44 protein-coding genes and 1 tRNA gene (2 of these 45 running past the window's edge) are annotated in these 57,671 nt (G+C 37.7%); 38 read left to right on the forward strand and 7 right to left on the reverse strand.

The features are described 5' to 3' along the window. A protein-coding gene (gene yjeM, locus IGI49_RS22910) for a glutamate/gamma-aminobutyrate family transporter YjeM (protein WP_207704927.1) crosses the window boundary here: on the forward strand, nt 1-978 show its 3' portion. It extends 504 nt beyond the left edge of the window; 978 of the gene's 1,482 nt are visible here — the last part of the coding sequence; its start codon lies off the left edge, out of view; its stop codon occupies nt 976-978. Between the two features lie 80 nt (nt 979-1,058). Here yjeM and IGI49_RS22915 read toward each other — a convergent pair whose 3' ends face one another. Continuing rightward, nucleotides 1,059-1,970 (reverse strand): DUF2268 domain-containing protein, encoded by a 912-nt coding sequence (locus tag IGI49_RS22915; RefSeq protein ID WP_429965319.1) that lies wholly within the window; start codon nt 1,968-1,970, stop codon nt 1,059-1,061. Between the two features lie 141 nt (nt 1,971-2,111). Here IGI49_RS22915 and IGI49_RS22920 point away from each other — a divergent pair, with 141 nt between their 5' ends. From IGI49_RS22920 to IGI49_RS22955, 8 genes are all read left to right on the forward strand, one after another. Further along, nucleotides 2,112-2,561, forward strand: coding sequence for a hypothetical protein (locus IGI49_RS22920; protein ID WP_429965318.1), 450 nt, complete (start codon nt 2,112-2,114; stop codon nt 2,559-2,561). Nucleotides 2,562-2,658: 97 nt separating this feature from the next. Then, on the forward strand, nt 2,659-3,246 hold the full coding sequence (locus IGI49_RS22925) for a TetR/AcrR family transcriptional regulator (protein ID WP_429965317.1): 588 nt from the start codon (nt 2,659-2,661) through the stop codon (nt 3,244-3,246). Nucleotides 3,247-3,324: 78 nt separating this feature from the next. Continuing rightward, entirely contained in the window at nt 3,325-4,170 is an 846-nt protein-coding gene (locus IGI49_RS22930) for an ABC transporter ATP-binding protein (protein WP_429965316.1), read from the forward strand. Beyond that, the gene (locus tag IGI49_RS22935; protein ID WP_429965315.1) at nt 4,167-4,391 is read left to right on the forward strand and encodes a hypothetical protein; all 225 of its coding nucleotides are present in this window, start codon (nt 4,167-4,169) and stop codon (nt 4,389-4,391) included. Before IGI49_RS22930 ends, IGI49_RS22935 begins: the two co-directional genes overlap by 4 nt. Further along, nucleotides 4,364-4,846: a hypothetical protein gene (locus tag IGI49_RS22940; RefSeq protein WP_429965314.1), complete on the forward strand. Its 483-nt coding sequence runs from the start codon at nt 4,364-4,366 to the stop codon at nt 4,844-4,846. The genes IGI49_RS22935 and IGI49_RS22940 overlap by 28 nt, the downstream gene beginning before the upstream one ends. After that, a complete protein-coding gene (locus IGI49_RS22945; protein ID WP_429965313.1) occupies nt 4,843-5,556 on the forward strand; it encodes a hypothetical protein in 714 nt (237 codons plus the stop codon). The genes IGI49_RS22940 and IGI49_RS22945 overlap by 4 nt, the downstream gene beginning before the upstream one ends. Nucleotides 5,557-5,936: 380 nt before the next feature. Beyond that, the gene (locus tag IGI49_RS22950; protein WP_429965312.1) at nt 5,937-6,398 is read left to right on the forward strand and encodes a PTS sugar transporter subunit IIA; all 462 of its coding nucleotides are present in this window, start codon (nt 5,937-5,939) and stop codon (nt 6,396-6,398) included. A gap of 539 nt (nt 6,399-6,937) precedes the next feature. Further along, nucleotides 6,938-7,138 carry a cold-shock protein gene (locus IGI49_RS22955; RefSeq protein WP_207704912.1) on the forward strand — a complete coding sequence of 67 codons (201 nt, stop codon included), beginning with the start codon at nt 6,938-6,940 and terminating at the stop codon, nt 7,136-7,138. Nucleotides 7,139-7,238: 100 nt separating this feature from the next. On the opposite strand, the gene IGI49_RS22960 is transcribed toward IGI49_RS22955, so the two are convergent. Then, complete coding sequence (locus tag IGI49_RS22960) at nt 7,239-8,234, reverse strand: IS30 family transposase (RefSeq protein ID WP_429962504.1); 996 nt, start codon at nt 8,232-8,234, stop codon at nt 7,239-7,241. 122 nt (nt 8,235-8,356) lie between these two features. On the opposite strand from IGI49_RS22960, the gene IGI49_RS22965 reads away from it, so the two are divergent. Continuing rightward, complete coding sequence (locus IGI49_RS22965; protein ID WP_429965311.1) at nt 8,357-8,575, forward strand: hypothetical protein; 219 nt, start codon at nt 8,357-8,359, stop codon at nt 8,573-8,575. 64 nt (nt 8,576-8,639) lie between these two features. Beyond that, nucleotides 8,640-9,455, forward strand: a complete 816-nt coding sequence (locus tag IGI49_RS22970) for a formate/nitrite transporter family protein (protein ID WP_429965310.1) — start codon at nt 8,640-8,642, stop codon at nt 9,453-9,455. Here the strand turns inward: IGI49_RS22970 and IGI49_RS22975 are convergent. Continuing rightward, nucleotides 9,422-10,162, reverse strand: a complete 741-nt coding sequence (locus IGI49_RS22975; protein ID WP_429965309.1) for a class I SAM-dependent methyltransferase — start codon at nt 10,160-10,162, stop codon at nt 9,422-9,424. The two genes, IGI49_RS22970 and IGI49_RS22975, sit on opposite strands and share 34 nt — an antisense overlap. A 165-nt stretch (nt 10,163-10,327) precedes the next feature. Here IGI49_RS22975 and IGI49_RS22980 point away from each other — a divergent pair, with 165 nt between their 5' ends. From IGI49_RS22980 to IGI49_RS23000, 5 genes are read left to right on the forward strand one after another with little or no spacing between them, the layout of a single operon-like run. Next, the gene (locus IGI49_RS22980; protein WP_429965308.1) at nt 10,328-11,455 is read left to right on the forward strand and encodes a helix-turn-helix domain-containing protein; all 1,128 of its coding nucleotides are present in this window, start codon (nt 10,328-10,330) and stop codon (nt 11,453-11,455) included. Further along, complete coding sequence (locus IGI49_RS22985; RefSeq protein ID WP_207704908.1) at nt 11,448-11,663, forward strand: PLDc N-terminal domain-containing protein; 216 nt, start codon at nt 11,448-11,450, stop codon at nt 11,661-11,663. Before IGI49_RS22980 ends, IGI49_RS22985 begins: the two co-directional genes overlap by 8 nt. Next, nucleotides 11,660-12,580: an ATP-binding cassette domain-containing protein gene (locus IGI49_RS22990; protein WP_429965307.1), complete on the forward strand. Its 921-nt coding sequence runs from the start codon at nt 11,660-11,662 to the stop codon at nt 12,578-12,580. The genes IGI49_RS22985 and IGI49_RS22990 overlap by 4 nt, the downstream gene beginning before the upstream one ends. Further along, nucleotides 12,577-13,341 carry an ABC transporter permease gene (locus IGI49_RS22995; protein ID WP_429965306.1) on the forward strand — a complete coding sequence of 255 codons (765 nt, stop codon included), beginning with the start codon at nt 12,577-12,579 and terminating at the stop codon, nt 13,339-13,341. Before IGI49_RS22990 ends, IGI49_RS22995 begins: the two co-directional genes overlap by 4 nt. 35 nt (nt 13,342-13,376) lie before the next feature. Beyond that, nucleotides 13,377-14,210, forward strand: a complete 834-nt coding sequence (locus IGI49_RS23000) for an alpha/beta fold hydrolase (RefSeq protein ID WP_429965305.1) — start codon at nt 13,377-13,379, stop codon at nt 14,208-14,210. Nucleotides 14,211-14,630: 420 nt separating this feature from the next. Here the strand turns inward: IGI49_RS23000 and IGI49_RS23005 are convergent, their stop codons facing one another. Together IGI49_RS23005 and IGI49_RS23010 are read right to left on the reverse strand one after the other, a co-directional pair. Next, nucleotides 14,631-15,428 (reverse strand): alpha/beta hydrolase, encoded by a 798-nt coding sequence (locus IGI49_RS23005; protein WP_429965304.1) that lies wholly within the window; start codon nt 15,426-15,428, stop codon nt 14,631-14,633. A gap of 804 nt (nt 15,429-16,232) precedes the next feature. Continuing rightward, on the reverse strand, nt 16,233-16,907 hold the full coding sequence (locus IGI49_RS23010) for an HAD family hydrolase (RefSeq protein WP_429965303.1): 675 nt from the start codon (nt 16,905-16,907) through the stop codon (nt 16,233-16,235). A gap of 1,147 nt (nt 16,908-18,054) precedes the next feature. On the opposite strand from IGI49_RS23010, the gene IGI49_RS23015 reads away from it, so the two are divergent. The 18 genes from IGI49_RS23015 to IGI49_RS23100 all read left to right on the forward strand — a co-directional run bounded on the left by IGI49_RS23015 (nt 18,055) and on the right by IGI49_RS23100 (nt 37,159). Beyond that, nucleotides 18,055-19,167 (forward strand): tyrosine-type recombinase/integrase, encoded by a 1,113-nt coding sequence (locus tag IGI49_RS23015; protein ID WP_429965302.1) that lies wholly within the window; start codon nt 18,055-18,057, stop codon nt 19,165-19,167. A 487-nt stretch (nt 19,168-19,654) separates the two neighbouring features. Next, nucleotides 19,655-20,305 (forward strand): winged helix-turn-helix domain-containing protein, encoded by a 651-nt coding sequence (locus IGI49_RS23020; protein WP_429965301.1) that lies wholly within the window; start codon nt 19,655-19,657, stop codon nt 20,303-20,305. A gap of 89 nt (nt 20,306-20,394) precedes the next feature. Then, a complete protein-coding gene (gene secA2 / locus IGI49_RS23025; RefSeq protein WP_429965300.1) occupies nt 20,395-22,770 on the forward strand; it encodes an accessory Sec system translocase SecA2 in 2,376 nt (791 codons plus the stop codon). Nucleotides 22,771-22,809: 39 nt separating this feature from the next. Beyond that, nucleotides 22,810-24,027 (forward strand): accessory Sec system protein translocase subunit SecY2, encoded by a 1,218-nt coding sequence (locus tag IGI49_RS23030; protein WP_429965299.1) that lies wholly within the window; start codon nt 22,810-22,812, stop codon nt 24,025-24,027. Between the two features lie 24 nt (nt 24,028-24,051). Beyond that, a complete protein-coding gene (asp1, locus tag IGI49_RS23035; protein ID WP_429965298.1) occupies nt 24,052-25,647 on the forward strand; it encodes an accessory Sec system protein Asp1 in 1,596 nt (531 codons plus the stop codon). Then, nucleotides 25,640-27,226 carry an accessory Sec system protein Asp2 gene (gene asp2 / locus IGI49_RS23040; protein ID WP_429965297.1) on the forward strand — a complete coding sequence of 529 codons (1,587 nt, stop codon included), beginning with the start codon at nt 25,640-25,642 and terminating at the stop codon, nt 27,224-27,226. The genes asp1 and asp2 overlap by 8 nt, the downstream gene beginning before the upstream one ends. Nucleotides 27,227-27,241: 15 nt before the next feature. Further along, a complete protein-coding gene (gene asp3, locus IGI49_RS23045; protein WP_429965296.1) occupies nt 27,242-28,189 on the forward strand; it encodes an accessory Sec system protein Asp3 in 948 nt (315 codons plus the stop codon). Beyond that, nucleotides 28,186-29,631: a glycosyltransferase gene (locus tag IGI49_RS23050; RefSeq protein ID WP_429965295.1), complete on the forward strand. Its 1,446-nt coding sequence runs from the start codon at nt 28,186-28,188 to the stop codon at nt 29,629-29,631. Before asp3 ends, IGI49_RS23050 begins: the two co-directional genes overlap by 4 nt. After that, nucleotides 29,621-30,511 carry a hypothetical protein gene (locus tag IGI49_RS23055; protein WP_429965294.1) on the forward strand — a complete coding sequence of 297 codons (891 nt, stop codon included), beginning with the start codon at nt 29,621-29,623 and terminating at the stop codon, nt 30,509-30,511. The genes IGI49_RS23050 and IGI49_RS23055 overlap by 11 nt, the downstream gene beginning before the upstream one ends. Beyond that, nucleotides 30,486-30,875, forward strand: a complete 390-nt coding sequence (locus IGI49_RS23060; protein ID WP_429965293.1) for a DUF3110 domain-containing protein — start codon at nt 30,486-30,488, stop codon at nt 30,873-30,875. Before IGI49_RS23055 ends, IGI49_RS23060 begins: the two co-directional genes overlap by 26 nt. A gap of 60 nt (nt 30,876-30,935) precedes the next feature. Then, on the forward strand, nt 30,936-31,376 hold the full coding sequence (locus IGI49_RS23065) for a hypothetical protein (RefSeq protein WP_429965292.1): 441 nt from the start codon (nt 30,936-30,938) through the stop codon (nt 31,374-31,376). Nucleotides 31,377-31,438: 62 nt separating this feature from the next. Next, the gene (locus IGI49_RS23070; RefSeq protein ID WP_429965291.1) at nt 31,439-31,624 is read left to right on the forward strand and encodes a hypothetical protein; all 186 of its coding nucleotides are present in this window, start codon (nt 31,439-31,441) and stop codon (nt 31,622-31,624) included. Nucleotides 31,625-31,742: 118 nt separating this feature from the next. Continuing rightward, a complete protein-coding gene (locus tag IGI49_RS23075) occupies nt 31,743-32,735 on the forward strand; it encodes a helix-turn-helix domain-containing protein (RefSeq protein WP_429965290.1) in 993 nt (330 codons plus the stop codon). Continuing rightward, nucleotides 32,722-33,756, forward strand: coding sequence for a sugar transferase (locus IGI49_RS23080; RefSeq protein WP_429969605.1), 1,035 nt, complete (start codon nt 32,722-32,724; stop codon nt 33,754-33,756). The genes IGI49_RS23075 and IGI49_RS23080 overlap by 14 nt, the downstream gene beginning before the upstream one ends. Continuing rightward, entirely contained in the window at nt 33,741-34,178 is a 438-nt protein-coding gene (locus IGI49_RS23085) for a hypothetical protein (protein ID WP_429965288.1), read from the forward strand. The genes IGI49_RS23080 and IGI49_RS23085 overlap by 16 nt, the downstream gene beginning before the upstream one ends. 42 nt (nt 34,179-34,220) lie before the next feature. After that, nucleotides 34,221-35,669, forward strand: a complete 1,449-nt coding sequence (locus tag IGI49_RS23090; protein ID WP_429965287.1) for a hypothetical protein — start codon at nt 34,221-34,223, stop codon at nt 35,667-35,669. A 20-nt stretch (nt 35,670-35,689) separates the two neighbouring features. After that, on the forward strand, nt 35,690-36,508 hold the full coding sequence (locus IGI49_RS23095) for a glycosyltransferase (RefSeq protein ID WP_429965286.1): 819 nt from the start codon (nt 35,690-35,692) through the stop codon (nt 36,506-36,508). Nucleotides 36,509-36,529: 21 nt separating this feature from the next. Continuing rightward, nucleotides 36,530-37,159, forward strand: a complete 630-nt coding sequence (locus IGI49_RS23100; RefSeq protein WP_429965285.1) for a hypothetical protein — start codon at nt 36,530-36,532, stop codon at nt 37,157-37,159. A gap of 75 nt (nt 37,160-37,234) precedes the next feature. On the opposite strand, the gene IGI49_RS23105 is transcribed toward IGI49_RS23100, so the two are convergent. Then, nucleotides 37,235-37,322, reverse strand: a tRNA-Ser gene (locus IGI49_RS23105). Nucleotides 37,323-37,508: 186 nt separating this feature from the next. On the opposite strand from IGI49_RS23105, the gene IGI49_RS23110 reads away from it, so the two are divergent. The 3 genes from IGI49_RS23110 (at nt 37,509) to IGI49_RS23120 (ending at nt 54,089) form a co-directional block, all read left to right on the forward strand. Then, the gene (locus IGI49_RS23110; RefSeq protein WP_429965284.1) at nt 37,509-40,244 is read left to right on the forward strand and encodes a KxYKxGKxW signal peptide domain-containing protein; all 2,736 of its coding nucleotides are present in this window, start codon (nt 37,509-37,511) and stop codon (nt 40,242-40,244) included. 267 nt (nt 40,245-40,511) lie between these two features. Beyond that, complete coding sequence (locus IGI49_RS23115) at nt 40,512-53,345, forward strand: KxYKxGKxW signal peptide domain-containing protein (RefSeq protein WP_429965283.1); 12,834 nt, start codon at nt 40,512-40,514, stop codon at nt 53,343-53,345. A gap of 135 nt (nt 53,346-53,480) precedes the next feature. After that, complete coding sequence (locus IGI49_RS23120) at nt 53,481-54,089, forward strand: hypothetical protein (RefSeq protein WP_429965282.1); 609 nt, start codon at nt 53,481-53,483, stop codon at nt 54,087-54,089. Nucleotides 54,090-54,316: 227 nt separating this feature from the next. Here the strand turns inward: IGI49_RS23120 and IGI49_RS23125 are convergent, their stop codons facing one another. Next, nucleotides 54,317-55,327: a hypothetical protein gene (locus tag IGI49_RS23125; protein ID WP_429965281.1), complete on the reverse strand. Its 1,011-nt coding sequence runs from the start codon at nt 55,325-55,327 to the stop codon at nt 54,317-54,319. 1,238 nt (nt 55,328-56,565) lie between these two features. On the opposite strand from IGI49_RS23125, the gene IGI49_RS23130 reads away from it, so the two are divergent. Then, a protein-coding gene (locus tag IGI49_RS23130) for a tyrosine-type recombinase/integrase (protein ID WP_429965280.1) crosses the window boundary here: on the forward strand, nt 56,566-57,671 show its 5' portion. Its footprint extends 1 nt past the window's final position; the window shows 1,106 of its 1,107 coding nt (coding positions 1-1,106); it begins with the start codon at nt 56,566-56,568; its stop codon straddles the right edge of the window (only 2 of its three bases are visible, at nt 57,670-57,671).

A 57,671-nucleotide genomic window follows, 5' to 3' on the forward strand; every position in this document is an offset into this window, starting at 1 on the left:
AGCTTGAACGTTGTATTAATTATTATTTCTGGCATTATTTTGGTGATCAAAGGAGGCCAATTGGCACAACCTTTTGACCACATTTTACACTCTCCAAATCCTAGCTACCAAAGTCCGATCGGATTGCTCGGTTTTGCGGTATTTGCGATCTTCGCATATGGTGGGATCGAAGCGGTTGGGGGCATGGTTGATAAAACCCAAAATCCAGAAAAAACTTTCCCTAAAGGGGTTGTATTTTCAGCTTTAGTTATTTCAGTTGGTTATGCGCTAGGTATCTTCTTGTGGGGAGTAAGTACAAACTGGGATGCTGTTCTTTCAGGGGACTCAACGAACCTAGGTAACATCAGTTATGTTATGATGAATAACTTGGGTGTTGAATTTGGTAATGCTTTGGGCATGAGCCAATCTGCGGCAATCAGTTTAGGTAATTGGTTCGCTCGTTATACTGGTTTGGGTATGTTCTTGGCATACAGTGGTGCCTTCTTTACTTTGACTTACTCACCATTAAAAACCTTGATCATGGGTACGCCAAAGAAACTATGGCCTAAAAAATTTACTGAATTGAACAACAACGGAATGCCGTCTTATGCGATGTGGGCACAATGTGCGATAGTTGTTGCGATTATCTTGATTGCGTCATTTGCCACACCAGATCCATCAGCGTTCTATAATATTCTAACCTTGATGGCAAACGTATCAATGACCTTGCCATACTTGTTCTTGATTTATGCGTTTCCCAAGTTCAAGCAGAAAAATATGCCTCAAACCTTTGAAGTATATAAAACAAAAAGCATGACAATGGTTGTCAGTGTAGTTGTTTTCTTACTAGTATTAGGTGCAAATATTTTTACGATTTTTCAACCAATTATTGAAGGCGCCGGCGTGCGTGACACCTTGTGGATGATCGCCGGGCCAATCGGCTTTACTATTGTTGGGATGCTTCTCTATTCCAACTACACTCGACGTGAAAAAGAATAGATTACGAATCAGCAGTTAAATCTGCCATTTCTTAATATAAAGGGCACAGGAGCAATCCTGTGCCTTCTTTTCGTCCAATTCTATTCTTCCCAAAAATCTGCAATCTCTTCTAAAATTTCTTCTGACGGTAAAATAGTTGCTTCAACAATTGTTTTACCGGTCTTCTTCAAGTAGTGTTCAATCATGTAATATCCACAAGCATAGCCTGCGCAAAAAGGTAAGCCAACTGGGAAATAATTGTTCATCTTAGCGATCTCATCACCATAAAGATAAGCGGTTAAATTATCCATACCAGAAACATCCATTGCATCTTTAATTAAAGGTTTAATGTAATCGTTTAGGGTTTCCATATCAACTTTACTAACCCAAGGTCCGAGTTTTTCTTTGCCATAAATGGAGGTGGCATAGTTTTCGGCTAAGCCTTCACTAACCATCATTTCAGCCAAAGTAATATCATCCCGCCACTCAACAAACTGGAAGCGAACGTTGTGATTGCACTCATGGGCTAAGGCAGCAGGCATCCGGTCCAAGGTGAAGCTGTTGGGATTAATTGCTCCCCAAATATATCCAGGAATCCCACCATCACCAGAATAGCCATCACTTAGAATGGTGTAGGGACTTTGCGGATCAGCCAGCATAATCGTATAAAGATATTCCTGCACTGGTAAAGTAATTTTGGCTTCTTCAAAACGTCCCAATCCATCTTCAATCGCTTCCTGACAGGTTTGCCAAAAGGAATCTTGTGAGAGTAAGGAAACATTTTCCTTTTGACTCTCATCAATTTTTTCAGCAGCTATATATCCAAGCATAGTGCTGGCCATGATGACATCATAACCGTTCTCTTGCTTTGCTTTGAGGGGAATACGATAAATTTCCAGTTTCTTTTCAAAAGGTTTCATCAGTTCGTAACGATAAATGTCGTTGCGCTTTTCTACGGAGGCTGCGATCATCTTTTGATAGACGTGATCGGCCCGAACACATTGAATCTTCATTTGTTTCATCTCCATTTCTATAGTTTTACTATATCTGTTGACGTTGCGTGAAGGTCAAGGGATTTTTTTAGCAAATTATTGCAAAATAATCTTTGTCATTTAACTTTTTCCTGCTATGATAAGCACCAAGGAAGTGAAGATTTGAACCTACATAATTTATTAACGACGGAGAGCTTATTCTCCAATCTGATTGTTTTTATTGTGGCTGTTTTGTTGACTAATTGGTGGCATAAACGAAAATCAAAGCCGGAAAAAGCCGTTTCTAAACCAACAGCTAAAGTATCTTTTGAACCGCCGAGTACTATTTTAAAGACTTATCGAGATGATACAAAGCGTTTTGGTTTTGCGTATTTGGAGAAACATACACCGGCAATCATTGAGAAACTAACGAAAAATCGAGCTGACCCTTCTTCGGGTATTGACCAAGCTGCCATTGATGAAGTGATTAATAGTTTAAAAAATTTTCAAAAGCAATTTAAACAGGTGGGCAAAGATGCAAATGAACAGGAAAAACGCAAAATTATGGTGTTAAATTATGTGAATAAGACGCTGATTCGCTGGAAACAACTGTCGGAGCAAGATTATGAGTAAGAAATGGCAATTTGCCGTTTCTTTTTTTCGTTGACAAGCTTTTCTTTTGTATTTATGCTGACTGTGAAGAACGATTTAGTCAAAAAGGAGTTTTATTGTGCCGAAAGTATTTTCAGAAGATGAGCGAAAATTTATTGATAAGCGCTTGCGGGAAGAAGCAGCGTATTGTCTCACAAATTTTGGAGTTAAAAGAACCACAGTAGATGAACTGGTAAAACGGGTTCAGATTCCCAAAGGCACTTTCTATCTTTTTTATGATTCGAAGGAAGAGCTGCTGTTTCGGGCATTGTTGGATTTGCATGAACAAATCGAAAAGGAATTAGTCAAACTAATCGACGACTTAACCGATATCCGCAATGTTGAACTAGTTACCGATGCGCTTTTGGATTTATTCAAGCTTGCTGATCAATTTGGCTTACTGCGAATGATGACCACTGGAGAGTTGGATTTAATTTATCGTAAATTGCCTAATGAAGTATTTCAAGCACATTTGGCCGATGATTTTGATGCAGTGGAAGCAATTTTTATTCTATTGGAAGTACCCTTAGAAAAAATTGATGGGTATGCAGCAGCATTTCGCGGATTGTTTGTGACGATGCTTTATAAACGGGAAGTCGGTGAAGTGCATGCTTTTGAAGCGTTGCGTTTATGTATTCGAGGATTAGTGATTCAAATGTTCGAATAGTATCTGTTTGCGCAGGTACTAATTTTTAAAATTTATTTGACCAAAAGAGCTAAAATGGTCAAAAAGGAGGTTTTTAAAATGATCAGTGTAAAAAATTTATCCCTTAGCTATACTCCTCTTTCCTTTATACAAAATATGAGTTTTGAAGTAGCCGAGGGAGAAATTTTTGGCTTTCTAGGTCCGTCATGTGCTGGGAAATCTACACTACAAAAAATTTTGACGGACTTAATCACCAATTATTCGGGAAGTGTTCGGCTGGCAGATATGGAATGTAAGAATCATCCCAACCACTTTTATGAAACGATTGGTGTGGATTTTGAATATTCCACAATGTATGAGAAGTTAACAGCACGACAAAATTTGGCGTTTTTCGGTTCACTATATTCCAAGCAAGCGCGTCCGTTGGAAGAGCTATTAGAAAAAATTGGGTTAGCAAATGATGCAGACAAGCGAATTGTCGAGTATTCTAAGGGGATGCGTTCTAGAATAAATTTTGTCAAAGCGCTCATTCATGACCCAGCCATTTTGTTTTTGGATGAACCCACTAGTGGGCTTGATCCTACCAATAGTAGAATGATGAAGGACATGATATTGGCTGAGAAGGCACAAGGAAAAACTATTTTGTTAACAACACACAATATGACAGATGCTGCGGAATTGTGTGACCGGGTTGCGTTTATTGTTAATGGTGAGATTGCGGCATTGGATACTCCTCAGCATATGATTATGCAAAAAGGAGCAGCAAAAGTTCACTATACTTATTTTGACGAAGGAGAAAAAAAGAATTCGTGTTTGCTGGAGGATTTATCTGAAGATCAATTGTTTGCTCAGCTGATGCGGGAAAAGCAATTAACTTCTGTCCATAGCAGTGAGCCTGACTTAAGCGATATATTTATTGAAGTAACTGGGAGGCAGCTGGTATGAGAATATGGCGGTTGTTTTTGGGAGACATTAAGTTTCAAGTGATTCATGGGTTTTATTTATTGTATGGAATAGTTACTTTTTCATATGTAGTTCTTTTGCTTTTGTTACCGCAAGCGTGGCGAGCCAAAGCAGCAGTGGCGATGATTTATTCTGATCCCGCTGCTTTGGGACTGGTTTTTATGGAGCAATTATCTTGCTGGAGAAAAGTCAACGAGTTTTAAATGCTCTGGCTGTTTCTCCTGTGAATGTGCGGGATTACTTAATAGCAAAGATTTGTTCTTTATGTGTGATCTCAGTGGTTTCTTCCTTAGTGTTAGCGATAATTGGTGGGCTGGGAAATTTATTGATGATCGCTGCAGCTACAATGGTTACTTCGTTAATTTTTTCTTTGCTAGGCTTGATTGTGGGAGCAAAAATCAGTAGTCTAAACCACTACATGTTTGCGATTGTTCCGCTAGAAATAATTTGCTTTGTTCCACCTCTAGTTTATTTGTTTGAACCATTTTCCTGGTTAACACTGCATCCGCTATGTGGGGCAATCGCATTGATTAACGAAAGCAGCTCAAGTTTGAGCTATGATTTTAGTCGACTGTTGCTTTTATCTTTCATACTATTTGCCGCTGCACAAAAAAGTACTTCAAGAATGTGGCAAACGATAGGGGGGGCGAAAATATGACTGCAATCCACACTGGCTTCCTGCATATAATGAGGCAGCTAAGAAACGATTCTTTATTATTGATCATGCTTTTTGTTCCTTTTTTAGCTGGGACAATCTTTCATTTTGGTTTGCCAGTTGCTGAAAGCTATCTAACAAATTTTTTCTCTGTGCCGGTCATTTTGGCACCTTATTATCAATTAGTGGATGTATTGCTCAGCTTGCTAACACCGACCATTTTGAGCTTTGTCGTGGCCTTGATTATATTGGAAGAAGCTGACGATGGGATTGTTCGGTATCTGGCAATCACACCTTTAGGGAAAAAAGGATATCTAATTTCGAGACTGGGAATAATGACATTGATTGCTATTCCGTTGAATCTTTTCGTTACATCTTATTTTAGTATTACGGAGTTGAAACCTTCTATTATTTTGGCATTCAGTGTGTTTGGGGCAGTTCACGGATTAGTAGTTGCTTTAATGATCGTTGCGCTTTCTTCAAATAAAGTAGAGGGAATGGCTATCGGTAAGGTGACATCCTTAATCACAGTTGGATTGTTTGCTCCTTATTTTCTTTCTGACCAGCTGTCCTATTTATTTGCGGCAATGCCCTCGTTTTGGGTAGCAAAATTTGTTATCGAAGGTCAGATTCTATTTCTAATCCTCTCTCTGACTATCAATGTATTTTTCATATGTTTACTCTTCCGCCGTTTTGCAGCGAAGCTTCGATAAGATCGAAAGTTATTATCGTGAATGGTGAAAGTTGAAGGGTTCTAAACTGATCAGCTATGTTGTATTCAAAGCAAGATTCGCTTTTATTCCTTTATCCAACTGGATAGATACAGTCTCTAAACGTTGTTTAATGGTTTTGAGTACTACCATGGCTGAGTTTCCTCCGAAAAAAAGTGTTTTATTGTGAATGTTAAGTACTGTCGAAAGTTCTTCTTTTTTCTATGAAATTATGTCGCAAAAGATAAAAATGCGTTATTATTAAGAATAAGAGAATTATGACTTTGTGTTGAGCCTGGCTAAGGTTCTTCAACCCATGATTTTCTGCAGCTATTTAAATAGTCCAATAGGTTTCACAATAGGACAACCAGGAGGAGATTTTTTTGTTTAACAAGTTATTCAAGAAAAAAATACCAATTTATCAACCAGTTTCTGGAAAAGTTGTTTCATTGCAGGAAGTAGCGGATGAAGTATTTTCCAGTGAGATGATGGGCATAGGCTTTGCTGTTCAACCGGATTCAAGTGAAATCGTCTCACCAATCAACGGAACAATTGACAGCGTTTTTCCGACAAAGCATGCATTAACAATTAAAGGGGACAAAGGCTTAGAAATTCTGATCCATATTGGAACTGACACGGTGGAATTGAATGGAGAAGGCTTTGACATTGTTGTTAAGGCTGGAGATAAAGTAATTGCGCAGCAAAAACTCGCAACTGTTGATTTCGACTCAATTAAAGCCGCAGGAAAAGGTACCGATGTGATGGTGATTTTCCCAAGCTTAGACAAAGCTGAAAAAGAGAAGTTCGACTTATCTAATCAAGGCGATGTAGTGGCAGAGTTATAATAGAAGAAAGACGGTCAGAATGACTGTCTTTTTTACATTTACTTTCTAATTTTAAGTGAATTGATTACGATAAGATAATAGGTATCTAAAGAAATGCTAGGTTTATTCTTTGATCAACTAAGAAAGTGATAAAAGGCTTTAGCTTGTTGAATATGGAACGCTTCTATTGGAATTTAGAATTATTCAATTAAGCGTTGATCAAAGAGGGCATTTCCAATAAAAATCAGAACTGAAAAGCGAGTTCCTTAAACTCGCCAACTACTCTTTATCGTGAATAGCTTGCAACCTATTGCTATTTGCCTAAAAATGAAGATTTTATCATCAAACATTAAGAAACGTGTAAGTTAGACTCTTTATTCGTTTTAAAAGGGGAGTTAGATATACATTGCTGCTTAAAGCGTGTATAGTGATAAATGTAGTAGATTTGTCGTTTAAATCAAAGAGTCATTTCATTCGTATGGGTGTTGTCATTCTTCTTTTTTAGCAGCAAGGTATTGCAAAAAAATTAATTGTGCAAAAAGCACTAGGAGGATACACACATGAATACAGGTACAGTGAAATGGTTTAATGCAGATAAAGGATTTGGCTTTATTACTCAAGATAACGGACAAGATGTGTTCGCACACTTCTCAGCTATCGAAGGAGACGGCTTTAAAACTTTAGACGAAGGTCAAGCAGTGACTTTCGACGTCGAAGAAGGCCAACGCGGCTTACAAGCAACGAACATCATCAAAAACTAATTTAAATCCAGTCAGAAGCGATCCAAACGGTTGGGTCGCTTCTTTTTTCCAATATTGTCAACAGTTTGTTTTTGAACCATAATTTTTTTATGGCGAATTGTCAAATCAAGTGCAACACTTTATTGAAGAAGACTTCATAAGGTGTCTTCCAACCTAAACATTTTTTTGGTCTGCTATTTAGTTTTTCAACCATTCGATAGATCGTTGTATCTTCCACGGTATCCATTTCTTTTGTTTTCGGTAGATATTCCCTAATCAATCCATTCGTATTTTCATTCGTTCCGCGTTGCCATGGCGCATGAGGATCAGGAAAATAAAACGGAACGCCTTCCAAAGACTGGGTGACATCGAAGTGTTTAGAAAATTCTTTTCCTCTATCTGGAGTGATGGTTTTGACAAGCTCTCTATCAACAGTATTAAATAGTTCTGTCATCTTTTCGCAAACGTAAAGAGAATTTTTCTTGAGTGCTTTCCCTGCTATAAGAAAACGAGATTTCCGGTCAGTTAGCGTCACTAAACAAGCACCTCCTGTTTTCCCAGCCACTGTATCAGCTTCCCAATGCCCAATTTCACTCCGTTTTTCAGCAGTTTCAGGACGGTCGTGAATAGAGTGAGTGATTCGGATTTTCCCACGAGTTTCTGTATGGTTCTTAGTATGACGCGTTTTTCCTCTATGACGTAAAGAACGAACTAAACCGCGATTTCCTTTAGACAATGGAGTGATGTCAAACGTTCCATTATAAATTGCCCGATAAATCGTCACAAAACTGATGTGAAAATCGGCTTGCTCATAAGCTAATCGATTAGAAATCTCTTCTGGCGACCATTGAAGATCGACAAATAACCGGCGGACGATTGACCAAATCCGTGAATCATCTAGGATTTTATGTCGTCCACAATTTTTTCTGCGTACTTTATATTTCTTATTCGCATGGGAAGGTGAGTATTCTTTTTCACTATTTCTACTCAGTTCACGAGAGATTGTCGATTGGCTTCGATGGATGTCAGAACCAATCTCTCTAAGAGAACAGCCATTTTCATGGAGCAGAAAAATCCTTTCTCGCTCGACTATGGTAAGATGGGTGTAGTGGCTCATAATTGAATTCCTCCTGATAGTGTTCTTCGACAGACCTATTCTAGTTGGAAATTCGTTATGAGTCATTTTTTATGTGTTGCACTTAAATTGTAAATTCAAGATAAAGAAAAGGGGATAAGTGAATGGGATTCAATGGATGGAAAAAGACCGAAGCATCAGATAAGAGTCAGGCATTTGACGAAGGGCAAGAGGTATCATTTGTGTACAACAAAGTGACCTGTCATGGAAAAGTACAAGTGTTGCTAGTGAATTCGGCAATTGTCAGTATCGATGAATCACCCAATCGCAATGATCAAAATGAAAAAACTGTGATTAGCTATGGAAAACTATTAATTAAATAGACAACAGGTTATCTAATTCGTCTAAGCGAATTAGATAACCTTTTTTTATTCTTTCATGTTAATTATGAGCACCGCAGTAGTAAATTTACTCTTTTTTGCTGCTGTACCAGGGAAATTTTTTGCTAAATCGGTTATGGCTGGTGTTTATCTAGGAATTGCTATGACTCTTTCTTTAGCCCTAGCTAGTACGGTCAACATGCTCCATCCCGCTTTGGCAAAAATTGCTTTTGCGATGTTCTTTGGTCTAACCTTTGTGCTGATTGTTTTTCTCAATGGTGAACTGTTCACCGGTAATTGTCTAACCACAGCTTTTCCATTGATTAATCACAGTCAAACCCTGTCTCAGTTGGTAAAATTATGGGTGGTTTGTCTATTCGTAAACTCGGTGGACGTGCTGTTGTTTGGCTTTTTGTTCATCCAAAGCAAATCGCTAGATTCATTGATATACCCCTATTTAAAAAGTTTAGTTTATGCTAAACAAGATTTCACCTTAATCAGTCTTTTTATCAAATCAGTTCTCTGCAACTTGATTGTCTGCATTGCAACATATACGGCCTTGAAGATGAAAGATGAGTTAGCCAAAACAGTTATTATGCTGCTGACGATAATGATCTTTGTTCTTTGTGGATTTGATCACTGTATTGCCAATATTGGACTTTACGTAATGCAAATATTAGTTGATCCATCGGTATTGAATTGGAAATTGATTTTTGAGAGCATTTCCCTATCAATTTTAGGGAACGTAGTTGGTGGCGCTGGTTTGCTGGCGTTACCGCTATATTTTAGTTCCCGAGAAACAAAACGAAGCAGCCAAGTAACCAGCGGGTTAGTTGACTGCTTTTTGCTTTATTTTTTCTCCGCCACTATTCGAATCCGATGATAATCTGCCTCCCAATAAGTCTCCTTCCAGCAGCTGTCTTCCAAAGTAGCTTCCACTTCTGACAAGACTCGTTCTTGTTCTACTTCCGATAACGCAGCTAAATCACTAGCGAAAAATTGCTTCAACCAGTTTCTCAATCCTTCCGAACCCTTCAAGGGAGTGGAACGATCGTACTCTTGCAGTAGATGCACTTGAAAACCATGAGCCTCCAGCATCGGCTGATATTCCTCACAGGATGGGAAAAAGAAAGGAGACTGATAGTTTTTCCCAAGCTTTTCAAGTTCTGCTTGAAAAGCACTAGTAAGCTTCCTAACATTTCCCGCTCCGCCAAATTCACAAATGAGAAGACCTTCAGCTTTTACTAGACGCTGAAACTGACTCAATAACTTTTCATGATCAGTAATCCAATGCAAAGCCGCATTGGAAAATAAAACATCATAGGGTTGAGAAGTTTCAAAGGTCAAGGCATTTGCTACCAGAAAGTTCTCACCTGGAAATTGTGTTTGAGCCTGCTGAATCATATTAGGTGAAGCGTCAATTCCCAACACCTGGTGCCCTAATTCTGTCATTTGGTGGCTCAGCTCACCAGTTCCACAGCCAACATCTAAAATATTCATTGAAAATTTTGGCAGCAGTTCCAGCAAATCTGCTCCATATTGAAAAACAAAGTCATGATTCTTTTGATAATTCTGTGCATTCCACTCCATCAGCAGTTCCCTCCATTTTTGGCAATTATCCCAATAAATCGTCTAAAAAGCTATTGAATTTGCAAAAGTATCGCAAAAGTTGATTATTTGATATAGAAGTTAACAACCACTCCATTGAATGTATGTCTATGAACCTCTACAATTAAAGTGAAAGGACGTGATGGTATGCGCATGAACCTTGGTTCGGTCATCGCTGAAAAACGTAAAGAAAAGAGGATTACCCAGCAGGAGCTGGCAGAATTTATGAGTGTTTCAAAAGCATCGGTTTCAAAGTGGGAAACTGGTCAAACCTATCCGGATATTACTTCGTTGCCTTTATTGGCTGCCTATTTTGATATTAGTATTGACGAATTATTGAATTATGAACCACAGTTAAGCACGAAGGAGATCCAACATATTTATATCTCTTTGAAGAAATCCTTTGAAACCAAGTCGTCAGAGGAGGTGTTAGCTTCAGTGCAAAGCTTTGTCCGCCGTTATTATTCTTGTTATCCATTGGTGCTGCAGATGGGCATGTTAATTATCAATCATTTCGATAAATTACCAGGCAAAAATCAAAAAGAAAAGCAGCAAGTCTATTTGAAAGAAGCACTGGATCTGTTTGTCCATGTACGTACACAAGCAAAAGAGCCTGAATTAATTATCGAAGCCTCTCGTTTTGAGGCTTATGTGCTGTTAACCCTACAGGAGCCAGATCAGGTTTTGGAAATCCTAGGTGAGCATACCCCTGTTAATTTTCCGATTGAAAGTATGATTGCAGCGGCTTTTCAGATGAAAGGCCGAAATGAGCGTTCCGTAGAAACGATGCAAAGTGCTTTGTATCAATATGTTACCGTGGTGATGAGTCTGTTCACGAATTATTTACATTTTCTAATTGATCAACCTGAAAAAATGAAGGAGACAATCAAGCGGGCACAACAATTTGTGGCGATCTTTGATTTGGGTCAGTTAAATCCTATCAGTTTAATGAATTTCCAGTTGTCAGCTGTTCATTGTCTCATTCAACAGCATAAGGAAACGGCAGCACTGGAACTATTGAATGAGTGGCTAACGGTCTTAGAAAACACAAAATTTCCAGCAGTCTTACATGGTGATGATTATTTTGACCAGCTTGATGTATGGTTTGAATCGCTGGAAACCGGCAATCAGCTGCCGCGCAATTCGATGATGGTGAGAGAACAATTGATCGAGATTGTTCTACTTAATCCAATGATTCAAGAATTAAAGGATCAGGAGCGTGTGCAACAAATTTTTCAGAGACTAGAGCAATTAAGGAGGAAACACAATGAATAATAATTGGCAATTTTTTATGGATAATTTAGCTTTGCTATTGCCGTTGATTTTACTAGAATTGGTACTGACGATTACGGCATTGATCCATGTATTGAAGCATCCTCATTACCGATTTGGTAATCGTGTCTTATGGATTTTTATCGTAGTCATTATTCAAATAATCGGGCCAGTGGTTTACTTTGCCTTTGGAAGAGGCGATGAGCAATGAGCATTCTGGAAATCCAGCAAATATCCAAGAGCTTTGGTGCTACACAAGTATTGGATCGATTAAATCTGGTTGTACCTGACGGATCGCTATTTGGCTTTGTTGGCGAAAATGGTGCTGGCAAAACGACCACTATGAAAATGATCTTGGGTTTAGAGGAAGCTGATAGCGGAAATATTTTGGTTAAGGGTGAAAAAGTCAGCTTTGGCAACACGCGTACCAATCGATATACTGGCTACCTGCCAGATGTACCAGCATTTTATCCTTATATGTCGGCTAACGAATATTTAACACTTTGTGGTGAACTAACCGGAATGAAAAAAACAAAGTTAAAAAAGAAAGTTCCGGAAATACTACGATTAGTGGGCTTAGAGACTCATAAAGGAAGAATCAAGGGTTTTTCTCGCGGCATGAAGCAACGGTTAGGAATAGCCCAAGCTTTGTTAAACGATCCGGAGTTATTGATTTGTGATGAACCAACTTCTGCTTTGGATCCCAGTGGACGCAATGAGTTTTTGGAGTTGTTAGCTTCTTTGAAGGGACGAGTGACAATCTTATTCTCCACCCATATTCTTAGTGATGTGGAACGAATTTGTGATTATGTAGGAATTTTGGACGAGGGAAAGCTGAAAATTTGTACTTCTTTACCAGAGTTGAAGGCACAATATGCTCAAAATAAAATTGAAGTTGTGTTAGCTGATGAAGTGAAAAGCAGTCTGTTAAAACAGCTAGGGCAACTGCCTTCAATCATCGCTGTAGAAAATCCAAACCAACAAACAATTACTTTAACTTATACGGGCGATTACCAAGAGTCAGTTCAAGCGATTTTCAACTATTTGGTTCAGGTAAACATGCTGCCGATTTCCTTGAAGAAGATTGAACCAACTCTAGAAGATATATTTTTGGAGGTGGTCAAATGAGAGCGATGATTTACTTTACCAAAAAGGAATTCCTTGAAAGCTGGCGTACCTCCAAGCTTTGGATCCTCGCAATTGTTTTTCTAATTTTTGGTGTAATGAATCCCTTAATGGCTAAGTTTTTACCGGAAATCATTAAAAGTACTATGGGAGAGGCGATAGCAGGGGCAATCCCAGCCCCTACTTCCATTGATTCTTGGACCCAGTTCTACAAAAATATTTCTCAGATGGGCTTAGTTGTAATGGTGCTTTTGGCTAATGGAACCATCAGCCAAGAGGTTAGCCGCGGCACGCTAGTAAATTTAGTAACTAAAGGTCTGAATCGGACTTCGGTAGTCTTAAGTAAGGCTATATTTTTGATGGTTCAGTGGACATTCTGCATTAGTATTGCTTTTTTTGTGACTTGGGGCTATACCTTATATTATTTCCCTGATAATAAGAGTCCTCATGTTTGGTTCGCTGTTTTTCCAATGTGGCTCTTCGGTATCTTATTAGTTGGAGTAATTCTGGCTGCATCAGCCGCTTCTCGAAATAGCTATGAAGGACTATTAATGGTGGGAGGATTTGTCGTCATTCTGTTCATTTTACAAATTTTTGATAAAGCTAAAGAATACAACCCACTTAGCTTGATTACGGAAAATATGACTGTTTTACAAAAAAGTAGTGAGCTGGAATTTTATTTGCCTGCGATGATTATCTCAACCGTTCTGTTTCTTTCCTTTGTCGGCTGCGGAATCTTAATTCTAAACCGCAAGAAACTATAGTATACTTGAAAAAAGATAACATGTAGGGAGATAAGATGAAGATACCAGGCAAGCTAGTTACTGTTAATCAGCACCAAATGCACGTTTATTATCAAGCTGCTGGTCCTCTTCGACCAACAATCGTTCTGTTAGCCGGTTCTGGCACTGCTTGTCCGACTTATGATTTTAAGGCCCTGTGGCAATTGTTGAAGAAGGACTATTCTATCGCTGTTGTTGAACGCCCAGGCTATGGATGGAGCGAGATTACCGAAAAACCACGAGATGTCGATACCTTATTGGAAGAAACCCGTGAAGCTTTAAAACAGGCGGGTATCAGCGGACCATTTATTCCCGCTGCTCACTCTATGTCAGGGTTAGAAGCCATTTATTGGGCACAAAAATATCGAGAGGAAGTCTCGGCCATCATTGGGTTGGATATGGCTGTTCCTGCCGCTTATGAAGAAATGGCACTGCCAAAAGCTTTTGGTCTCACAGTTCGTATCGGACAAATACTACGGCGACCAATCACTACCGCAATGGTCAGAAGTCATTCAGCAGTAAAAAAAAGATTGCTGACCAAAGAAGAGCAGGACGATATGAAGCAAATTACTGCTCAGCAACTTCTTAGCAAAAACATGGTGAGCGAAATAAACTACGTGAAGGCAAATGCAAAAAAAGTAGCAGCTGGCGCTTGTCCTCAGATATCGGTCTTATGTATTCTTGCCGACGACAAAAACAATTTAAAGAAAATTCCAAGCTGGGGTAAGATCCACAAGGAATATTTTGCTGCTAATCAACAAACAGAATTTCTTGAATTAAATTGTGGTCACTATGTGCATAACGAAGAGCCGGAAAGGGTTGCAAAGGCGATTGAGGAGTTTGTGAATTAGAAAGCTGACTGAATGGGCTAACAGCTCACTCAGTCAGCTTTTTTGAATGTAAATATGGCTTATTTATGCGTATAACATAATTATTTATCTTTTATAATTAGGGAACGAATCAAGAAAAACACCTTTACTTTCAGAATGATTATTGACACATTTGTTGCATTGGCAGCCTTTATTTTGGGAGGGCCTATCAACTTTGGAACTGTTTTACTAGCTTTATTGATCGGTCCTCTAATAAACCTGTTTAGAAAAAAAGTGACGTATCGACTATTTTCGATGGATGAATAAAAAGACAGCAGCATTCGTTTGCAGAACCTGTGGCTTCAGCTGAACTTGTTCATTCATAATAAAAATAGGTGTGAAGCAAAAAAACATCTTCACACCTAGCATTCTCCTCTATCGTTTTTTTTGCAGTCTAACACATTAGTAATTCAACCTTCGCTCCATCCATTCCACACAAAGCGGCAGCCATTTAGCAACGGGCTGATTAATTTGTTCTCCTTTTTTTGATTCAGCAGAAGCTCTTGTAGACAGTGAGAGTCCGTGACGTCCATTTTCAAAAAAATGACCTTCAAAAGGAATTGTTTGCTTGGTTAAGCCCTCGCAGTATTTTAATGAATGTAAAACAGATATTAAGCTATCATTGACTGTGTGCCAGATGAAAGTATCAGGTGTTTCAGCATTGATATGGGCAGCGGCATCATAAGCTTTCAAAAGCTCAGACTCTAATCCACTCGCATTTGGCCAACCGTAGTCAAAGCCTATGACTGGATAACAAAGCACATTACCTAAAGGCTTCGAGTGACTAAGATTCTTTGTTTTTGCCACTTTTTGCCATTGACCAGCATAAAGCGAAGCCATGTGACCACCCGCAGAGCAACCTAAAAGAAAGACGGCATTAGGATCAATCTTCCATTTGTCCTGCTTGTCTTCAATCTCTTTGAAAATATCAGCTAGCAATCGTGTATTGTTATCTAAATAATCAGGTGTGATCGTTTCATTTTTGGCCAGTACTGGGTAGTTAATCACCAAAGTATGATAGCCATGAGATAGGAAAGCTAAAGCAATCGGCTCAGATTCACGATCAGATATCATTTGATACCCACCACCCGGACAAATAATTACCGCTGGAAGCAGATCCTTACCATGGGAAACATTGTTCCGCAGGTACAGATCAACTGTTGCACAAAAAGCTGGTAATTCAATGGTCTTTAGTTTCATAAAACACTCTCCTTTGCTGATTAAAATAAATTTTGAGTACCAAGAATAACTATTGGTCAAAACAATGCCTAACGAACTGCTGTCTTTCAGTGAAAAGTGTAAATTATCTTAGCCGTTAAAGTAATGAAGTCTGATGCTATTACCGATAGCTTTGATAAAGATATCGCTATTATAATAGGCTATGTTGTAACAGTTTTTGTTGAATGATAAGGACTTATAAAAAACTAATAAACTTTACGGGGTTCTTTATTTGCTAATCAGAATCATACTTAAAACTGATTAGTGAAATATGCAAATCATGTTGCATTCATGCTGCAAAACGCAAGAAGATTACTTTACGGGTTGACGACGAAAAAGTTGTGAATGTCCAAAAGGATAGGCTCACTAGTTGGAGAACGTAAATACAGCTTCAATAATCATTCGTATTCCAAGTAGAATATATTCCTACTAAATTGCCCACGTAAATTCATGATATACATAAACAAGGCTAGTATGCTGAATCTCCGCCATCTCAATTACTCTATAGATACAAGGTATCTCGGTAAAATTGGAACCATCGTATTAATGACTTCACTCAATAAGCCTGCTTATATTCTTACACCATATCCATCCCCCGTTTTAAACAAAATACAGCGGACCTAGATCATTCAACTTAGTTATACTCAATAAAAATGAGAAGGCAATTATTTTCGGTTCAAGATACAAAGTGTGTAACTAAAAACTAGTTTAAGCACTATATCTTTATTATTTCAGTCGGCACCTTCAATACAATTTAAAGTCTATTAGACACAATCATTCTAAAAATTAATACTGTATCGAATCTGCAGGTATGTTCAAGCGCTCTAAATTCTCCATGACTTGTAAAAAGTTTTTGAAAGAGTAAGTAGACAATTTTTCATGATTGGGTTCTAAAGAGATGAAGTCATTCACTAAAAAAACAGGCAGATTTGCATAATGAGCTGCTAAAAGTCCATTCTTCGAATCTTCAAAAACAATTGTTTGCTCTTTAGTGGTTCCCGAACGATGAACGGCTAGTTCGAAAATTTCTGGACTTGGTTTTCCCTGTGTCACTTCATCACCAAATGAAAAAAAGGAGAAGTCGTTATAAATTCCCATCTTCTCTAATAGACATAGAGCCTCTTCCTTGTGAGAGGAGGTGGCTACCCCACAGGTAATATTTGATGAATGACAATGATCAAGAAATTCTCGCACACCAGCAGTCAAATCGAAGCTGCCGGTTTGAATCAGCTCGTTTCTTTTCTCCATAAAGCTAGCAAAAAGTTTCTCAAAAGGGAAAGCGGATCCAAAATAATTCAAGAATAATTCTTGGATTTGATCCGTGGGACAACCTAAAATATTTTTATAAAACTTTTTAGACAAAGCATAATTTTCCTGTTCAACTAATTCGCTCCAGACAGAATAATAGATACTTTCTGAATTGATTAAGGTACCGTCCATATCGAATATCACACACTTCATAAGGATCTCCTTCAGTCACATTTTCTTATAGTGTATCACGTCCCAAACACTAAAGGAATAACCCACGTGAATAGGCGAGAGGACATCAGTTTACCCCACAACATTATGTAGCTTCTAAAACAATCATCGAACTCACTGCTCGACAGACGATTATGATCTTATGTTAATTATCCATCTTTTAAAAGAGAATTGTAGTCACATAAAAACTGTCAAGTTAGACATCCTTCTTATACGACACGTCTGAACAAGAAGTCTCAGCTTTTTTCTTTCCTATTCTTAGTACTGACTTGTATTCCTTAAGAATTATTTTGGTTGAAAGAGTTCTTGTTTCGAAACTATCAATCCTATTCGTGACTTTACTAAATTGCTCAATAGCTTAATGAAAATTCTAAATAAGTATTTCGCAAAAAAATTTACCGAATGGCTAAGTACTTTTTCATGAGTTCTTCAATGATTTGATATAAATTGTTGATTTCACTGAAAATACTTAGAATATTCAAATTATTATTCAGTTATTCTAGTGAAGTAGCTATCTAGTTATTCCTAAATTTTTCATTAAGCTAATCTTTGTCAAAAATAAAACGAGTAATAGTTATTTTTATATTGAATGGTTTGTTCGGTTAATTAGATAATTTTTACGATTCATCATTTTATTTATCCCTTAACTATCAATGATTTTTGTTTATAAATTTGTGAATAAATCAACAAAGATGGTTTTAGATGGATAGTCAAATTTTATGTGTGAATTTCAAGAAAAAAACGAAAGGAACAGGGAGGTAAATGATATAAGTTTATTGAAAAAAAGTTTTTTATCTGAAAGAAAAGGAATGAACGTAAGAGGTTATAAGGAATAAATGGAGCAAGAAGATATAGTCGACAAGAATACGCAAGAAGAATTTTTTCTTTTTCGTGGCAAAAAAAAGAAAAAAGGTCGACAAAAGAAGAGTAATTTGAGTAAATGGGACATTTTGTAATCTAATTATAATTAAGTGGTACCCTAAGGTCAATAGTTTTTAACAAAATGCTAATCATTTAGCCATTTAGGGGCCGAGGGGTTAAAAAAAACTAACTTTCCCCCGTTATTGCTTAAATTACTCGTTTTTTTTACGCCGTCAGTTGCGCCGTCAATTTACGAGGAGGAATTAAAATGAGTAGACGTGGTGAAAACATTTATAAGAGAAAAGATAAGCGATGGGAGGGAAGGTATATAAAAGGCCGGAAAAGCAATGGAAAAATACAATATGGCTATATTTATGCTAAAACTTATCGAGAAGTCAAGACGAAATTATATCCTTACAAAATAAAGTATCAAACTTTAAGAGAAAATAACGGAGTCTCATCCATCATGATGAGTGATTGGATAAACGAATGGTTAACAGATATGGAAAAGATAGTAAAAACTTCGACTTATGGTGGATATTCCTACAAAATGTTTAAATATATTTTTCCTTACATAGGAGAAATTCCGTTAAACGAGATAAATGAGTTGCTTCTCCAAGATATGGTATCGGCTTGGGAAGAGGAAAGTAAGTTATCGCCAGCTTCAATAAGGGTTGTTTTTAGACTGGTAAACAGTTGTTTAAAAAAGGCGGTTGAAAAGCAGTTATTGATTATAAACCCTGCATCAAAGGTGATTCTTCCTAAGGAACCTTACAACAAGGTCGGAGCTTTAAGCACGGGTGAACAAAAAGAATTGGAAAAAGCTGCGCTAAATAAATTAGATGGGATGGGACTAGCAGTACTTCTAAGTCTGCGTACAGGGCTGAGGATTGGAGAAATAGCTGCACTGAAATGGGAGAATATTGATTTTAAGAGGGGAATTATTCGCATTGAAAAAACTTTACAACGTATACCGATAAAGGGTGTTGAGCATAGGACGAAGGTAATCATTGATAGGGTGAAAACACGTTCATCTAATAGAATTATTCCCATGAGTTCCACCATAAAAAAATGGTTAAAAGATCATTACCTTCAAACCAAACATGGCTTTGTGCTATCAAACAATGAAAAGCCTTGTGAGCCGCGCTTGATTACTTATCATTTTCACAAAATTAGAAAGGCAGCGGGTTTGGATCGTATCCATTTTCACCAGTTACGTCATACTTTTGCAACAAGATGCTTAGAGTCAAGAGCAAATGCCGTATCAGTTAGTTCGTTATTAGGACATTCATCTATTAAAATGACTTTAGATATCTATGCGGATTCAATGATTGAGGAACGTATTACCACAATAAAAAATATGGAAAAGAAAATCAGCTAAAACGGTTTCAAAAAAATAAATAAACAATCTAAATTTTTAAAAATGGAGAATAATGAAAGCGCTAACTTTTGTAGTTGTAAAAATTTGCTTTGTGATCATTAATAGTGTTTTTTTTAAAAGCCGTCAATCGCCGTCAATCCACCCTAAAAGAGTCCTTATTATCAATAGTTTGCAGCATTTCTTTTTTTTGCCACGAAAAAGAAAATAGAAATACTACTCGTTAGTAGAAAAATTAACTTCGAGATAATTTGATACAAAGAGTGAGTACTGCCATAAAAGGATGTCCAGTATATTTCAATAGTTAGTAATCAACAATGTCTAAGTGATAAATTACCGTAATAGACCAAACATTTTTTCGTGTCGAGCTACATCCATTATATCGTCGAATGAGAGTAATAAGAATGGATAAACCTCAAAAACCTGAATTTATGTAAAATCTTACGGTTGATAAGCTATTGAAAAAAATGAAGGAAAAGGAAGGTTGTAAATGAACGTACTAATTTTGACAAAATGCATACTTGCAGAAGAGGAATTTACCAGAAGGCTCTATATGCTTGGCTACGAAGTTTTTTGTAGTTTCGATTTATTGAGTAGATTGAAGAACAAAATGTCTTCTGATACGATCACGAAATATTTTCAAATTATCATTATTAGCGAAACAGTACCTGATAATGAGGTAGAGTACTTACTAGAAAATAGAGAGTTTCAGTCATCCACTTTGTATAGAAAATCTTCAACTATGACCGAAGTCTCTAAAAATGAAGAAAGTCCAATTCAAGCTATTCTTGCTACTAATGAATCTCTTGAATCATTAAGAGAAAAGTTATCTCAAAATAATAAAAAAAATACGAGCGATAAATTCGCAAACATTTCACCTTTAGCCAAAGAAAATATAAAAAGCTTTTTCCCCTTTAGCAAGCAGGAAAAAATTGTTTTTGAACTCTTGCGAGAAGCGGATGGAGAAATTGTATCAAGAGAAGAAATTTGTGAAAAGATTTGGTCTAAAGTAACACAATCTAATCTTGCTAGAACATCTAGCATAGTTAAAAGAATCAAAATAAAATTGGACGGTTTAGGAATAGATGATAGTAGTTTACAGACTCTCTGGGGAAAGGGTTATCGCTTAATTAAAGGGTAGTTTAATGTATAAAAAATAGCCAGATAGAATCAATATCATGCTAATGAAATAGCAATTTTTGATATTTTTAGGAGAGTAAACGAGTTGATATGAGTGATAAGAACTTAAGGAAGTATAGAAAAATAGCAGATAAAATAGTCAAATTAGTACCGACTTATAAAGCAATGTCTGATGACGAATTACGTGGTCAAACCGCTATTTTTAAAGAGCAGTTGGAAAATGGAAGAAAACTTGAGAGCTTAATTCCTGCGGCGTACGCAGTAGTCATGGAGGCGGATAGAAGAGTATTGGGTCTTGAGCCTTACTACGTACAAATTCTGGGTGGCATTGCCCTTTTTTTTGGCAATGTTGCGGAAATGAAAACTGGGGAAGGTAAGACACTAACAGCAACGATGCCCATGTACTTAAGAGGGTTAAATGGAAAAGGTAATTTCTTAATTACTTCAAATTCTTATCTTGCTTGGCGTGATGCTGAAGAAGTTGGGGAAATATATAGTTGGTTGGGACTAAGTGTGGCTGTGGGAGTCACCAAAGATGCTACTGAGGAAGAAATTGATAAAGAAGCAGTGTATGCTGCGGATATTGTTTACACTACTCACAGTGCATTAGGCTTTGACTATCTATTTGATAATTTAGCCACTACACCAGAAGAACAATACTTAAGTGAGTTCAATTTTGTGCTAATTGATGAAATAGACGCCATTCTGTTAGACATGGCACAAACTCCTTTAATTATTTCAGGTGCCCCTAAGGTTCAATCAAATCTTTACGAAACTTCGGACTGGTACATAAAGAGTCTAATTGATGGAGAAGATTATCTAACAAGCGAAGATAAACGGAATGTTTGGTTTACTGAGAATGGAATAAAGAAGGCGGAAGATTATTTTGGGATTGAAGGAATTCTGACCGAACAATGGAAAGATCTTTATCGGCATTTAGTTTTGTCACTGAGAGCAAACAAACTTTTAATAATAAATCGAGATTATGTAGTTGAAGAAGGTGAGATCCTTCTTCTGGATGAAGCGAACGGTAGAAAGTTAATTGGTACGAAGCTTCAAGCGGGCCTTCATCAAGCCATTGAAGCTAAAGAAGGGGTCGAGATTACAAACGAAACGCGTTCAATGGGTTCTATCACTTACCAAAATCTGTTCAAAAAGTTCAAAATACTTTCTGGTATGACCGGGACGGCTAAAACAGATGCGGAGGAATTTCGTGATACGTACAATGTAAATGTCGTTGAAATTCCGACAAATAAGCCAATTAGGCGAGAGGACCACTCTGATGAAGTCTATGTAACGAATAAAGCAAAAGTTTTAGCATCCTTAAATGTCGTGAAAAATGCGCTGAAACAGGGACGGCCTGTTTTGGTTGAAACTGGATCCGTATCTATGTCTAATCTTTACTCACTTTTGTTATTACAGCAGAAAGTACCACATAATTTGCTCAATGCAACTACTGTTGCGAAGGAATCATTAATCGTATCTGAGGCTGGTCGTAAAGGCGCTGTAACCGTAGCTACTTCAATGGCCGGGAGGGGAACAGATATAAAACTTGATCCGGAAGCAAAAGAAAGTGGCGGGTTGCTCGTTGTGGGGACAGAGAGAATGACGAGTGACCGAATTGATAATCAGCTTAGGGGACGTGCGGGTAGACAAGGAGATCCAGGAGATACCCAATTTTTTGTTTCAATGGAAGATAAAATTGTCGTCGAAAGTGCGCCCAAATGGGTAGCAAAATCAAGGATACACTTGATTGATAAAACTAAAACTGAAGAAATAGATGCTGAAGAACCGCTGAAGGAAAAGAAGTATGACAAGATAATCAGTAAGTCTCAGGCAAATCGAAAAAATCAAGAGATTGAAAGCAGAAAAAATATCTTAGAATATGATGAAATTATCAGTGTGCAAAGAGAAAAAATTTATACCACCAGAAATAAAGTAATGGAAAGTTCTTCTCTATTTTTAGATGAAATTATCAGTGCTGCTGCCTCTCAGGTGATTGAGCGCTTTACAGCTGACAAATCCAATCTGAACAGAGATCGCTTAATTGACTTTATTTACAATAATATCCAATACAATTTTGTACCGTTTTTATTAGATGGTGAACTGGAGAATTATACTAGGAAAACAGTGGAAACCGTTCTAAAGCAATTAATTAATACACGGATAAAACAAATGCCAGAAATGATCCCAGATGACTTTCAACTTTTGTACTTTAAACGAATTTCTGTTTTAAAAGCGATCGATATGATGTGGGTGGAACAATCAGATAATTTACAGCAATTAAAATCTGTCGTAAATGGTCGAAGCTGGGGACAGCATAAGCCCATTTATGAATTTCAGCTTGAAGCAAGGCGCTCCTTTTTTGAAATGAAGGATGAAATATGGCTTAACATATTGAGAAATCTATTGTTGTCAGATCTAATACACAAGTCTGATGGTTCAATAGACGTCGACTTTCCATAGGCCACCGATATTCTAGTATTCAAAGAAGGACGGAAAAAAATGAAAAAAGACAAGGAAATAATTAAACGGATTTGCTGGAGTATTCTATTGTTGGCAATTGTACAAATCGGTAAGAGTATTGAAGTCCCTGGATTTGTAAATATACCTCAAACAGAAAAAGCGCAAAATCTTGTTTTACGGTTCTTATCAACAACAACTGGCGGTAATTTTGCTAAACCGACATTACTATCATTAGGTATGGGACCTTACATGACATCACTGATTATTTGGACCACAATCAGCATGATTGATATAGATCGAATTAAAAATCTTTCTGCTAAACAAAGAGGCTATATTCAAAGAACGTTGACGCTAATTTTCGCCATTGCACAGGGAACAGCTATAATGTTTCGCTTTCGGACGTTAGGAAATTATGATGCATTTTCAAATATCAGCAAAATGGCTTTCTACATGATGGTTATTTTGATACTTGCCACAGGTGGAATGTTTATTTCATGGTTGTCAGATATCAATAGTGAAAAGGGGATTGGTGCCCAAAGTCTGTTTATCTTGCCAGGGTTAATTTCTAATTTACCAGCGATGCTTGTATCTGGGCAAAGTGGAACATTGAAAATTGGTAGTGAGCAAATCATTGGTTTAATTGTTATTACGCTTATTTATCTTTATATGACAGTCTTTTTATACCATTCTGAATACCGAATATACATTCAACGCACTGGTATTGACAGTCGTTTCAATAACTCGTATGTTCCTATTCGTCTGCTAACCGCTGGAGCGATGCCATTTATGTTTGCGGTAACGGTTTTCTCTATTCCTCAGTTATTACTGCTAAACGATGCGTGGAGCAATACGCTTTTCTCAAGTATTTTATCAAGGTTTTTTTCATTTAACTCTGTGGAAGGCATCTTGACATACGGACTAATTCTCTACGGCTTAGGTATGGGATTTAGCTTTATCAATGTTCGGCCCAATGATATTGCTAAACATTTAAAAGAATCCGGCGACTATATTTACGAGATTCCTCCGGGTCAGCAAACGGAAACTTATATAAAAGGAAAGCTACTAAGAATTTCGATGGTTGGGAATAGCTATTTGGTCTTGGTTTCTCTTATCCCCTTATTTATAGGATTGAGAGTAGAAATTGTGTCAAATTTAGCGTTTTATTTTGGGAGTGTGTTCATGCTGATTATTATTATAGACACCATAACCCAAGAAATGCGCTTCATATTTTCCAAGCGTGACTATAATATTTTTTAGTGAAAAGCGGGAGCGTACAAATCAATGATCTATTTAATACCTAACTGGAAACAAAGTGATAACCATTTGGAAAATGATAGAATGCTCAATATTGCTCGATTGTTCTCCAAAAATGGTGAAAAATATGAATTGTTATTACTAAATTATTTGCCCTTTTTACGATACAAGGCACAAGAGTATACCATCTTTTCCGATCGTTATTGGCGTGCTTATGACGTTCTGCAAAACATTCATTTAATTAATGGACATCCTTTAAGCATCGAAGATCTTGAACTACCAGAAATGATTGAAAAAGTTTATACACCGTTTGGAATAGTACTTCTCAAAGAAGCTAAGATGTATGGGGAGGTACTTTACAATAAGTACGGTTGTATTGAGAGAGTAAAGACTTTTGAAAACGATTGGACAATAGTTGATTCTTATGACGATCGTGGTTTTTTATCTTCGAAGGAATATGCTAATGCTGCGGGTAAAGTAAGTAAACGTGAATACTTTAATGAATTTGGTGAAAAAACAGTCATTGAAGTTTTGTCCGATACACCGAGAGTCATTATTGGAGAAGCTGGAAATGACTTGTTAAAGGAAAAAAGTTACCGAACGATTACTGAAGCTATTTCAGATGTATTAATCCATAAAGCAGCATCATTAGAAAACCAAAAAGAGATTTTAACAGTTACTGAAAATAATATTTTAGAGATCACGAAAGCGATCCAAGATCAAGAATCAATGATTCGAATTATTTCGGATAATGACAATTTAAGAACATTCAACCAAAGTGCTTTGTTTGAAGGGATGAAGACAAGTAAATATATCGTAACAGATACGACCAGCAAACAGCATGAACTGATGAATATAAAGAAAGCTAATTCTTTCCTGGAGAATACGTCAATTACTACAATCCCAATGTTCAATACGGAATTAAATCTGGGAATGAGTAACTCAGTTGTGCAATTGATCATGTACTGGCGTGTAGGGGAAATGAATGAACGTGTCTATGAAGCAAATGAAGTTTTTGTCAATAACTTAATTAAACATACAAAGCATACCCTGGTTTTTGAAGTTCAAACTGCTTTTGAAATGAGTAAGTTGCAGGAACAACAAAAAGAGCTGATTGATAGTTTCTTTGCTATTGACAGTGACTCAGAGGATTTCAAAAAAGCTGAACACTTTATTGAAGCGAAAAGGACGAAACACTTATACAAGGCAGATGAAATAGCAGTAGAAGAGATTCGTAAAAAAAAGTCCTGGACGGGGCTAGTCAAAGCAATAAGTGTTTATCACCGTATTGAATTTCGGATAAATCCAACACTGCTTTCGGTTCAAAATGATTTTCAAAGTGTTCGACTATATATCGATATTAACCAAGAATATAATTTGCAGATGCAGTCGCTTGCTATTAGTGCAGGTATCCCGCAGGTTGTCAAAAGTTCAACAGATTATATAGAAGATAAAAAGAATGGAATGGTTATTAGTCGTATCTCGGAACTAGAAGATGCAATCAATTACTTTTTGAAAAATCTAAATAACTGGAACAACTCGTTAGTGGAAAATGTGCGATTGATTGAAGAATATAGTCCGCATATTGTTATGGAAAAATGGAAGGAGGTCTTCAATGGCTAAGCAGACGAAACTCTTTCATATCAGCCATGAACAAGCGATTGATCTAAATGATATTTCTCCTAAATATAGCTATCAATGGCTTCCTTCAGACTATGATTTCTTATTAGATGAGCAGGAGGAGAAGCTATTTGTAAATGGTCTGTTCAATAAGAGGTATTCTCGAGCAATCTTTATTTTAGAAGAAAAAGCAGTGAGGAACTTAGACAAAAATGATTTACTTAGGCAGCTGCCGCCGTATCAAATTATTTATGATAGGAAGGCGAATCTTACCAGTGACATGAAGCAATTGCTAGCAATAATGGAAGCTAAACCACTTGATATGGAGAACTTTAGTCAAGTGATTAATTTTGTGAATGATCAGTTTACTTTCGGACAATTGGGTTACAAATTATCCCATGATCATTTAATCATCCACGAGGATTTTAAGGGGGCCATTGGTAAGAAAGGCAACTCTTATGTAGAAGTACAGGGTGATTTCTCCTCTGAATTCAAGCAAATTATATCTTGGAAGATGACAAATGTAGTCAAGGGTGAAGAAATAATGGAGTTCTTCGCTGAAACAGATGTTCTATCAGGAGAAGTAGAATTACTATTCAAACTATTTCTTATCAAAGAGAACACGAATCAAATTGTTCAGATAGTAGAGGCACCTGTGAGTAAATTGAAGCGTGGAGAAAAAGTTAAGTTTAACAGTACAGCGGATGTGTATGTAAATGTTGCTTTGTATGCTAAAGGAAAAAGTGGAGAAATTAGAATCGGGCAGATACACATTCGGCGAGCTTTAGCTGATCACAGCACAATGATTCCTGGTGGGCAAAGGCTTTGCGATGAAGAGCAAATGGATGGTGAAATATTGTATTACTTCAATTGCGGAGACTTAAAACCTCCCCTAGCAATATATTTCTCTGGTTACCGTTCAGCAGAAGGCTTTGAAGGAAGAAGAATGATGAGCAGTATGGGGGGAGGACCTTTCATGCTGATTGCTGATCCTAGATTAGAGGGAGGAAATTTTTATCTTGGCAGTGAAGCATTTGAAAAGAAATTAGTAGAGGTCATTCAAAATAAATTGACTGTTCTAGGCTTCCAGAATTCTGATTTAATTTTGTCGGGTTTATCAATGGGGACATTTGGGGCACTCTACTACGCAAGTGATTTGTCACCGAATAGTGTAATTATCGGAAAACCCTTAACAAACATCGGAACGATAGCACTTAATGAACGTGTTCTACGCCCTGGAGGGTTTCCAACTGCTTTGGATATGCTATTTTACAACACCGGAGAAATAACAGAAGAGTCGGCTCAAAAATTAAACAAACGGTTTTGGGATAAGTTTTCTAAAGGAGATTACTCCAATACGACATTTGCAGTTGCCTACATGAAGCAAGACGATTACGACAAAGAAGCATTCCCAATGCTTTTTGATACTTTAAAAGAAAATCGTTCAACCGCACGAGTTCTCTATAAAGGATTAACCGGAAGGCACAATGATAATAGCCCAGGAGTTAATAAATGGTTTCTAAAACAATATAGAAATATCCTATTCAATAATTTCCGTCGAGTCATGGATGATTTTGAATAACTGTGAGGTGAGAGGTTGAAAAATTTTTACATGGTAAAGTGGGGAGCTGACTTTAATGATAACTACAACTACGGAACGGATATTCGTTTTGTGGCGTTGGATTATGTTCATTTTTCATCTCCACTCATGCCTTCAGGAACACCAATTAAAACATGGTATTCAAGGACTGAATATCATGTAAGCAGAAAATCACCGATGCTGCCCCTTTTAGAAAATGGGAAGTCTTATGATATTCAAGTGAATGCTGAGTTTGATAACAAAGAAGCTGTACAAGTGGAGATCGAATTTTTCGATATCAATAATGATGTAATTAATAAAATTTACTTTCAAAATCTGAATGGTCAGTTCACTTATCCCGACAATGCGATGAGTTACAAGGTTCAATTAGTCAACAAAAAGCATCAGTATATGCTCTTTAAGTACCTAACTATATCAGATGAGGGCTTAGCTGATGACTGCAAAATCGATTTCATTGAGAAACTAAACATCATTCAAATTAAGAAGAATGAGTATATGGAGCAGACAAAAAATGAAATCGTGGTTTTGAAAAATGCTAAATATAGTACTAGCCTTACTCTTAATGATCATACGAATTATTTCTTTTTTTTAGGAAATACTGAGGAATCACTTTTGTTGCCAGCAGCTGTATATGTATATGAACAGGTGCTGCACAGCAGCCATCAAGTGTTAGTAGATATTTTGCGTGGCCCGTGCTTCAATTCTTTACCTCAAGCATATATGGAATTGCCGGCAGCCTTAAATATTTTAATTCCAACCTCACGCTTGCCAAACATATCGGAGAAACCTTCAGAACGAATAGATCAATTAAAAGAGAAAAACCGGAATAATACTTTGGCTTACCGTGTACTAGAACAAGCAGTAGAAAATAGAAAATCCTCATATTTGGTAAAGAAAATTTTAGATACAGAATCTAAAAATGAAACTAGGAGTGAGACGAATTGAATTTTTTTGTAAATAAAGCAATGGGAATTGGAAATTCAGGTGTTGAACATGCACAGTTTTACCGCGCAAAATGCTTTGATAAAGTTCAGCTTCCTTATAAATATGTGTTCGTTGAATTGGTTAAAAATTTGCATGAGGCAATGAGCAATTGGAAGATTCCAGACGACAGAGTGATTAATATGTGGGAACTATTTGTATTAGGTGAAGGGTATTTGGAAAGAGGGGCTTCAAAAAAATATAAGTTTACAGAAGAAATTTTAGTTGACCATACAAATACTCACAGAATCAAGGAGATAATCACTTCCTCTGGTTTGCGAATCGTGGAACACTTAGAGAAATCTCCGAGTAAGAAAAAAGAAAATATGCTGGTTGTTTCTACCTATAGGATTGAAATTTTTGATTATAAAACGGCTAAAAGAAAAGTGATGTATGAGTATGTAGATCATAAACATAGAGGTAGATTAATCAGCAATATTCATCTTTTTGATTTTGAAGGCAGACACTTTTTTTTCAAAACGGAGGTTCAGCTTCAACGATTCTTTTTCACGTATCTAGCTGAAAAATTTGAAGGTGCAAACAATTTTATTATTGATAGGGGTCAAGAATCAGAATCAGCATTGTTTGCTCATAAGCCTGAAAACTGTACTATTATCGAAATTATTCATGCTGACCATCTTTCAGACCGGGACGTGAAATCGGCACCGTTATGGAATAATTTTTATGAGTATTTGCTGACTCATATGGATATGGCCGACAAAGTAGTAGTAGCAACTAAACTTCAGCGTGAAGATCTATTAGTTGATTTTCCCAATGATAAAGATAAGATTGCGGCAATTCCTGTGGGTGGTATTAGAGATCAGGAAGAAGCAAAAGAGTTTAAAAAGGAAAATCTTTCCCCTATTCAAAAATTTATCACAGTTTCAAGGCTGGCTGCTGAAAAACATATTGATATTGTGATTAAGGCCATTAATGAAGCACGCAAAGAATATCCGGGACTGTCACTAGACATTTATGGACAGGGTGGAGAAGATAAAAAGCTGCGGGAACTGATTAAGTCATTAAATGCGGAGGAGTACGTAAAACTACAAGGACACTCTAATAAAATTGAAGAAGTTTATCCAGAGTATGATGCATTTATTTCAGGGTCTTATTCAGAAGGTTTCGGTTTAACTTATATAGAAGCTTTAGACGCGGGACTTCCAATTGTAACTTTCAAGGCAAGGTTTGGTGCAATTGAACTTATTGAGGACGGCATTAACGGATTTTTAAAAGATTATTCTAGATCTGACGAAGCTTATAGTGTGAAAGAATTGACGGAAGGTATTCGCCAGGTAATTAATTCGGACCGAAATGATTTATCCAAAAACACGCGCAGATCTGTCTCTGAATATCAGGATTTCATCATTGCAAACAAATGGAAGGAGCTTATTAATGGAATATGAGTTAGTAAGTATCATCAAACCAGCAAATTCGATTTGGGAAAAGCAGAAAAACCGACTAAAGACTCATGGAGGAAAAGTGATTTCGATTTCTCCTAGTCCGACTTTCAATAAGCTAATATCCAAAGAAGAAGTTCAAGGGATTAATTTACTGGATTCTCTAACCCAAAGGGAACATCACAAGGATAATTTTCTTTTTTTTAATCAAATACCTACTGTGTATTCAGCTGAGATATTCATGAATGAAGATAGAAGTATTTCTATTGTGAACGATGGTGAAGAAATTGGTCGTGTTGATTTATATCCGGAGACTCGAAGACATGTAAAAGAGGTTCAGTACTTAAACGCAGATGGTAGTACGGATTTTATAGAAGAATATGCTGACGACGGTGGATTATACAGTAATCTTTTCTTTTTCAATAATACTGTACAAGAAATCGACTTTTTCAACAGTAGACAACTTCCGGTAGTAAGTTATTTCTTCTATGAAGGAAAAATAAATTTGGTCGTAGTTAGAGATCCCGAGACGATGAGAGTGACAGCAAAATATAATAGCTTACTTGAGTTTGTGACTGATCAAGTCGCACAATTGGTTACCGAAAAAGATCAGATTTCAATTTCTTATATGGGAATGGAAATGTTTGCTCTTGAAAAAACAACTTCTCATAATATCTTGTATTTAGAAGAATCTCCCTTTGACAACAAAGGAGTAATAAAGGGGAATTTGCTTAACATTTTAAAAGATAACATTAGCTATATAAATGAAGTAAGGATGGCCAACATTTACTACAAACAGTTAAAAGATAAAAATGTTCCTTTAGACAAAGCGGCCATATTAGACGAAGGAGAAGCAGTTTATGACAATAACAATTCCAGCAGATAAGATTAATCAGAAAATGCAAGAACTCATGAATGAAAATTCAGCAACTTTGCTAAAGTTTGATCAAGAAATAGAAAAGATGAACGTGCTATTACAAGAACAGCATACAGATTTTGAAAAAATGCAACAGCTTAATAATCAAATAAAGGCCTTAGCAGAAAAAAGTGGGTCAACCATTGATCAAATTAAACAATTAAAAAAAGATTTCAATCAAGTATTTGATTCTTATAAGAAGGGGTATGCTGCACTAAAAGAAATAGCATTAACTTTAAAAGTTGCCTATGAAACAGAAAATCTTGTAGCTAAGCATTATTTATTTGAGGAAAGTGAAAAAATTATGCTTGAAATACAGAACACCGAAAATTGATAGCAACTACCATAGAGCTAATCAATGCAATAGCCGGCTTATAGTAAAGGAGCATATAGCATGAGTAATCAAATACCCGCAGATCGTCTGCTTGAAAAAATCGAACAATTATTGACGGAAAATCAATCCTCTTTATTAGGATTTAAAACAGAAAAACAAAAAGCTCAAGAGTTAGTAGCTAAGCAACATGAAAAAATTGAAAAGCTTCAAATGATTCATGTAGAAATAGCTGAAATGGCCGAGCAAGAGGGAACAAGCCTAGAAGATTTCAGAACAACTAAGGAATCATTTAATCGTAGCTATCAAGAATACAAAGAGGAATATGCTTTATTGAGAGAATTATTTTTAACTATATCGGTCTCTTATACTACAGAAAAATATGTGATCAAGCGCTGTTTCTTAAAAGAAAGCGACCAACTGCTAACACAGCTTATAGAAAAAGCAGATCAGCAAGATTTACGCATTTTACAGCTTAATGATTTAACTAGTTCTTTGGACTAGAAATAATGGTGCCAGTATAAAACCGATAGATAAAAAAGATACGTTTCGAAGGAGGTCATCTGGTGAAAAGAGATCAATTGTCTAGAGATATAGAAAGAAAGTTCGAACAAGAGAGCAACAAAGTAGTAGATAATTCACAGGATGAAGATAAGGGCTCCAAGCTTCTGACAATTGTTATCTCTATTATTATGTCCAGTGTCATTTTAGGTTCATTAATCTATTCGCTGATTGAGGCAATTGGTCTGTAATATTTTTTGGCGTGACTTATCTCATGACACTAAATAAGTACCTATGAAGAAAATTGACAGACCTTCATAGATGAAAAAGAGAAGAAAAGAGTCTTATGGTTAACTCTGGGAGTGTGTAATGATGAAAAGTAATCTTTTAAGTATTTGCAGATTAATTAATATGATAAATCCAACGTTGCAGGAACCACAAAATTCGGTTGTAGCTGTAAATATCGACCGTGAAAGACTTGAAGAAATCCGTAAACGAAAAGGAATACCTATACGAACACTCGAACGAAAAATTAATCTTTCAAAATCTCGTTATTATCGCTGGCTTCGTTATCAAAGCGATTTACCTTTAGAATTAATTATTGGTCTAAAGAAGCTATTGAATATGTCCGATCGAGAATTGCTGAATTTATTTGTCAATTCAACGGATGAACAAATTCAAATGTTGAGCCTGGTAATCTATACTTCGATGTCAAACGAAGAGAACGATTTAAAACATTTCGTGGAAATTAGAAGCAGTTTGGAAAAATATCGCAATTCTAATGAAGATAATTTTGCCTACAAACTTATTTTAGCATATGCCGATTTAACCCTGCATTGCAAGGCGAAACGTGAGCCGGGTAATAGTTTGAAAAAGATTGAGGATTATTTCCTCTCGATTGATTATTTTACAATGTATGATGTGTTACTTTATTTAGCGACATTGCGAACAAAAATCGATTACTCTTTGGCTCCTACAGCAATGGAAAAAGAAAGTATTATATTAGAAAATAGCATTCTTAAAAAGCTATCTAGTGAGCAATTAAAAGAATGGAACGAAATTATCGTAGGATGTGTGATTGACTTATCTTTATGTCTGGTAGACATGAATAGTCATGCACAAGCGATACAGCTATTAAATAAAGCAACGGTCATCTTAGACAAAAAGAAAACTACTTCTCATCAAACGAAAGAAGTTTTTGACTTATTGTCCTATCTTTTTATTAATGACAACTTAACAAGCAAGGATGAGGTTATTCAAAAAACCAAACGAGATATACAGCATTTGTCCTTTTATTTACCGGAAAATGAGTATAAGTTTCTGAAAAATTTAACAGTTAAGGAGAAATATGTCTTTGGCTAATTGGCTAACATACATCGTCGAGGGAAAATCAGTGGATTCTGTCTCTAAAGCAAGAAATGATATCTCTTTAATTGGAGATACTATAGGATTTCAAAGATTGTATATTTATCGATATGTGGATAGTAATGAAGATGACAGGGCACTGATTGCCAGAATAGATGGTATTACTGCGGGTGTTTCTGCCGGAGACATGATTGTCTATCAATATCCTAGTTACAATAGTTATCGATTTGAACTGAATTTCCTTCATCAATTAAAAAAAAGAGGAGCAACGGTTGTCTTACTAATTCACGATTCCGAACTGTTGCGGGGAAACAATATTCCAGAAGAGTTAAACTTACTTAATCAATCAGACTGGTTGATTACGCACAGCAAAAAAATGGAGCAGCAATTTATCCTAATGGGTGTAAAAACACCGATGCTGACAAAACCACTTTTTGATTATTTAATTCCTGACAGTATAAGCCTAGATTCTAGTTTGGATAAAAGTATCGTGTTTGCTGGAAATATTCAAAAATCAGTTTTTTTAAGTAATTGGCCAAGTAAAACGAAGATAGCTGCCTTTGGTACTAAAGGTGAGATTCAATTTAGTAAACAGGTAAGCTATGGGGGGACCTATCAACAAGAAGAGCTGCTAAGAAGAATGCCTAAAAATCGTTTCGGCATCGCTTGGGATGATAATTTACAGCAAGGCGGTAACTATCAAAACTATACTCGATATAATGCTCCTCACAAAGTTTCGCTTTATTTAGCTTTAGGTTTACCCGTGATCGTTTGGAAGAATGCCGCTATTGCTGAATGGATATCAAAATATCAGCTAGGCTTCGCAATAGATTCGTTGAAAGAAATAGACTTGCTTTTTGAATCTCTTAGCACAGATGAGTTATTAAAACTAAAGAAACGAGTTAATAAGTTTAGTCAGCTTTTAAGAAAAGGAATTTTTACAAGAAATGCTTTGCTGCAAGTGGAAAGAGATAGTCTTTTTAAAGAAGTGGAGGACAGTGAATGTCAAATGGAGTAACAAAAAATGTTGATAGCATTGTCAATAAGGAACGCTTAGTTGAATTATTAGAACGAGTACAGAGAGAGGTTCAAACTCGGGACCAGTTAAGAAATGAATTAAATCAATATATCTCCAAAATAAAAGACAATCGAGCGGTCACATTAAATGATTTCAATAAACTAAGAACCAAGAACGATGAGTTAAGTGCGAGTTATTCAGAGATAGATGCTATTTGTTCTCAGATAAGCGGTTTTGTCTCCTGCTATAAACTAACAAAGCCTGTAGTTCAAGAAGTAGAAGAGCTAGCACAATTAATTGATCATCAGGAGCAACAATTAAAAAAACTTTCAACGATGATTTTTGATGACCAAGCAATAGAAAAAAGTGAAGACCTGACAGTCGTTGAAGCTGAGGAACAAACAGATCAGCAAGCAAAGTAATTTAGACATTGAAAGATAAGGCGCACTCAGTTGGAGGAAACTATGGTAAAGAAAATAATCGCACTAGATATCGATCAATACAGAATAGGGATTTGTGGGCCAAACTATGAAGAGATTTTTAGTTCGGTATACGCCTATGTGAAAAAGAATACCTGGAAACCATCTTTGTTCAGAAAGCAATCAAATGAATCAATTGGTAGTGAGATATTACTGCAGGAAATGCAAAAGGCGATCTACTGGGGAATTACCAAACGGTACAGTCGTCGTTTAGATGCCTATCAAACCTTCGGCAACGTATTAGAACATCTGGAAAATAATGAAACGGTAATGCTCATTCGCAGTGTATTAGCTTATTTAGCAGATAAGAGACAGGAACTATTTGATAAAACTGAAGATAACCAAATGAGATGCTCATTGTGTATAGGGGTTTCAGCTACAAGCTCCGAGGAATTAAGTAAAATTGAAACCTATTTTAAAGGGGCATTTTGGGCAGAGATTAACGGAGAAAAGATGACTATTTTAGTTGAAGAAGTCACGTTAGTTCCAAAAACGTTTGGTGCTATTTTAGAAAATGCCTGTGAGAATTATTTGGAATGTAAAGAAAATGAAATTACTGCCTTATCTGGACTGAATTATGTTCTAGATTTGAATGATCATTATGTGAACTGTGATGTTTATGATAACGGTGAATTAATTAAAAGTGAACGAATATCGGATGGACTGTACGAGTTTTCTGATCGGATTGTTCAAGAATACAAAACAAGCTGCATGCAACAAAATAAAAATCCTTTTCAAATTGATAAGGATATGGTTTATAACGTGCTAACTGAAGGAAATGAGAATAGTACTTTAACGGTCAATGGGCGACAACAAATTGATTTGAACGAACTAATTAGAGCTGAATCTATCGAGGAAACAAAGAAAGTATTATCTTGTTTAATCAAAGATAACGATTTGCAATATGCGGATAATATCATCATACGAGATTTGGAAAAAGGAATTATTAATCAAAAAAGTGTCGATCGCTATCTTGAAAATTTTGGTTTGTATTGTACAAAGCTCAACAATAAAAGTGCTCGAGGCAGCTATACATTTGCAAGTATCTTTTTAGGGGACAACTTTCCCAGCTATAACGAAGCGGTTCAAGTTGAATCATCGGCAACCAATTTTCAAGAAGAAAGTCAGGAAATTACTGAAACGAGTGAAGATTTTTTGGATACAGTTATAGCAGTATTGGAGTCTTCAACTGAGACGGAAGTAAGTCCTCATACGGAGATTAATGAAGAAAGTGAGTTGCTAGAGGATAACGTTGATGAAATAATTTCTACTGAAGACAATCTATATTCAAAAGTAGAAGGGGATAGCAACACTCAAACTGACTCGAATGATGTCGTGATCCCAGAAGAAAAGGAATTAGAGATTGAAGACATTCTGAAAGAGCAAGCTGAGTTGTTGACTGCTCTGACGGATTTTGATGCGGATTTTCTGTAAAATATGAGGAGGTATAAACTATGACAAGCAAAGCAGTAGTGTATACCATCAACCAGAATAATATTGAATTGGTGGGAACATCTCTTTTTTCACTCATTAAGCATTATGATAGTGAAGAATCTTTGAGTATTTTACTTTTGGTAGATGATATTGTTGAGAAAGATATTACCATTCTACGGGCTTTTTCACAAGCCATGAAAAAAGAACAGATCGAGATTAGTGTTTGGCAAATGCCTCAAGAGTTAAATCAGATAACATCATTCAAAGTGGATGTGGGACCTATTCGATATCATTTGACAAAGTTCTTCTTGCCTCGATATTTTTCTGATTTTGAAGAAATAATATATTTGGATGCTGAGACCTTAGTTTTGGGAAACATTGCTGAGTATTTCTGTGCGTTTACTGATGAATATGCAATGGGCTTAGTGAAAAAAATAAGAGGTACTAAAAATAGTCAGGCTAATTCGGAATCTTTTAATTCAGATAGTATAATTTTTAATACTCAGGAATACAATCAAAGATTTTCTGTAGATGACCTAATAACTACAATTAATACTTGTTCAACAGAGACCACCATGAACGAGCTCACCTATCAAATATTTAAGGAAAATAGTCAATTTTTACCAGCAAATTTTAATGTCACAGATGCAAATGAAGCTTTTGAAGCTGAAAGGTACGAACAAGAATGTATTGTTAAAAATTTCAAGTGCAGTGTAGAAAAAAACAAGCCTTGGAATCATTTAGCCTTATTGAACAACTGGGATAGGGAATTTTGGATAAATTTTACTGAAATGAAAAGTTTAGTATTTAAGGTACATAATAATGCTGAATCTTTTTAATGAAAGAATGAGGTTTATTAGATGAAGAAAATACTTCTACTTTTAGTCATAGCATTACCTCTGATAACAGGTTGTACCTCGGAAACACCAACGACTCAGGCTGCTGACTTAAAAGAAAAGATCGCGAAGCTAGAAGCAGAAAATACTAAGCTTAAAGAAGAATTTTCCAATTACAAAAAACAAGTAGCTAATGATAGTGCGCAGACAGAAACCAGTGAGAGATTGACACAAGAGGTCCAAGTTTATGGTATGAATGAGAGCGTTGATTTTGGTGACGGGGAAACTAAGACTGCTGAGCTTAAAATCATTGAGGCAACTACGAAGCAATCAGCCTTTCCAAAAGGCATGTCTGACCTAAAGAGTTACGACACGGAACGCATGGTAGCGGTGAAAGTTGAGTATACTAATCTAGCTATGGAGCAACCTTTTCTGCCCTATGCACAATATTTTCAAGCATATACAAAAGATGGTGTGAGACTCTCCTTAGTAAATCAACAGATTGGTCAAGCAGAAGTTTTGCCTAATGAATCTGGTATAACACAAATGTTTTGGGAATTACCGGTTGATGGATCAGAATTTAATGAATTTGAAATTGATTTTGTTACTGGTGAGCAAAGAGTCGCAACGTTTGATTTAGAGGTATCACATTAGTGAAGCCAAAAAAAATCTTGAGGGAGCTGTTTGAATAGACAGCTCCCTCAAGATTTTTTTTATTAATAATAGATACGGAGAAGGAGGGATTTGAACCCTCGCGCCGTGTTAACGACCTACACCCTTAGCAGGGGCGCCTCTTCAGCCACTTGAGTACTTCCCCAACACTTAATTAAGTATAGATAAGATTACTGTCTAAAGTCAAGACTATTATCACAGACAAAACTAGTATATTTGCAATTTTACATGTAAATTACCAGTTTGTCTAAAACGTCCCAATATTGGGAGTATTTTATAATTTCCTGATTATGTGTAATAAACTAGAAAAAATGAAGAAGGAGGAATTGTATTGTCGTCGAGAAATAATAATTTGAAACGTCTAAAAAATGCTGACAAGAAAGTCCGATTCAAAATGTATAAGGGTGGCAAACACTGGATGTATGCAGCTATTACAGCTGTTAGTGGGATTTTTGGCGCTTCCATGAATACTATGCAGGTGCAGGCAGAGGAAGGTCCAACAGATACCAATGAAGCCTTAGAAACCAATACTGATAACGTCCTAGCTGTACAAGAAACAACTCAAATACCACCAGCACCTGAGTCTACATCAATAAGTAATGGCAATTCTACATCAGAGAGTGCGACAGAATCAACTAGTGAAACATTGTCAGAGAGCACCACAATAGTTGAAAGTACTATCCAGTCAGAAAGTACAATTGTTTCTGATACAGAAAGCGGTAATTATTCTGAGAGTGAGGTACAATCACCGAATGAAATAAACTCTGATAACAGTCTGCTAGCAATTGAAAGTCAGTCAATGTCAATGACGCCTCCACATATCTCACAAAGTTTATTGGAATCTGAATCCACCTCTTTCTCAGCATTGGCTAGTGAAGAAGGTATTTCAGCAGAGGAAGCGGCCCAACTATTCAGTACGTCACAGTCAGAGATGTTTTCTCTTAGTGCGTCAGTAAGAGAGTCTTTTGCAGACAGTGAACACTCTTTACACAGCAAGCTTGGCTCGGAAGTTGATTCAAGACATGAGAGTGCTAGTACGAGTGAGTCGCTAAGTATGCAGTTAGTTGATCCATCAATCTCAGCAAGTCAAAGTGTATCTGCTTCTGTTTCAGAATCATTAAGTGATTCTGCGCTTCCAGAGTCAATCTCAGGGTCAGTGTCGGACTCAGCATCGAATTCTATATCTACTTCACTTTCTGATTTTGTATCAATGTATGAATCCTTATCAAATAACTCGTTGCTGTCGGATTTCTCAACGTCTGAACAATCGTTATCGTTAAGTGAAATTGTGTCGCTATCAAGCTCTTTATCAAATTCTTATAGTACAGAAAGTTCAGAATGGCGTTCCGATCATTCATCTAGCTCAGAATCAGCAAGTCTATCAATGAGTGTATCAGTTTCTGAAGCACCTCCAGAAAGTGAAACGGAATCAACCAGTGAAACGTCTCTTTCTGCTTCAGATTCGATTTCGACATCAACGTCAAGTTCAATTTCAGATTTTACATCAATCTATGAATCGCTTTCAACTGACTCATTGTTGTCTGATTTTTCAACATCTGAGCAGTCCATTTCGTTAAGTGAAATCTTATCTGTTTCAACGTCATTGTCAGACTCATATAGTGCAGAAAGTTCAGAATGGTTCTCTAATTATGATTCTAAATCAGAATCAATGAGTCTTTCAGCTAGTCTATCAGGTTCTGAAGCAGCTATAGGGGGTGAAGCATCGAATTCAAATTCGCAATCACTATCTAACAGCCAGTCTTTTAGTGACTCATCTTCTAAATCAGAAAGCTTGAAAGAAGAGGAAAGTACAACTAATTCGCGGTCTGATAGTAACGAGGAGTCAAAAAGTACGACGAACTCTGGATCAACAACCAGCTCCGCTAGTTTTTCAATGTCCATGAGTGACTCACTTTCTGAGAGTCATAAGGCGCCTCATAGTGTCTCAACCAGTCAATCATTGAGACATAGTGCAATGGCGAGTTTATCGAATGCAGCTTCTGATAGTCGTTCACAGTATTTAAATGAACGGGAAAGCTTATCGCAATCAGCATTAGAAAAGCAATCGCAAAAAAATAGTGCTGCAGCAAGCTTATCGTTGTCTGTAAGTGAAAGCCAATTGAAAAAGGCTGATGGCTTAAGCAGCACATCATTTTCAGTTTCAGAGAGCCAATCAGCAAGACAAGAGTATTTAACAGACGCTTCAGTGTCTGTCTCAGAAAGTCAATCTGTGAGACAAGACTATCTAAGAAGTACATCAGACTCGGTTTCTGCCAGTCAATCTACAAGACAAAGTAACCAGGGGAGTATTTCTACTTCTGTCTCAGAAAGCCAGTCACAAAGATATGAATCCTTAGCCAGCCTCTCTAATTCTGTCAGTAACAGTATGTCAGAAAGAAGTAGTTTCCTAAGCAGTGCTTCGCGATCGACATCGGATAGTATTTGGAACAAAGAGAATAATAATGCTGATGATCAGTTGATTAAAGGGGACTGGTTAGATGGATATAACAAGAACTATCTATTTGACAAGGTTACTGGTCAACTGTTGATGTCTGATACAGACATGTTATATAGAAGTCCATTTATCATGTACAACCAAGAAGAGGGATATGTAAAGGTTCTGCCTATCGATCCAAAGAAAGATTTTGCAGTAGGATGGAATTATTCTTTTGGAGACGTAACGTATAAAGGAAAAACCTATCAAATAGGTGACAGAATTTATGATGAAGCATTTAAAGAAGGAAATTTTGAAGGATTAAAATACAATTTTATTTCTGAACCCGTAACGTATCAGTACAAGTACGGTTTATCCTATGAACTAGGACAAGATCCCGAGGAAGTAGCGCTTTTCGATGAGGCGGTTAAAAATGCAGGCTTAACATATTCAGAGACATTGATACCAGGTGACCCACTGAATCCACCAACTGAAATTCCAGGATATAAGCTAATTAGAAAATGGGTCTATGCTTCGCCTTCAGTTATGCCTGTTCCTATTGATCATACTGTTCTTGCTTCAGGTACAACCCCAGCAAAATGGCTCAGCTTTGAATATGAGCGTATTATATAGCCGCCAATGAACAAGAAATGACAACTATGGTTATCTCTAGAAGGTACCTCTGGAATTTGTTAAAAACATAGAATTATACCTATAAAACAAAAGAAATGAGTGCAGAATATCATTTCTTTTGTTTTTTTGTTTTGGTATTGCGGAATATAAAGTTAAGTTTCCCAATATTGACACGTTTTAATCCTGCTCTCATTTCCTATGTAATAATCACTTTAGCACTTCAAAAAGTTTATAAAATTGAAAGGAAAGGGGCGCTGTGCTTAAATTATGAGTCGTAAAAATAATTTGTATAAGCTGCTTAGATCGAACAAGAAAGAGCATTACAAAATGTACAAAAGTGGCAAGCATTGGATGTTTGCTACAATAACGGCATTTACGGGTGTTTTAGGGGCTAGTACGCTAGTTACCATGGAAGCACAAGCTACATCAGCGAGTCAAGATGATGCAGGAATGGAGATTGATACGGGAACGGATCAAGTACTTGCTAATCAAGAAACAGCAAGTATACCCGCTCCAGTAACACCAGAAAATGGTGTATCAGAGCCAGTCGTGGATAGCACTACTAATTCGGAGGCTCCAGCATCAGAAAGCAAAAGTGAGTCAGTTGTTGAAACAGAATCAGAGAGTAATACGGGTTCGACTAGTAACACTGAATCAGAAAGTACAATGGATTCTGCTAGTATTTCCGAATCGTTAAGCGTTTCTGATTCTATAAGTATTTCTGAATCTGAGTCAATTAGCACTTCAAAGTTTGAGGAAACCAGTCATTCAAATTCGATTAGTGAGTCAACATCGAATAGTCTTCTTGCAAAAGTAAATAATGCAGCTTCTGATAGTATGTCTGATTCAACGAGTCATTCAGAATCTGCAAGTGCTTGGGTTTCTGACAGCTTGTCTGAATCAATTAGTAATTCTGAAAACCGAAGTGCAGTAAATTCTTTAAACAAAGAGAAAAGTAAGCAGCCAGCAGCAAAAGAACAAAGTGTAAACGAAACAAACAAAGCAAAAGATTTATTTGATCAAATTGTTCCAAATGGGACGGAAGTAAAAGTTGATGCAAAAACAAATGAGCTAGTATTTACCATGAAAGATGGTACTGTACCAAGCAATGCATTGATTCATGCAGCACAAAAATATGCTGCAGCAAATGACTTAATTGCATACTTCTCGGTTAAAGGAGCTAATGGTCGTGCAACAAAGATTAACGTTTCTGCCGATCCAGATATTAATCGTGGAGATTTTGAGGATGCGGTCAATAATCCGGGAGCGTCAAATTCTCCAACATCCGTTAATGTAGCCGTTCCAGATGAAGTTCTGAATGATGCAACATACAAAGCAAATGCAATAGCAAATGGGACGTATGCTAAGGTAACAACTTATGCAGAGCTGCGAGCTGCATGGGGTAATGCTAGCATTACCTATATTGATGTTACAGCTAACATCACTTATAGCTCAGGAGCAATGTCTGCACGTGCTAATGGGGCTAGTGTTATTGTTCAAGGAAACAATAATACTATCGATCTTGGTACTCAAACCTTTAACTGGGGTGGAATTACAAGCTCTACAACCTTTACTTTAAGCAATGTAATAGCACAACAAGGTTTTGGCGGCAATGATGGAAATGGCTACTCCTTGATTAATCCGACAAATGCAACTCAGTTGACGGCAAATGTCAATAACGTGACATTAACTAAAAGTGATTCAAATGGAAATAATCCGATCCATCTTATGTATGGAGTAGGCTCTAAATTAGTGTTCTCAGGTACGAATGTCTTCAATATATCAAATGAAATCACTCGTTCTGTGGGAAGTATTAACTTTGCTAATAACTCTAGCGTTACATTAAATCGTACGTCTAATGATATTGCTTTCTCAGAGTTTTACTTTGAAACACGAGCAGCATCGGGAAGTGTTGGTTATGGGAATTCCATTACGATGGGAGACGGCTCTTCGAATACAGCACGGACTTACAACGGTCAATCGGCAAACTATCCTGCTGTTTACTATTTAATAGATAAGATAACCGTCGGTGATAATTGTAGCTGGACTCAGACGGGATTCCAATACTTTATTAACGGACAACAAGGTGCATCTTCTAGTGCGAAATATGTATTTGGTCAAAACTTTAATTTATCTATCCCTCAATCTACTCAACCTGGGGCAATTCGAATAGAGGGCACTCAAAGCGTTGTATTTAATGCCGGGACAACCCTTGATATTAATCAATGGGCACCTGGAGCCGTAATACAAATGAATAGCGCTGGTTCTAGCGTTACGTTTATCTCTCCTAAGAAGTTGCATATGGCAGTAAATACTACCTCGGGCGCTCCAAGTACGGGACCTTTGGTGAGTGGTGCCGGAACATTTACAATGAACAACTCACAGATTTCAACGTGGCAAGGAACTGATAGCCAAGCAGCAACACCAGGTGGAAATAGAAATCTTAAGTTTACCAATATGACGATTAGAAATGGTGTTACAACCATCAAGGATACAGCTGGTAATACTTCATCCTCTAACATCGTAGACAGTAGCACGCGTGAATTATCCACCACGGCAATTGAGCCTGGAACCGTCAAAGTTAATTATGTAGATCAATATGGTAATGTTGTCAAAACGATAAATGTTCCTATAGATAAAGATGTTAATTATATTGGGCAATATATAGATTTAGTTAACAAAGACTATGCCTTGTCAAATATGCCGCCAAACTACATGTGGGCGATTGCAAATCAAGTTCCTCCGTCAGCACTGACAGACAAGCAAAGCGGTGGCGATAGCACTACATCAGCAGATGATGGAGATGCATATGGACAAGCTGGTGTTGCGATTGTTCCAATGGAAGGTACAGAGTATACGTATAATATTTATGTTTACGGGGAAGCAAATAATTCTGTTCAATATCAATATGTAGATGCTAAAACGGGATTAGTTGTTTCATCAGATTACCTTTCTTCTGGACAAGAGGCTGCGGGTACAAGCAAGACTCCAGCTAATTATGGCAATACAGTTGACTGGACAAACTCTTACTACACAAATGATCTAGTTGCTGAAGGCTACCATTACGCAACAGGCTCGGAACTGAATGGATTCACACAGGCTACCTCTACAACCGTGGGCACTGATCCGGTTCTTGTCACTATATACGTTGCTGCGGATGTACAAACTGTAAATGTTACCTTTGTAAATTCAGATGGTACATCATTAGTAGGTCAGACAGCAAATGTATCAATCAATGGGTCATCTGGTGCTGAAATGAGCTATGCTGATTTAATTTCCGGTTACCTAACACAAGCTGGATACCATGCAGATGCGAACGGCGTATTTACGTTTGACTTTACTGCTAATGGCACAAATGCCAATGATGCTACTCCTCAATCATTAACAATTACACTTTATCCAGATTACCAATTAGCTGGTATAGTTGGTAATAATCAACCTAGCAGTGATCCTGCTACTGGAACAGCTTATGAACAATTACCAACAAGTGTAAATGAAGGAAACTATGGAGTTTCTGGGGTTTCTAACGGAACGATTAGTTTAGGTGTAACAGATGCTGACTTAGCCAGAAATGGTTATATTTATACTGTTACTGGTCCAGATGGAGTTACCTATAATAGTTTAGCAGAAGCACTTGCAGCTAACCCGAAATTTGATACAACTACAAATGGTGCAGGCTCAGTTGATAATTCTCCTCAGGGATTTGTTGTTAACTATGACGTTGATCCTGTCTCTGAATCAACATCAATGTCTGAAAGTGAATCATTGTCGAACTCAGTATCAGACAGTGAAAGTGACTCTACATCTAATTCGATTTCAGATAGCGAAAGTGATTCAATCAGCACATCAATTTCAGATAGTGAGAGTACTTCAAGGTCTGACGATAGTACAAGTAGTTCGATTTCGGATAGCGAAAGTGATTCAACTTCAGACTCGATCTCAGACTCAATTTCGGATAGCGAAAGTGATTCAACTTCAGACTCGATCTCAGACTCAATTTCGGATAGCGAAAGTGATTCAACTTCAAATTCGATCTCAGACTCAATTTCGGATAGCGAAAGTGATTCAACTTCAAATTCGATCTCAGACTCAATTTCGGATAGCGAAAGTGATTCAACTTCAGACTCGATCTCAGACTCAATTTCGGATAGTGAAAGTGACTCAACTTCAGATTCGATCTCAGACTCGATTTCCGATAGTGAAAGCAACTCAATCTCGGATTCGATCTCAGATTCAATTTCAGATAGTGAAAGTTTGTCAGAGAGTATTTCAGAGTCACAATCGTTGTCAATCTCAATTAGTGAAAGTGATTCGACATCTGATTCAAACTCAGATAGCGAGAGCGATTCAATCTCAGATTCACTTTCCGACTCGATTTCAGATAGTACAAGTGATTCAATTTCAAACAGTGAAAGTTTGTCAGAGAGTGTTTCAGAATCAGAATCGTTGTCAATTTCAATTAGTGAAAGTGATTCAACGTCGGATTCAAACTCAGATAGTGAGAGCGATTCAATCTCGGACTCGATTTCCGACTCAATTTCTGATAGTACAAGTAATTCAATATCGGATAGTGAAAGTTTGTCAGAGAGTATATCAGAGTCAGAGTCTCTATCAATTTCGATTAGTGAGAGTGATTCAACGTCGGATTCAAACTCAGATAGTGAGAGCGATTCAACTTCGAACTCGATTTCCGACTCAATTTCTGATAGCACAAGTAATTCCATTTCAGATAGTGAAAGTTTGTCAGAGAGTGTATCGGAGTCAGAATCCTTATCAATTTCGATTAGTGAAAGTGATTCAACGTCGGATTCAAACTCAGATTCGATCTCAGATAGTGAGAGCGATTCGATTTCCGACTCAATTTCAGATAGTACAAGTAGTTCAATATCGAATAGCGAAAGCTTATCAGAGAGTGTGTCTCAATCAGAATCCTTATCAATTTCAATTAGTGAAAGTACAAGCACAAGCACATCGATCAGCGATTCAAGTTCAACCAGCACAAGCACCAGCAATAGCGACAGTGACAGCTTGAGTAATTCGATTAGCGATTCAAGATCAGAAAGTACAAGCACCAGCAATAGTGACAGTGACAGCTTGAGTAACTCGATTAGCGATTCAAGATCAGAAAGTACCAGCATCAGTGATAGCGACAGTGCAAGTATCAGTACGTCGATTAGCGAATCAATCAGCACATCGATTTCCGACAGCACGAGCGATTCAGCAAGTGAATCAGGCAGCTATAGTGGAAGTACGTCAGTAAGTACAAGTGACAGTACAAGCACAAGCACATCACTAAGTGATTCAAGTTCAACTAGCACAAGTATCAGTAATAGTGATAGTGACAGCTTGAGTAACTCGATTAGTGATTCAAGATCAGAAAGTACCAGCATCAGTGATAGCGACAGTGCAAGTATCAGTACGTCGATTAGCGAATCAATCAGCACATCGATTTCCGACAGCACGAGTGATTCAGCAAGTGAATCAGGCAGCTATAGTGGAAGTACGTCAGTAAGTACAAGTGATAGCACAAGTACAAGCACATCAATCAGTGATTTCAGCTCAACCAGCACAAGTATCAGTAATAGTGATAGTGACAGCTTGAGTAACTCGATTAGTGATTCAAGATCAGAAAGTACTAGCATCAGTGATAGCGAAAGTACAAGTACAAGTATTTCGATCAGTGATTCAAGCTCGACTAGCACAAGCACCAGCAATAGTGATAGTGACAGCTTGAGTAACTCGATTAGTGATTCAAGATCAGAAAGTACCAGCATCAGTGATAGCGACAGTGCAAGTATCAGTACGTCGATTAGCGAATCAATCAGCACATCGATTTCCGACAGTGCGAGCGATTCAGCAAGTGAATCAGGCAGCTACAGTGGAAGTACGTCAGTAAGCACAAGCGAAAGTACAAGTACAAGCACATCACTAAGTGATTCAAGTTCAACTAGCACAAGTATCAGTAATAGTGATAGTGACAGCTTGAGTAACTCGATTAGCGATTCAAGATCAGAAAGTACAAGTATTAGTGATAGTGAAAGTGCAAGTATCAGTACGTCAATTAGCGAGTCAATCAGCACATCGATTTCCGACAGCACGAGCGATTCAGCAAGTGAATCAGGCAGCTATAGTGGAAGTACGTCAGTAAGCACTAGCGAAAGTACAAGTACAAGCACATCACTAAGTGATTCAAGTTCAACTAGCACAAGTATCAGTAATAGTGATAGTGACAGCTTGAGTAACTCGATTAGCGATTCAAGATCAGAAAGTACAAGTATTAGTGATAGTGAAAGTGCAAGTATCAGTACGTCAATTAGCGAGTCAATCAGCACATCGATTTCCGACAGCACGAGCGATTCAGCAAGTGAATCAGGCAGCTATAGTGGAAGTACGTCAGTAAGTACAAGTGAAAGTACAAGCACAAGCACATCACTAAGTGATTCAAGTTCAACTAGCACAAGCATCAGTAATAGTGATAGTGACAGCTTGAGTACCTCGATTAGTGATTCAAGATCAGAAAGTACCAGCATCAGTGATAGCGACAGTGCAAGTATCAGTACGTCGATTAGCGAATCAATCAGCACATCGATTTCCGACAGCACGAGTGATTCAGCAAGTGAATCAGGCAGCTATAGTGGAAGTACGTCAGTAAGTACAAGTGATAGCACAAGTACAAGCACATCGGTTAGCGATTCAAGATCAGAAAGCACCAGCATCAGTGATAGCGACAGTGCAAGTCTAAGCACATCGATCAGCGAATCAATTAGCACATCTATTTCCGACAGTGCGAGCGATTCAGCAAGTGAATCAGGCAGCTATAGTGGAAGTACGTCAGTAAGTACAAGTGAAAGTACAAGCACAAGCACATCACTAAGTGATTCAAGTTCAACTAGCACAAGCATCAGTAATAGTGATAGTGACAGCTTGAGTACCTCGATTAGTGATTCAAGATCAGAAAGTACCAGCATCAGTGATAGCGACAGTGCAAGTATCAGTACGTCGATTAGCGAATCAATCAGCACATCGATTTCCGACAGCACGAGCGATTCAGCAAGTGAATCGGGCAGCTACAGTGGAAGTACGTCAGTAAGTACAAGTGAAAGTACAAGCACAAGCACATCACTAAGTGATTCAAGTTCAACTAGCACAAGTATTAGTAATAGTGACAGTGACAGCTTGAGTAACTCGATTAGCGATTCAAGATCAGAAAGTACCAGCATCAGTGATAGCGACAGTGCAAGTATCAGTACGTCGATTAGCGAATCAATCAGCACATCGATTTCAGATAGTGCGAGTGATTCAGCAAGTGAATCAGGTAGCTTTAGCGGAAGCACGTCGGTAAGTACAAGTGATAGCACAAGTACAAGCACATCGGTTAGCGATTCAAGATCAGAAAGCACCAGCATCAGTGATAGCGACAGTGCAAGTCTAAGCACATCGATCAGCGAATCAATCAGCACATCGATTTCCGACAGTGCAAGTGATTCAGCAAGTGAATCAGGCAGCTTTAGTGGAAGCTCGTCAGTAAGTACAAGTGATAGCACAAGTACAAGCACATCACTAAGTGATTCAAGTTCAACTAGCACAAGTATCAGTAATAGTGACAGTGAAAGCTTGAGTACCTCGATTAGTGATTCAAGGTCTGATAGTACAAGCATTAGTAACAGCGACAGTGCAAGTCTAAGCACATCGATCAGCGAATCAATCAGCACATCAATTTCGGATAGTGTGAGCGATTCAGCAAGTGAATCAGGCAGCTACAGTGGAAGTACGTCAGTAAGCACAAGCGATAGTACAAGCACCAGCACATCGGTTAGCGATTCAAGCTCAACTAGCACGAGCATTAGTAACAGTGAAAGTGCAAGTCTAAGTACGTCGATCAGTGAATCGATCAGCACATCGATTTCCGACAGTGCGAGCGATTCAGCAAGTGAATCAGGCAGCTTTAGTGGAAGCTCGTCAGTAAGTACAAGTGATAGCACAAGTACAAGCACATCACTAAGTGATTCAAGTTCAACTAGCACAAGTATCAGTAATAGTGACAGTGAAAGCTTGAGTACCTCGATTAGTGATTCAAGGTCTGATAGTACAAGCATTAGTAACAGCGACAGTGCAAGTCTAAGCACATCGATCAGCGAATCAATCAGCACATCAATTTCGGATAGTGTGAGCGATTCAGCAAGTGAATCAGGCAGCTACAGTGGAAGTACGTCAGTAAGCACAAGCGATAGTACAAGCACCAGCACATCGGTTAGCGATTCAAGCTCAACTAGCACGAGCATTAGTAACAGTGAAAGTGCAAGTCTAAGTACGTCGATCAGTGAATCGATCAGCACATCGATTTCCGACAGTACGAGCGATTCAGCAAGTGAATCAGGCAGCTATAGTGGAAGTACGTCAGTAAGTACAAGCGACAGTACAAGCACTAGCACATCACTAAGTGATTCAAGTTCAACTAGCACAAGTATCAGTAATAGTGATAGTGACAGTTTGAGTACCTCGATTAGTGATTCAAGATCAGAAAGTACCAGCATCAGTGATAGCGACAGTGCAAGTATCAGTACGTCGATTAGCGAATCAATCAGCACATCGATTTCCGACAGCACGAGTGATTCAGCAAGTGAATCGGGCAGCTACAGTGGAAGTACGTCGGTAAGTACAAGTGACAGTACAAGCACAAGCACATCAATCAGTGATTCAAGGTCCGATAGTACAAGCAATAGTGATAGCGAAAGCACAAGTGTAAGCACGTCACTAAGTGACTCAAGCTCAATCAGTACAAGCATTAGTAACAGCGACAGTGCAAGTCTAAGCACATCGATCAGCGAATCAATCAGCACATCAATTTCGGATAGTGTGAGCGATTCAGCAAGTGAATCAAGCAGCTTTAGCGGAAGCACGTCGGTAAGTACAAGTGATAGCACAAGTACAAGCACATCGGTTAGCGATTCAAGATCAGAAAGCACCAGCATCAGTGATAGCGACAGTGCAAGTCTAAGCACATCGATCAGCGAATCAATTAGCACATCGATTTCCGACAGTGCAAGTGATTCAGCAAGTGAATCGGGCAGCTACAGTGGAAGTACGTCAGTAAGTACAAGTGACAGTACAAGCACTAGCACATCAATCAGTGATTCTAGTTCAACCAGCACCAGCATCAGTAATAGTGACAGTGAAAGCTTGAGTACCTCGATTAGTGATTCAAGGTCCGATAGTACAAGCAATAGTGATAGCGAAAGCACAAGTGTAAGCACGTCACTAAGTGACTCAAGCTCAATCAGTACAAGCATTAGTAACAGTGACAGTGCAAGTCTAAGCATATCGATCAGCGAATCAATCAGCACATCAATTTCGGATAGTGTGAGCGATTCAGCAAGTGAATCAGGCAGCTACAGTGGAAGTACGTCAGTAAGCACAAGCGATAGTACAAGCACCAGCACATCGGTTAGCGATTCAAGCTCAACTAGCACGAGCATTAGTAACAGTGAAAGTGCAAGTCTAAGTACGTCGATCAGTGAATCGATCAGCACATCGATTTCCGACAGTGCGAGCGATTCAGCAAGTGAATCAGGCAGCTATAGTGGAAGCTCGTCAGTAAGTACAAGTGATAGCACAAGTACAAGCACATCAATCAGTGATTCAAGTTCAACTAGCACAAGTATCAGTAATAGTGACAGTGAAAGCTTGAGTACCTCGATTAGTGATTCAAGGTCTGATAGTACAAGCAATAGTGATAGCGAAAGCACAAGTGTAAGCACGTCACTAAGTGACTCAAGCTCAATCAGTACAAGCATTAGTAACAGCGACAGTGCAAGTCTAAGCACATCGATCAGCGAATCAATCAGCACATCAATTTCGGATAGTGTGAGCGATTCAGCAAGTGAATCAGGCAGCTTTAGCGGAAGCACGTCGGTAAGTATAAGTGATAGCACAAGTACAAGCACATCGGTTAGCGATTCAAGATCAGAAAGCACCAGCATCAGTGATAGCGACAGTGCAAGTCTAAGCACATCGATCAGCGAATCAATTAGCACATCGATTTCCGACAGTGCAAGTGATTCAGCAAGTGAATCAGGCAGCTTTAGCGGAAGCACGTCGGTAAGTACAAGCGATAGCACAAGTACAAGCACATCGGTTAGCGATTCAAGATCAGAAAGCACCAGCATCAGTGATAGCGACAGTGCAAGTCTAAGCACATCGATCAGCGAATCAATTAGCACATCGATTTCCGACAGTGCAAGTGATTCAGCAAGTGAATCGGGCAGCTACAGTGGAAGTACGTCAGTAAGTACAAGTGATAGCACAAGTACAAGCACATCAATCAGTGATTCAAGTTCAACTAGCACAAGTATCAGTAATAGTGACAGTGAAAGCTTGAGTACCTCGATTAGTGATTCAAGGTCTGATAGTACAAGTAGTAGTGATAGCGAAAGCACAAGTGTAAGCACGTCACTAAGTGACTCAAGCTCAATCAGTACAAGCATTAGTAACAGCGACAGTGCAAGTCTAAGCACATCGATCAGCGAATCAATTAGCACATCGATTTCCGACAGTGCAAGTGATTCAGCAAGTGAATCAGGCAGCTTTAGCGGAAGTACGTCAGTAAGTACAAGTGACAGTACAAGCACAAGCACATCAATCAGTGATTCAAGGTCCGATAGTACAAGCAATAGTGATAGCGAAAGCACAAGTGTAAGCACGTCACTAAGTGACTCAAGCTCAATCAGTACAAGCATTAGTAACAGCGACAGTGCAAGTCTAAGCACATCGATCAGCGAATCAATTAGCACATCAATTTCCGACAGTGCAAGTGATTCAGCAAGTGAATCAGGCAGCTTTAGCGGAAGTACGTCAGTAAGTACAAGTGACAGTACAAGCACAAGCACATCAATCAGTGATTCAAGGTCCGATAGTACAAGCAATAGTGATAGCGAAAGCACAAGTGTAAGCACGTCACTAAGTGACTCAAGCTCAATCAGTACAAGCATTAGTAACAGTGACAGTGCAAGTCTAAGCACATCGATCAGCGAATCAATCAGCACATCAATTTCCGACAGTGCAAGTGATTCAGCAAGTGAATCAGGCAGCTTTAGCGGAAGCACGTCGGTAAGTACAAGTGATAGCACAAGTACAAGCACATCGGTTAGCGATTCAAGATCAGAAAGCACCAGCAATAGTGATAGCGAGAGCACAAGTGTAAGTACGTCGATCAGCGAATCAATCAGCACATCAATTTCCGACAGTGCGAGTGATTCAGCAAGCGAATCAGGCAGCTATAGTGGAAGCTCGTCAGTAAGTACAAGTGATAGTACAAGTACAAGCACATCGGTTAGCGATTCAAGATCAGAAAGCACCAGCAATAGTGATAGCGAGAGCACAAGTGTAAGTACGTCGATCAGCGAATCAATCAGCACATCAATTTCCGACAGTGCGAGTGATTCAGCAAGCGAATCAGGCAGCTACAGTGGAAGCTCGTCAGTAAGTACAAGTGATAGTACAAGTACAAGCACATCGGTTAGCGATTCAAGCTCAACAAGCACAAGTATTAGCAATAGTGACAGTGGAAGTTTGAGTAACTCGATTAGCGATTCAAGATCAGATAGTACAAGCAGTAGTGATAGCGAGAGCACAAGTGAAAGCACATCAGTAAGTGACTCAAGTTCAATCAGCACAAGCATTAGTAATAGCGAAAGTGCAAGTATCAGTACGTCGATCAGCACATCGACTTCAGACAGTGCGAGTGATTCAGCAAGCGAATCAGCGAGCTATAGTGGAAGTACGTCAGTAAGCACAAGTGACAGTACAAGTACCAGCACATCGGTTAACGATTCAAGATCAGAAAGCACCAGCAATAGTGATAGCGAAAGCACAAGCGAAAGCACATCGATCAGTGCAAGTGAACGTAGCGAATCAGTAAGCTATAGTGGAAGCACGTCACTAAGCATCAGTGAAAGTACCAGCACAAGTACTTCAGTGAGTGATTCAAGATCAGACAGTACAAGTGTAAGCAGTAGCGAAAGCACAAGTTTAAGCACGTCACTAAGCGATTCAAGCTCAAACAGCACGAGCGTTAGTAATAGTGACAGTGCAAGTGAATCAGCAAGCTACAGCGGAAGTACGTCAGCAAGCATCAGTGACAGTACAAGTACCAGCACATCACTAAGCGACTCAAGCTCGATCAGCACGAGTATTAGTAATAGTGACAGTGCAAGTGAATCAGCAAGCTATAGTGGAAGTACGTCAGTAAGCACTAGCGATAGTACAAGCACTAGCACATCGCTAAGTGATTCAAGCTCAAACAGCACGAGCATTAGTAATAGTGAGAGCACAAGTGAAAGCACATCGATCAGTGCAAGTGAACGCAGTGAGTCTGCAAGCTATAGCGGAAGCACGTCAGTAAGTACCAGTGACAGCACAAGTACAAGTACGTCAGTAAGTGATTCAAGATCCGACAGCACCAGCATTAGTAATAGTGATAGTGCAAGTGAGTCAGCAAGCTATAGCGGAAGCACATCGGTAAGTATCAGTGACAGTACAAGTACAAGTGCATCAGTAAGTGATTCAATCTCTGACAGCATCAGCATTAGTAGTAGTGAATCCGCAAGCTATAGTGGAAGCACGTCGGCAAGCATTAGTGATAGTACAAGCTTGAGCACATCGATCAGTGCAAGTGACCGAAGTGAATCAACTAGTTACAGTGGAAGTACTTCGATTAGTTCTAGTGAAAGTACAAGTATGAGTACGTCAGTAAGTGATTCACGATCAGACAGTGCAAGTACAAGTTCTTCAAGAAGTACGTCAGCGTCCAATAGCGCGAGCATGAGTGTATCTAGTTATGGAAGCACAGGACGTTCTGAACTTCCAAGCACCAAGGGATCTCAAACAACACCAAGCATCCAAACAGGAACAGCTAGACCAGCTGCATCTGGTGGAACGGGATCTTCTGGTACAAGTTCTTCAGCAAGCGGCAGTGGTAAAACTCTTCCACAAACTGGAGAAAATAATCTTCAAAGTAGAGGATTGACATTTGTTGGTTTGGCATCAGCCCTGGCAGCTATTGCTCTTCTGAAAAAGAAAAAGGATAGTCAACAGGAACAATAAGCTTCAATCAACGGTTCTTTTCAAACAACCAAAAACAATTGAATTGTTTATCCAAAGGAATTAATTTTCCTTTGGATTTTTTCTTATTCATTGAAATGTATTTTTTATTAGAGTAGAAAGCGGAGGAAGAAAAGATTGAGCAGAAGAGAGAAACACATGAGCAATTTTTTTATAGTAAGACTAGCAAAGGATTTCATAGATGACATAACAGAGGAGAGCTACACTCAGCTTAAGGAACGCATGGATGATAAAGAGACGGAATTTGTGCAATTGCAACAAACCTTGGAAAAACGTGAGGCAGAAATAATTGAGGCTTATAATAGAAAGGAAATAGATTTGTGCCAACAGTTAGTCGATTATCAATTAGAGATCGAAAGCTATAAAAATCAAATCAATTCACTCGAGGAGCAAAGCAAAAAGCAGCAGGTATTAAATAGTAGAACAGAACAATCCTTTAATCATAGCCTCAAACAATTTAACCAAGTCAGGGAGAAGCTTGAAACAGAACGGAAAATTCTAAAAGAGCAATACATAAGAATAACAAACAAATACAATCATGAGTTAAAGGAAAAAGAAGAGCTAATCGAAGAATTAGGAATCGGTAGTTCAAAAGACGGAAAGCTCAAAGCAAATGCAACGATGTCATTACGATATGGGTTATATGAACTGAAACAGACAAATGGAAAGTTGAAAAGTCGTGTAGAAGTTCTTAGAAATATGCTGGCAGAGGATAAACAAGTATGAGCAATTTTTACAATAAGCACTCATACTAGGTATTTGACGTGATTTTTATAAAAAACTAATACTTTTTGGATAAAACAGACATTGCAACTTTTCCCACCCTTAAGTTCTTACATCAAAGAATAGAAAATAGAATCACAATGACACATTTATTAATAAGTATTTGGAGCAACGACAATAATATGCAAAAAAACGACCAAACTGTTTTGTTTAGTCGCTTAACGAATATCTTATTTCAGGCTCTTCTTTTTTTCTAAATGATGGAAAAGAGTTGTTGCTGTTAGTACAGTTGCCATTCCTAGAAGTGACAGTTGAGAATTTAAGTGGCCCTCTTCTCCAGTTTTAGGTAATGTCTTAGCTGAACCTCCGGCCGCATTTGAACCTCCTGATCGTGTGGAACCACTGCGGGCTGCAGAGCTACCGGACCGGGTGTTGCCAGTTCCTTTCGTGGAAGTGTTATTGGAAGAACTGTTAGACACTGATAGTGCTAGCGATCTACTTTCACTTGCTGAGTTAGATGCTTTTCCGCTCATGCTAGTGCTATTTGAAGCAGAAGTGGAGTCTAAAGTGGAGGATGATGTGCTTTCACTCCAATAATCACTTAATATTTCCGAGTTCAAATTACTTGTGCTTTCGCTGCCAGATATTGAAGACATACTCGAATTGCTCTCACTGAAAGACATTGAGGTACTTTCAGAACCACTCTCACTGTTGTATTCACTCAATATTCCTGAGTTCACACTGCTTGTGCTCTCACTTGTTGAATTAGAGGTACTTAAGCTCATACTGAATGACTCAGTAGTAGATCCACTAGTGGATTCGGTTGTCGATGTACTAGTAGATCCAGTGTTTGATTGGCTTGGAGCTTCAGTAGTAGATTGACTTGCTGATTCAGTTAAGGATGCACTAGTTGAGTTTGTTGTTGACTCACTGGCCGACTCGGTGATAGAACCACTAGTAGACTGAATGGTTGAACTTGTTGATTGTGCAGTAGAACTAGCCGGAATTGTCGTTGTTTCTTTGTTGGCAAGTACTTTGGCAGTATCTACTTCCACTCCAGCCGTTGCTTGTGGAGTTGCTTCAGCTGCATGGACTCCTGAGGCAACACCAGTAACTCCCATCACTCCTCCCATAGCTGTTAAGGTAGCATACATCCAATTTTTACTATTATTTATTTGTTGCTGCTTCCTCATTTTTTTTTGCTCTGATTGCAGTTTTTTACGTAATTTTTTACGATTCATTTTTGTGAATTAGCTCCTTTCTTTTCCTGTAGAATAATGATTTGACACTCTGAAATCATTATCTCATAACCCAATTACCTAAGATTAGAATGTCTCAATATTGGGAATTTATTCGAAAAATTAAAGAATAGAAAGGAGAAATTGATTAGAAAAGGCAGTGATTTAAATAGAAGAAGAGTGTTAACATTGTGCTTTCTCTGAGAGAGTGACTTTCTAAGTATAGGACCTAAGTCCCTTTTCTATAAATTGTCGAGTAAAATTGAGAAACAATCTAGTAAGTGAAACGACATACGAAAATAAGTACGTTAAAGTGTTTGTATTTACTAATAGTCTTGAAGTTTTGTTGGTGTTTTAGTTAAGCAGTAGAATGAAGGTGAAATAGTCAAAAATGCAAAAAAGTAGTGAGCCTTTTTTAGATATACTCTTCTCTAATATATTAAACTACAAATAAAAAATAGATATATAGACTACAGGCTATCAGTATTTGAATGATGATCTGTAGTCTTTTTGATAAAAAAATATGGATCCATACACCGAATATGAAGAGGGAAAAGGTATATAGTGATTTAGCTCTTTGAAAGTATTTCACTTATTTATTTGAATGATTTTTTCTTCTGATCATTTATTTTGTGCGAGCTTTTTACTTCGTTTTTATTCGTTTCTGGATAAACAGAACAATAAAGAGTTATATAAAAAGCAAGGGAATCCAAAAGTAAAAGCACTGGAATTTGAGAAATATCTGAAGTGATGTAGTTAGAGGTGTGACTTCAGGTAGAAAAAGAAGAAACTATTTTTCAAGACATTGAAAGTATCAAAGAAATTACCTGTAGGTTTTAAAAAAAACGAGATTCCCAAAAAGGTCTATAAAATACCATGAAATCTACTGTATTTTTTTATATAAAAAAGTCGAATATTTATATTAATTTCAGGTAAAAAACATTAAAATGAAATGAGAATCAATTATCTGTGGGAGAGGAAGTTTATTTCTTGGTTTTAAGTAGACTAAGGCATACGCAGTACGTTAATTATGATTGTTTTTAATTTATAGAATCTTAACAGGCTTAATTATAGATTAGGAAGCAAGAATACGCAATATCTTTTAAAAAAATAATTAAAATAATTTCTTGGATAGATTTCTAGACCGCCTGAATTCCATATTTATCTAGGAAAAGACGAGAAAAAAGAGTGTTTTATTTGCCGTCAAAAAAACCGTCGTAGAATAGAAAGGAAAGTGTATCATGCGCAGAGGTGAAAATATTTATCGTCGCAAAGACAAACGTTGGGAAGGACGCTATCCCAAAGGTAAAAAAGCCAATGGTAAAACAAAATATGGTTCAGTTTATGGAAAAACTTTAAAGGAAGTACGTGAAAAGCTTTATCCTTTGAAGCTAAATTATCAGCTTATCCAAAACAATCAAGGTAAATCAGCAATTAGTTTCAATGAGTGGGCTTATCTGTGGTTGCAGGAGATACAATCCGAGGTTAAGCAGTCTACCTATGCTAATTATGAACATAAGTTAAATCATTATGTACTGAATGTGCTTGGGGAATATGGATTGAATGAACTGAACGAAGATGCAGCAGAAACCTTATTGAGAGACTTGGAGAAACGTTTGCTTAAACCTTCGACAATTCATGCTGTTTTTCGTATTACTAAACAGTGTATCAATCTGGCTATTCGAAAGAAAATGATAAAGGAGAACCCATTTGTTTTAGTACGATTGCCGAAACTAGTAAAAAGTAGGAATCAGGCGCTTACTAAGCAAGAACAAAAACGTCTAGAAACCGCTGCTTTATCAAGAAGAAAGGGACAAGGAATACCAACTTTGCTAGCCCTTCATGCTGGGTTGAGGATTGGTGAAATTTCCGCACTAACCTGGGAAGATATTGATTTTGAGAATAACTTGATTCATGTTCACTCAACAGTTCAGCGAATTATTGGTCTGTTTAATGGGAAGAAGACTGAATTAATCTATACCAGTTCAAAAACCGCTTCATCAACTAGATCAATCCCTATGAGTCAGATACTGAAGCGTGTTTTATTAGAGCAAAAGCAGCAGGCGAAAGGTAGATTTGTTCTTACTAATAGCGAACAACCAGTAGAGCCGCGGCTGATAACTTATCATTTTCATCGGATCCGAGGAAAGTCTCAGTTAACAAAAATTCATTTTCATCAGCTGAGACACACATTTGCCACTCGTTGCCTCGAAAGCAAGGGAGATATTATGAGTGTCAGTGCTTTAATGGGGCATAGCTCGACTCAGATGACCTTGGATACTTATGCTGCTGCATTGATGGAACAACGCTTCATTGTTGTGAAACAAATGGAAAAAGCAATCAGATA

The sequence above is a fragment of the Enterococcus sp. AZ071 genome, assembly GCF_050499065.1.
Taxonomy (GTDB): domain Bacteria; phylum Bacillota; class Bacilli; order Lactobacillales; family Enterococcaceae; genus Enterococcus_A; species Enterococcus_A ferrettii.

Coding starts and splice junctions, on each gene's coding strand:
- IGI49_RS22915 (WP_429965319.1), bottom strand. CDS start 1,970: ATGAAGATTCAATGTGTTCGGGCCGATCACGTCTATCAAAAGATGATC.
- IGI49_RS22930 (WP_429965316.1), top strand. CDS start 3,325: ATGATCAGTGTAAAAAATTTATCCCTTAGCTATACTCCTCTTTCCTTT.
- IGI49_RS22935 (WP_429965315.1), top strand. CDS start 4,167: ATGAGAATATGGCGGTTGTTTTTGGGAGACATTAAGTTTCAAGTGATT.
- IGI49_RS22945 (WP_429965313.1), top strand. CDS start 4,843: ATGACTGCAATCCACACTGGCTTCCTGCATATAATGAGGCAGCTAAGA.
- IGI49_RS22955 (WP_207704912.1), top strand. CDS start 6,938: ATGAATACAGGTACAGTGAAATGGTTTAATGCAGATAAAGGATTTGGC.
- IGI49_RS22960 (WP_429962504.1), bottom strand. CDS start 8,234: ATGAGCCACTACACCCATCTTACCATAGTCGAGCGAGAAAGGATTTTT.
- IGI49_RS22965 (WP_429965311.1), top strand. CDS start 8,357: ATGGGATTCAATGGATGGAAAAAGACCGAAGCATCAGATAAGAGTCAG.
- IGI49_RS22970 (WP_429965310.1), top strand. CDS start 8,640: ATGAGCACCGCAGTAGTAAATTTACTCTTTTTTGCTGCTGTACCAGGG.
- IGI49_RS22975 (WP_429965309.1), bottom strand. CDS start 10,162: ATGGAGTGGAATGCACAGAATTATCAAAAGAATCATGACTTTGTTTTT.
- IGI49_RS22980 (WP_429965308.1), top strand. CDS start 10,328: ATGCGCATGAACCTTGGTTCGGTCATCGCTGAAAAACGTAAAGAAAAG.
- IGI49_RS22985 (WP_207704908.1), top strand. CDS start 11,448: ATGAATAATAATTGGCAATTTTTTATGGATAATTTAGCTTTGCTATTG.
- IGI49_RS22990 (WP_429965307.1), top strand. CDS start 11,660: ATGAGCATTCTGGAAATCCAGCAAATATCCAAGAGCTTTGGTGCTACA.
- IGI49_RS22995 (WP_429965306.1), top strand. CDS start 12,577: ATGAGAGCGATGATTTACTTTACCAAAAAGGAATTCCTTGAAAGCTGG.
- IGI49_RS23000 (WP_429965305.1), top strand. CDS start 13,377: ATGAAGATACCAGGCAAGCTAGTTACTGTTAATCAGCACCAAATGCAC.
- IGI49_RS23005 (WP_429965304.1), bottom strand. CDS start 15,428: ATGAAACTAAAGACCATTGAATTACCAGCTTTTTGTGCAACAGTTGAT.
- IGI49_RS23010 (WP_429965303.1), bottom strand. CDS start 16,907: ATGAAGTGTGTGATATTCGATATGGACGGTACCTTAATCAATTCAGAA.
- IGI49_RS23015 (WP_429965302.1), top strand. CDS start 18,055: ATGAGTAGACGTGGTGAAAACATTTATAAGAGAAAAGATAAGCGATGG.
- IGI49_RS23020 (WP_429965301.1), top strand. CDS start 19,655: ATGAACGTACTAATTTTGACAAAATGCATACTTGCAGAAGAGGAATTT.
- secA2 (WP_429965300.1), top strand. CDS start 20,395: ATGAGTGATAAGAACTTAAGGAAGTATAGAAAAATAGCAGATAAAATA.
- IGI49_RS23030 (WP_429965299.1), top strand. CDS start 22,810: ATGAAAAAAGACAAGGAAATAATTAAACGGATTTGCTGGAGTATTCTA.
- asp1 (WP_429965298.1), top strand. CDS start 24,052: ATGATCTATTTAATACCTAACTGGAAACAAAGTGATAACCATTTGGAA.
- asp2 (WP_429965297.1), top strand. CDS start 25,640: ATGGCTAAGCAGACGAAACTCTTTCATATCAGCCATGAACAAGCGATT.
- IGI49_RS23055 (WP_429965294.1), top strand. CDS start 29,621: ATGGAATATGAGTTAGTAAGTATCATCAAACCAGCAAATTCGATTTGG.
- IGI49_RS23060 (WP_429965293.1), top strand. CDS start 30,486: ATGACAATAACAATTCCAGCAGATAAGATTAATCAGAAAATGCAAGAA.
- IGI49_RS23065 (WP_429965292.1), top strand. CDS start 30,936: ATGAGTAATCAAATACCCGCAGATCGTCTGCTTGAAAAAATCGAACAA.
- IGI49_RS23075 (WP_429965290.1), top strand. CDS start 31,743: ATGATGAAAAGTAATCTTTTAAGTATTTGCAGATTAATTAATATGATA.
- IGI49_RS23080 (WP_429969605.1), top strand. CDS start 32,722: ATGTCTTTGGCTAATTGGCTAACATACATCGTCGAGGGAAAATCAGTG.
- IGI49_RS23085 (WP_429965288.1), top strand. CDS start 33,741: ATGTCAAATGGAGTAACAAAAAATGTTGATAGCATTGTCAATAAGGAA.
- IGI49_RS23090 (WP_429965287.1), top strand. CDS start 34,221: ATGGTAAAGAAAATAATCGCACTAGATATCGATCAATACAGAATAGGG.
- IGI49_RS23095 (WP_429965286.1), top strand. CDS start 35,690: ATGACAAGCAAAGCAGTAGTGTATACCATCAACCAGAATAATATTGAA.
- IGI49_RS23100 (WP_429965285.1), top strand. CDS start 36,530: ATGAAGAAAATACTTCTACTTTTAGTCATAGCATTACCTCTGATAACA.
- IGI49_RS23115 (WP_429965283.1), top strand. CDS start 40,512: ATGAGTCGTAAAAATAATTTGTATAAGCTGCTTAGATCGAACAAGAAA.
- IGI49_RS23125 (WP_429965281.1), bottom strand. CDS start 55,327: ATGAATCGTAAAAAATTACGTAAAAAACTGCAATCAGAGCAAAAAAAA.